This is a genomic window from Pseudomonas sp. Wu6 (assembly GCF_019891515.1).
In the GTDB taxonomy this organism is placed as follows: Bacteria; Pseudomonadota; Gammaproteobacteria; order Pseudomonadales; family Pseudomonadaceae; genus Aquipseudomonas; species Aquipseudomonas orientalis_A.
Map to the genome: position 1 here is coordinate 57,015 of NZ_JAFLXH010000015.1, position 56,815 is coordinate 113,829.

Consider the following 56,815-nt stretch of genomic DNA (forward strand, 5'->3'; position numbering starts at 1 on the left):
AGGAGCGTGGCCAGGTTGCATTTGCGCCCGTTGCTCCAGCAACTGGCGAGCGGCATTGAACACTTGCAGGCACGAGCCGCAGCGCACCACGCCGCGGGCCACGTTCAACTGAGCGTGGCTGACGCGAAAGCGCGACTGGCAATGCGGGCACTGGGTGACGAAACTGTCGGTCATGCGGCCATCCGATTCAGGCAAGCGCTCATTCTAGCGCCGACGTCCACTGATGCGCACCCAACCGTCACGGTTGGCGATGGGGTCCAGCTCGAAATCCCTGGCGTAGGCGGCAGCGACCTCTTCGCCCTGCTCGGCGAGGATGCCCGACAGCGCCAGGCGCCCGCCCGGCCTGACCAGGCTCGACAGCTGCGGTGCCAGTGACACCAGCGGCCCGGCGAGGATATTGGCGACCAGCACATCGGCCTGCACCTGGGGCAGGTCCTCAGGCAGATAGAGTGGGAATTTGCCTTCAGGAATGTGGTTGCGCCCGGCGTTATCGCGGGAAGCTTCCAGTGCTTGCACGTCGATATCGGTGCCCACGGCTTCGTTGGCGCCCAGCAGCAGGGCGGCGATCGCCAGGATCCCCGAGCCGCAGCCGAAGTCGAGCACGTTGCAGTCGGTCAGGTCCTGGCCGTCCAGCCATTCCAGGCACAGCGCGGTGGTGGGGTGAGTGCCGGTGCCGAACGCCAGGCCCGGGTCCAGCAACAGATTGACGGCCTCCGGCTCGGGTGCGGCGTGCCAGCTCGGTACGATCCACAGGCGCTGGCCGAAGCGCATGGGCTGGAAGTTATCCATCCAGCTGCGTTCCCAGTCCTGGTCTTCGATCACTTCGCTGTGATGCTCGGGCAGCGGGCCGCCGGTGAGCAATTCCATATGCGCCAGCACGGCGGCGGCATCGGTGCCGTCTTCGAACAGGGCCAGCAGATGGGTGTGGGACCACAGCGGGGTGGTGTTGAGTTCCGGTTCGAAGATCGGCTGGTCTTCGGCATCCATGAAAGTCACCGACACGGCGCCGACTTCGAGGAAAGCGTCTTCGTAGGTTTCGGCTTGTTCCGGGCTGATGGCGAGACGAACTTGCAGCCAAGGCATGGCGGGCACCTTTGAAAAAAATGAGTGTGCAGCGCGTAGGCCGCGAAAGCGCGCAAGTTTACGCGAGCGAACGGCAGAAGACGACATTACTGAATGAATGCGGAGCAAATGTGGGAGGGGGCTTGCCCCCGATAGCGGTGGATCAGATACAGATACTGAGACTGACACACCGCAATCGGGGGCAAGCCCCCTCCCACATTTGGACTGTGTATGGCCTGAAAGTTGGGGTGCACAAACAACAAAACCGCCCGAAGGCGGCTTTGTTGGGTGGAGCACTTACTGGTTGGCCAGCTTGTGTTCCAGGTAGTGAATGTTCACACCACCTTCGCAGAAGCCTTCATCACGAACCAGGTCCCGATGCAGCGGGATGTTGGTCTTGATGCCGTCGACCACGATTTCGTCCAGGGCGTTGCGCATGCGGGCCATGGCCTCGTCGCGGGTCGCGCCCCAGGTGATCAGCTTGCCGATCAGCGAGTCGTAGTTGGACGGAACCTTGTAGCCGCTGTACAGGTGCGAATCCACACGTACGCCGTTGCCGCCGGGCGCGTGGAAATGCTTGACCAGGCCAGGGCTCGGCATGAAGGTTTGCGGGTCTTCGGCGTTGATTCGGCACTCCAGGGAGTGGCCGTGGATCTTCACGTCGTCCTGGGTGAAGGACAGCACGTTGCCGGCGGCGATGCTGAGCATCTCCTTGACGATGTCGATACCGGTGACCATCTCCGAAACCGGGTGTTCTACCTGCACGCGAGTGTTCATCTCGATGAAGTAGAAACGGCCGTTCTCGTAGAGGAACTCGAAAGTACCGGCGCCACGGTAGTTGATGTCGATGCACGCCTTGACGCAGCGCGCCAGGACTTCCTGGCGAGCCTTTTCGTCCAGACCCGGTGCCGGCGCTTCTTCCAGGACCTTCTGGTGACGACGTTGCAGCGAGCAATCGCGGTCACCCAGGTGGATCGCGTGGCCCTGGCCGTCGGACAGTACCTGCACTTCCACGTGACGTGGGTTGGTCAGGTACTTCTCCAGGTAGACCATCGGGTTGCCGAACCAGGCGCCCGCTTCGGAGCGGGTCTGCTTGGCGGCTTCGATCAGGTCTTCTTCCTTGTGCACCACGCGCATGCCGCGACCACCACCGCCACCGGCGGCCTTGATGATCACCGGGTAACCGACTTCGCGACCAATGCGCAGCGCGGTTTCCTCGTCTTCCGGCAACGGGCCGTCGGAACCTGGAACGGTTGGCACGCCGGCTGCAATCATGGCGTCCTTGGCCGAAACCTTGTCGCCCATCAGGCGGATGGTTTCGGCTTTAGGGCCGATGAAGGCGAAGCCGGATTTTTCCACCTGTTCGGCGAAATCGGCGTTTTCCGCGAGGAAGCCGTAGCCTGGGTGGATGCCATCAGCGCCGGTCACTTCAGCGGCCGCGATGATGTTCGAGACTTTCAGGTACGAGTTCGTGGCCAGTGGCGGGCCGATGCAGATGCTTTCGTCCGCCAGTTTCACGTGCATCAATTCGGTATCGGCCGTCGAGTAAACAGCGACGGTCTTGATGCCCTCTTCCTTACAGGCGCGCAGGATACGCAGCGCGATCTCGCCGCGGTTGGCGATCAGGACTTTTTGCAGTTTCTTCGCAGGTTTCAACATCGAAGGTGCTCCGCGGTTCAAACGATGGTGAACAGCGGCTGGTCGTACTCAACCGGCTGACCGTTTTCTACCAGGATGGATTCAATGACGCCGGCTTTTTCCGCAGTGATGTGGTTCATCATCTTCATCGCTTCCACGATGCAGATGGTGTCGCCCACTTTCACGGTCTTGCCCACTTCAACGAAGGCCGGCGAGGTCGGTGCCGGGGTGCGGTAGAAAGTACCGACCATTGGCGACTTGACCACGAAACCGTTCAGCTCAGGGGCTGCCGGGGCCGCAGGTGCTGCGGCTGGAGCGGCGGCGGCAGGTGCGGCAGCGGCTGGCGCCGGTGCTTGCATCTGGGGTGCGTAGAACTGTTGGGCCGGGGTCTTGCTGTGACGGCTGATCCGTACGGACTCTTCGCCTTCCTTGATTTCCAGCTCGTCGATACCGGATTCTTCCAGCAGTTCGATCAGTTTCTTAACTTTACGGATATCCATGAATCATCAACTCCCAAGGGTCGGTCAGGGGCGTTTAGCCTGTTCTTCAACGTGTTCCAGGGCGGCCTCCAGGGCCAGTCGGTAACCGCTGGCGCCAAGGCCGCAGATCACTCCTACCGCTACATCGGAGAAGTAAGAGTGATGGCGGAAAGCTTCGCGTTTGTGCACGTTCGATAAATGCACTTCGATGAATGGGATGCTCACCGCCAGCAGCGCGTCACGTAATGCAACGCTTGTATGCGTGAAAGCGGCGGGATTGATCAGAATAAAGTCCACACCTTCGCCGCGCGCGGCGTGGATGCGATCAATCAATTCATACTCGGCATTGCTTTGCAGGTAGAGCAAATGGTGGCCGGCAACACGGGCCCTCTGTTCCAGATCGAGGTTGATCTGCTCCAGCGTCACTGCCCCGTAGACGCCCGGTTCACGGGTGCCGAGCAGGTTCAGGTTGGGTCCGTGAAGAACCAGTAAGGTCGCCATCGGCTGTTCCTTGTTATTGGTTGGGGTAGCGCAGAACCCGGCGACTATGCCGCAAAGCCTTTGTGACTGTCCAGTTCTATGCAGTAGCCAGCACGATTAGCGAGGATAGCGCGAAATTTGTGACTGTGACTTGGGATTCGGTCATGGGTAATACAGTCGTGAAATCGCGGGAGATCCCATGTGGGAGGGGGCTTGCCCCCGATGGCGGCCTCTGGGCCGACCAGGATGCTGGATTGGAACGAGTACATATCCGGTTCTGCGGTCACGGCCACTTAGGGTTCCGCCCTTACGGCGGCTCACTTTTGAAAAGCGCAAAAGTAAGCAAAACGCTCTTGCCCCACCACTCGGCACCTCGCTTAGGCTCGGTGTGCCCTCTCTCCGGCTTGAATCCGTGGGCCGCCGCAATGGGCCATCCATGGCCCAGTGCGGCTAACCCGGCGTCCTGCCGGGTTACCCACGGATTCAAGCCTGCGTTCGGCCAGCGTGGTTTAACGGGGCGCCTGAGATCAAGATCAAAAGCCAGATCAAGATCACGAGCGGCTCGCTTCGCATCGTGGTTACGGTTGGGCGCTACAGAGTTGTGTAGATACCTATGGCTATCAGGGGCAAGCCCCCTCCCACATTTTGATCTCCACTGGAGGGGAGATTAGACGCGGAAGGCCTGCACCGCCGTGTTGAGCTGCCCGCCCAGCACCAGCAGGTGTTCGCCCTGGCTGCGCCCCTGGCCGATACGCAGCAGGTTGTCCTCGCCCAGTTGGTGAATGCGTTCGCTGTTATCGCGAATCTCGCTCACGGCCCCGCTTTGCTGTGCAGTCACGTCAGCGATGCGCACCGCCGTCTCGGAAATAGTCTGGATCGCCCCGACGATTTCGTCCAGCGCGCCATCGGCGGCCTGGGCTTGCTCGGCGGTGGCTTCGGCGTGTTCGACCTGCGCACGCATGCCTTGCACCGATTGGTGGGCGGCGGTTTGCAGGCTGCTGATCAATCCCTGGATTTCGGCGGTGGCGCCGGCTGTGCGTTGGGCCAGGGTGCGCACTTCATCGGCGACCACTGCAAAACCCCGGCCGGCCTCACCGGCGCGGGCGGCTTCGATAGCGGCATTGAGCGCCAGCAGGTTGGTCTGGTCGGCGATCGAGCGGATCACCGTGAGCACGCCGCCGATGGTGGCGGATTCCTCGGCAAGTTTCTCGATCATCTGCGCGTTTTGCTGCACTTCTCCCACCAGGGCGTGCAACCCGGTCAGGCTCAGGCCGATGACGCGCTGGCCTTGTTCCACGGCGATGCCGGCACTGCGACTGGCGCCAGCGGCCTGGCTGGCATCGCCCGCCACTTGCTGGATGGTCGCTTCCAGTTCGCCCAGGGAGTCACGGATCTGCGCAGTATCCCCGGCTTGGCGTTCGGCGCCGTCGTGCAGGCCGCTGCTCAGTTCGGCAAGGGCGCGGCTGCTGCCGGCAACTTCTTCGGCGTTGCCGCGAATCGTGCCGACCAGGTCCACCAGATAAGCACGCAGGCGGTTGAGCGAGGCTTGGATATCGTGCAGTTCGCGGTTGGTCCTGCCCAGGTCGATCGGCTGGCTGAAGTTGCCTTCGGCCCAGGTGGACAGCGCAGGGGCGAGGGCGGTCAGCACCCGCGCCAGGCGACGCTGCAAGGTGTCGATCAACAGGGCGATCAGCAGGATCAGGCCAATCATCAGTCCTTGTATCAGGCGCACCTCGCCCTGGATGCTGGCGTGTTGCGCGCGCACCACTGGCTCCAGGCCGGCGATGGCTTGGCGCACGCCGGTGATCTTGGTGCGGGTGGCGGCGGCGAGGTCGGCACGTTGCTGGATCTGTTCGCGGGTGCGCTTGAGTTCGGCGGGGTAGCGGGTCAACAGGCCGTTGAGTTCACGCTTGAGGTCAACGCCGGTGTCCAGCGCTTCGGTTTTTTCAGTGTTTTCCAGACCCATCAAGGCGGAAAAATCGTCGGTGCTGGATTCGGCGCTGGCCTTCACGCCCAGTAACGGCAGTTGTGCCAGCAGGTCGGCCTGGCTACGGATGTTGGCGATTTCACGCTCGACGTCATCGGCCAGCTCGGCGCGCCCGCTGCTGACCAGTTTTTCGCGCGCCAGGGACAACTTGCCCAAGTGTTGCGAGGCCGCCAGCAGCGGCGGCAGGTAGCGCGCGGCGTCCGCAGAATTGGCCGCGCCGGCGTACTGGCTCAGTTGCTCCAGGTTCGCCCCCAGTTCGCGTTCGGCTTGCAGCAGCAGCGCTTGCGGGTCGCCGGCCAGTTTACCGGCGGCGAGCAGGTCGGTTTTGCTGAAGGCATCCAGGTCCGCAAGGCTGGGGCGCAGGCTTTGCGCCAACTCGGGCGGCAGTGAGTCGAGCTGCTGCAGCAGGCTTTCCAGGCTCTGGCCGGCGCTGCTCAACCGCAGGGCATCGCCGCTGGCCAGGTAGTCGTCGATATTGCGTGCGGTCTGGTTCTCAAAGGCCTGGGACAGCCCCAGATAGCGCTCCATCAACAGGTACGGGCGCTCCAGTGCTCGTTGCGACCACCACAGCGTCGCGCCAAGTGCCAGGCACACGGCAACCAGAAGAAGGGTATTGAGATTGGTCAGCAGCTTCAGGCGCATGCGTGGTTTCAACCGACAGCAAAAGATAAGTGCCTGAAGTTATTGCGTTTCTATTACAGCGTTATGACCGAATCAGTGAATCCCGGTGAAAAGATGGCACTTTGCTTTGATGGGCGAGCCGCCTGCACGCGGTTGCGTCCGGCATGCTTGGCACGGTACAGCGCCTCGTCGGCCTGGGCGGCCATCATCAGGCCGTCGGAGCCGTCGCACAGTTCCACCAGCCCGGCACTGAAGGTGCACCATAAGTCCTGTGGCTGGGCCGGGTAGTGGATTTCGGCAAAGCGCCCACGAATGTCGTCCAGCACCCTGCAGGCCGATTCGAGGTCGGTGTCGGGCATCACGATGGCAAATTCCTCACCGCCATAGCGGCCGATGTAATCGGTCTTGCGCAGGCGCTGCTTGAGGAACAGGGCCAAGCTCTTGATGACGCGATCGCCCATGGGGTGACCGTGGCTGTCATTGACCCGCTTGAAGTGGTCGATATCCAGCATGGCGAAGCTCAGCGGCTTGTTTTCGCGACGGGCGCGGAAGCTGCAGTCTTCGAGCAATTGCAGGATATGCGTGTGGTTGTACAGCCCGGTCAGGCTGTCGCGCACCATCCGCGCCTTCAGATTGCGCGCACGCGCCGCGCGGTTGCGCACGGTGGTGATCAGATGGCGCGGCTTGATCGGCTTGGTCAGGAAGTCGTCACCGCCTTCGCTCATCGCGTCGAGCTGTTTGTCCAGGTCGTCTTCGGCCGACAGGTAGATGATCGGCACGCTGACATAGCGGTCGTTGTGGCGAATCACCTTGGCCAGCTCGGTGCCGGTGCAGGCGGGCATGTACATGTCGAGGATGATCAGGTCGGGCTGGAAGTCCGCCAGCTCGGCCATGGCCTGGATCGGCTCGATCAAGGTGCGGGTGACGATGCCGGCGCTGTTGAGCAGGCGCTCGGTGTGCAAGGCCTGGGCACGGGAGTCGTCAATGATCAGCACTTTATACGGCTCGTATTGAGCGACGCAGGTCAGCACTTCGATCTTTTCCAGCAGGCTTGAGGCTTCCAGCGTGCCGGTGAGGAATTCTTCGCCGCCGGCGCGCACGGCGGCCAGGCGCGTCGGCGTGTCGGTTTCATGCAGGCTGAAAAACAGCAGCGGCAGCTTTTGCTCCAGGCCCTGCTGGGCTTCGGCGGCCAGTTTGAGCCCCAGTCCGGGGCCGCAAAAATCCACGTCCATCACGATGGCCGACGGCAGGCGCTCGGCCATGGAGGCGCGAAACGCTGCGACGCTGTCCAGGGACTGCGCGCTCATGCCGAAGAATTCCAACTGCTTGGCCAGGCGCTCGGCGCGGTCATGGTCGGCCAGCATTACGTAGATCGGTTTGCGCATCGGCGGCAGGAGGGTTTGCTCGAGTTGATCGCCCTGGCGCAGCCCGGTGCGCGACAGGCGCTGCATCAAACGGTTGAGTTCGGTGATCAGGTGGCTGCTCAGGCGGCCACGGTTTTCGTCCACGGCCTTGAGGGACTCGCCAATGTGCTGGGCCAGTTGACGGTGCTCGGGCTGTTCAAAACGCTCGGCAAAGCGCAGCAGGCGCAGATTGGCTTCGCTGAGCTCGGAGAAGTCGGCGTTCGACCATTCGCTGCGTTGCAGGCGCTGCCAGATCTCAAGAATTTGACGTGCCTGATGAATTACCCGCTGGGCAAAATGCTGCTTGAGACGCTCGCGGCTGGGGTCTTCTGACTCGGTCATATCCTGACTACTGTGAGGGTGCATGCTGAGGTCAACTAGTGGCCCTATGCTAGCACCTCTTTTCTATTGTATGAGTGTCATACGTCAATTAAGTACGCGTCGGCGGTATTCATTTTTTGACCTCGTGGTCGCGCTGTGTAAAAAGCGTGCATCCTTTATAGTTCACCCTCGGGTATGCGCCAGTCTGGTTTAAAAGCGCCGCACCGATGGGCACGATGGGGTAGGGTTGTGGTCGGATTGTTTGACCGCACCCGGACAATTGATGTGCATGAACTCAAGTGATTGAAAGGATATCGCCATGCTGGACTGGAAAAACCGTGAAGGCAGTGCCAAAGGCCCCGCCCCTGAGCCCAAGTCGGCCAACCGCAGCTACGTTCGCAACCTGCTCATGAGTCGCGCCTTGCTCAGCGTGATCTGCTTGTACCTGCTGGTCACCGGTGGCCTGGGTTGGTATTGGAGCCAGGAGCCGGCGTTGTTTCCGGTCCAGCAAAACGCCCAGCTTGCCGCCGAGAAGGAAGGCAAACAGATGGTGATCGGCTACACCACCGTCGAAACCCTGAAAAACGTGGTCGGCACCTTGCTCAACAAGCCCGGCGGTTATATTTCCAATGACCGTTTCCCGCCAGGCCTGTGGATGGACAACATGCCGAGCTGGGAGTACGGCGTGCTGGTGCAGGTACGTGACCTGACCCGCGCCCTGCGCAAGGATTTCGCCCGTTCCCAGTCGCAGTCGGCTGAAGACGCTGACCTGGCCAAGGCCGAGCCGCGTTTCAACTTTGACAACAAGAGCTGGGTGCTGCCGTCCAGCGAGTCGGAATACCAGGAAGGCATCAATTCCCTGAGCCGTTACGAAGCACGCCTGTCCGACCCCAACCAGAAGGGCGCGCTGTTCTATGCCCGCGCCGACAACCTGAACAACTGGCTGGGCGATGTCGCCACCCGTCTGGGTTCGCTGTCGCAACGCCTGTCGGCCAGTGTGGGCCGCGTGAAGCTGAACACCGCGCTGAAAACCGAAGCGCTGGCGCCGGGTGAAGTGCCGCAGGTCGATGAAGAAGTGGTGGAAACCCCCTGGATGCAGATCGACAACGTGTTCTACGAAGCCCGTGGCCAGGCATGGGCACTGTCCCACCTGCTGCGCGCCATCGAAGTCGATTTTGCCGACGTGCTGGCCAAGAAAAACGCCACCGTCAGCGTGCGCCAGATCATTCGTGAGCTGGAGGCCTCGCAGGAACCGGTGTGGAGCCCGATGATTCTCAACGGCAGTGGCTTCGGGGTACTGGCGAACCATTCGCTGGTGATGGCGAACTACATTTCCCGGGCCAACGCTGCAGTGATCGATTTGCGTCAGCTCCTCAATCAGGGTTGATGATGGACGCTACTCAAAAGGAGGCCGCCCACCGGGTAGCCTCCGATGCTGAACTGATCCAGTGGGTTGACGAACATGACAACCCGCTCGGTAACCTCGTCAGGTCCGACCTGCGCAACCGCGGGCTGATTGGCCGTTGCACCTTTATCTTCCTGTTCAATTCCAGGGGCGAGCTGTGTGTGCATCGGCGCACCCTGAGCAAAGCGCTGTACCCCGGGTTCTGGGACACGGCAGCGGGCGGGATGGTCGCGGCAGGGGAAACCTATGCCGATTCGGCGGCCCGTGAGCTTGCCGAAGAACTGGGCGTCAGCGGCGTGGAATTGATCGAACATGACCATTTCTATTTTGAAGACGGCGACAGCAGGCTTTGGTGCACCTCCTACTCGGCGGTATGGGACGGGCCACTGTGCCTGCAGCCCGAAGAAGTCATGGAAGCGCGCTTCCTGCCGATTGAAACGGTGTTGAGCGAGGCCAAACACAAGCCTTACTGCCCGGACGCGCAAGAAGGCCTGCGGCGCTATCTGGCGTTGCGTCGCTAAAGTTGCATGAAATGGCGCCATTTGGCCCTTAGCAACTTGGCTTTTTGCCGTTACACTGCGCCACTTTTCATCCCCTAGAGGATTGCCGGTGGCCAAGAAAGCCGCATCCTTCGCCGCCCTGGGTGGCCTGGTATTTTCCACCGATGCAGGTCGACACTGCCCGGACTGCCGTCAGCCCGTGGATTCGTGCACCTGCAAACAAACCCTGATTCCCGAAGGCGACGGCATTGCCCGCGTACGCCGCGAGAGCAAAGGCCGTGGCGGCAAGACGGTGACCACCATCACCGGCGTGCCGCTGGCCGAAGAGGCGCTCAAGGAACTTGCCACCACGCTGAAAAAGCGCTGCGGCACCGGTGGCGCGTTGAAAGACGGGGTCATCGAAATCCAGGGCGAGCATGTCGAGTTGCTGTTGGCCGAGCTGATCAAGCTCGGTTACAAGGCCAAGAAGTCCGGCGGCTGAAAGCCTCTTCCCGGCCTGTGTCTAAACTCTGCCCTGCGAGCGAGGTCTACCTCCCTTACAGGCAAATCGTCATTTTCATTCTTTAGACTGCGCCAGCCTCCGCTTGAGGTGGCGCCTTCGCCTTCATTTATAGGGGACTTCGATGTCCGTACGACGCACACGCAAAGACGATGGCAGCCAATGGACAGTTGCGGACAGCCGCAGTGTTTACGGGATTCGCCATTGGGGGGCCGGTTATTTCGCGATCAATGAAGCCGGTCGCGTAGAAGTCCGTCCGAACGGTCCGAACAGCACGCCTGTCGATCTGTACGAGCAAGTCGACGAGCTGCGCAAAAGCGGCCTGTCGTTGCCGCTGCTGGTGCGCTTCCCCGATATCCTGCAAGACCGTGTACGCCAGCTCACCGGTGCCTTCGATTCGAACATCGAACGCCTGGAATACCAGAGCCAGTACACCGCGCTCTACCCGATCAAGGTGAACCAGCAGGAAGCGGTGATCGAGAACATCATCGCCACCCAGAACGTCTCCATCGGCCTGGAAGCCGGCTCCAAGCCGGAGCTGCTGGCCGTGCTGGCCCTGGCGCCGAAGGGCGGCACCATTGTCTGCAACGGTTACAAGGACCGTGAATTCATCCGCCTGGCGCTGATGGGCCAGAAGCTCGGCCACAATGTGTTTATCGTGATCGAGAAAGAATCCGAAGTTGAATTGGTGATCGAAGAGGCCGCCAGCCTCAAGGTCAAGCCGCAGGTGGGCTTGCGTGTGCGCCTGTCGTCCCTGGCCTCAAGCAAGTGGGCGGACACCGGTGGCGAGAAGTCCAAGTTCGGTCTGTCGGCGGCGCAGCTGCTGTCGGTGGTCGAGCGTTTCCGCGCGGCCGGCCTGGACCAGGGCATCCGCCTGCTGCACTTTCACATGGGTTCACAGATCGCCAACCTGGCCGACTACCAGCACGGGTTCAAGGAAGCCATTCGTTACTACGGCGAACTGCGCAACCTTGGCCTGCCGGTGGACCACATCGACGTGGGCGGCGGCCTGGGCGTGGACTACGACGGTACCCACTCGCGCAACGCCAGCTCGATCAACTACGACATGGACGACTACGCCGGCGTGGTGGTGGGCATGCTCAAGGAGTTCTGCGACGCGCAGAGCCTGCCGCATCCGCACATCTTCTCCGAGAGTGGCCGTTCGCTGACCGCCCACCACGCCATGCTGGTGGTGCAGGTGACCGACGTCGAGAAACACAACGACGAAATCCCGACCATCGAAAACAAGGAGAGCCTGCCGGAAACCGTGCAATGGCTGGTGGACCTGCTGGGCCCGACCGATATCGAGATGGTCACCGAAACCTACTGGCGCGCCACTCACTACATGAGCGACGTGGCCACCCAGTACGCCGACGGCAAGCTGACCCTGGCCGAGAAAGCCCTGGCCGAACAGTGCTATTTCGCCGTGTGCCGTCGCCTGCACAACTCGCTCAAGGCTCGCCAGCGTTCGCATCGCCAGGTGCTGGACGAACTCAACGACAAACTGGCCGACAAGTACATCTGCAACTTCTCGGTGTTCCAGAGCCTGCCGGACACCTGGGCCATCGGCCAGGTACTGCCGATTCTGCCGCTGCATCGCCTCGACGAAGAGCCGCTGCGCCGCGCCGTGCTGCAAGACCTGACCTGCGACTCCGACGGCAAGATCAAGCAGTACGTCGACGAACAGAGCATCGAGACCAGCCTGCCGGTCCATGCCTTGAACGAGGGCGAAGACTACCTGCTGGGTATCTTCCTGGTCGGCGCGTATCAGGAAATCCTCGGCGATATGCACAACCTGTTCGGTGACACCGACTCGGTGAACATCTACCAGCGTGAAGACGGTTCGGTGTACAGCGCCGGTATCGAAACTCACGACACCATCGAAGACATGCTGCGCTATGTGCACTTGTCGCCGGAGGAATTGATGACGCATTACCGTGACAAGTGTGCGAGTGCGAAGATCAGTGCCAGCGAGCGCACTCAATTCCTGGACGCATTGCGCCTGGGCCTGACCCGTTCTTCCTACCTGTCCTCGTAAAAAATGTGGGAGGGGGCTTGCCCCCGATAGCGGAGTGTCAGGCAACTGATTTGTTGCTGATGTACTGCTATCGGGGGCAAGCCCCCTCCCACATTTGGATTGCGTTTTTTCAGTTGGCTCCGAGCCACAGCCCTTGCCGATTCAGGCGCCAGGCAATTGCCCACAGGGTCAAACTGCGCACCGCCATGAACAGCAGGAAGGTGATCCACAGCCCGTGGTTGCCCAACCCCTGCAATGCCCACGCAAGCGGCAGCACCAGCAGCACCGTCAGCAACATCCCATTGCGCATTTCCCGCGCTCGCGTTGCGCCGATAAACAATCCATCGAGCAGATAACTCCACACCGCAATCAACGGCAATACCGCAAGGTAGGGCAGGTAGCGGTCGGCGGTTTCGCGCACGCTGGGAATGTCGGTTTGCATGGCGATAAACAGGTGGCCGCCGAAGGTGAACAGCAGCGCGAAACCGACGCTTGCGATCAGCGACCAACCACAGGCAACCACCAATGATCGCCTTAACGCCTGGCGGTCACGTGCGCCGATGGCGTGGCCGCACAGGGCCTCGACAGCGTGAGCGAGGCCGTCCAGAGCGTGTGCCGTCAGCAGCAGGCCGTTGAGCAACAGCGCATTGGCCGCCACGGTCGCATCCCCCAGCCGCGCGCCCTGTACGGTGATCATGAAAAACACCGACTGCAACGCCAGGCTGCGGATAAAGATGTCGCGGTTTACCGCCAGCAATGGGCGCCAGCTTTGCCACAGCTTGAGCGCGGCCCAGGCGATATGGCCGGGGTAGGCGCGCAAGGCTTTCTGGGTGAGGGCTAGGCCGAGCAGGGCACCGGTCCATTCGGCAATCACCGAGGCGCGGGCGGAGCCGACCACGCCCCAATCCAGGCCCAGAACGAACCACAGGTTCAGCGCGATATTGACCAGGTTGGTGGTCAGCAGGATCGCCAACGGCGCACGGGCGTTCTGGGTGCCGAGGAACCAGCCGACCAGCGCATAGCTGGCAAGGGCGGCGGGCAGGCCGAACAGGCGCGTATGGAAGAATTCCCGGGTCAGTTGGTTCAGTTCGGCCGAGGGTTGCATCCACTCGAGCGCCAGATGGCTGAGCGGAATGCCCACGGTGCCCAGCAACATGGCCAGTCCCAGCGCGAGCAGCAGACCTTGCAGCAGCACCTGGCGCAATGCCGCGCCGTCATTGCGCCCGGCGGCCTGGGCGGCAAAGCCGGTGGAGCCCATGCGCAAGAAGCCCATGGCCCAGGCGAGGAAGGTATACAGGCTGGCGCCGACGGCCACGGCGCCCAGTTGGTGGGCATGGGGCAGATGGCCGATGACCATGCTGTCGACCAGGGCTACCAGCGGCACGGAAATATTCGACAGGATCATCGGCGCGGCCAGGGCCCAGACACGGCGATGGGTGGGGCGGTGGCGCCAGTCGGCGAGCAGGGCGGTCATGAAGGCTCCTAGGTGGAGCGCCATTGTAACCGGCCATTAACCCCACCGCAGATCCAATGTGGGAGGGGCGGTGCGACGATTCGGCTTGCCCCCAATGGCGGCCTCTGGGCCGACCAGGATGTCGTGTCGATCCCGGCCCAAATGTGGGAGGGGGCTTGCCCCCGATGGCGGCCTCAGAGCCGGCCAGGATGTTGTGTCGATCCCGATCCAAATGTGGGAGGGGGCTTGCCCCCGATGACGGCGTCAGGGCCGACCAGGATGTTGCGTCGATCCCGATCCAAATGTGGGAGGGGGCTTGCCCCCGATGACGGCCTCAGGGCCGACCAGGATGTTGTGTCGATCCCGATCCAAATGTGGGAGGGGGCTTGCCCCCGATGGCGGCCTCAGAGCCGACCAGGATGCTGGATCAGACCGAGTACATATCCGTTTCTGCGGTCACGGCTGCTTAGGGTTCCGCCCTGACGGCGGCTCACTTTTGAAAAGCGCAAAAGTAAGCAAAACGCTCTTGCCCCCACCACTCGGCACCTCGCCTAGGCTCGGTGTGCCCTCTCTCCGGCTTGAATCCGTGGGCCGCCGCAATGGGCCATCCCTGGCCCAGTGCGGCTAACCCGGCGTCCTGCCGGGTTACCCACGGATTCAAGCCTGCGTTCGGCCAGCGTGGTTTAACGGGGCGCCTGAGATCAAGATCAAAAGCAGATCAAGAGCGACTCGCTTCGCATCGTGGTTACGGTGGGCTACAGAGTTGTGTGGGTACGTCAGGCAACTTTTGTTGCTGATGTACCGCTATCGGGGGCAAGCCCCCTCCCACATTTTGATCTGCATTTTATGTGGGATTTGGTTTGGCCCCAATGACACCCAGAACCAACACACCCTCCGTCGGTCAATGTGACCAGCTCCGCAGCAGCTTGGTCGGCGCTGATATATAGTTCACCCTCGGTTTCCTCTGACTATGAGTGCCCCATGCTTAACAAAGGATTGTTCCTGGCCTGTGCGCTGGCCCTGCTGAGCGCCTGCGATTCTTCCGATAAACCGTCTGCGCCCTCTGCTCCGGCGGCGAGTGTGGCGCCCAAGCCGGCCAAGGCGGCGGTGGATGTGGCGGCGTTGAAGCAGCGGTACGCCGGGCGTGAGTTAAGCGTGGTGGATGTGTCCGAGGTGCAGTTGGACGGGGCCAGCACCCTGTCGGTGAGTTTTTCCATTCCCCTGGACCCGGATCAGAAGTTCGCCGACAAAGTCCATTTGGTCGACAGCAAGTCGGGCAAGGTCGATGGCGCCTGGGAGCTTTCCGATAACTTGATGGAATTGCGCCTGCGCCACCTGGAGCCGCAGCGCAAGTTGGTGCTGACGGTGGATGCCGGGGTGAAGGCGGTCAACGACAACCTGCTCGCCGCCGAATACACCGCTCGCCTGGAAACCCGCGACCTGCAAGCCACCGTCGGCTTTGCCAGCCGTGGCACGCTGTTGCCCACGCGCCTGGCTGAGGGCCTGCCGGTGATCGCGCTGAACGTCGACAAGATCGACGTTGAATTCTTCCGGATCAAGGCCGAGTCCCTGCCGGCGTTCCTGGCGCAGTGGGGGCGCAACACCAGCCTGCAAAGTTACGAATCCCGCGAATTGCTGCCGATGGCCGACCTGGTGTACGGCGGCCGTTTTGACCTCAACCCGGCGCGCAACACGCGCGAAACCCTGCTGCTGCCGATCGCCGGCCTCAAGCAATTGCAGCAGCCGGGCGTGTACCTGGCGGTGATGCGTGCTTCGGGCACCTACAACTATTCGCAACCGGCCACGCTGTTTACCTTGAGTGATATCGGCCTGTCGGTGCACCGCTATGCCAATCGCCTGGATGTGTTTACCCAGGCGCTGGAAGGCGGCAAGGCGTTGAATGGCGTCGAACTGGAAATCCTCGATGCCGAAGGCCGCGTACTTGGCCAGGGCAAGACCGAAGACGGTGGCCACGCCGAGTTGCCGCTGCCGAAAAAAGCCCAGGTGTTGCTGGCCAAGCAGGGTGAACAAACCAGTTTGCTGCGTCTGGACAGTGCCGCGCTGGACCTGGCCGAGTTCGATATCGGTGGGCAGCCGTCGCACCCGTTGCAGTTCTTTGTGTTCGGCCCGCGTGACCTGTATCGCCCCGGTGAAACCGTGCTGCTCAACGCCCTGTTGCGCGACAAGGACGGCAACGCCGTCAAGCCGCAGCCGGTAAGCGTCGAAGTGCGGCGCCCCGATGAGCAGGTCAGCCGCAAATTCGTGTGGGAGGCCGACGCCTCCGGTCTCTATCAATACCCGCTGCAGCTGGCCGGCGAAGCACCGACCGGGCGCTGGCAGCTGGTATTCGACCTGGGCGATGGCAAGCCGCAGCTGTATGAATTCCTCGTCGAAGACTTCCTGCCCGAGCGCCTGGCGCTGGAGCTCAAGGGCAGTGACACGCCACTGAGCCCGGCGGATGACGCGGTCATCCAGGTCAATGGCCGTTATCTGTACGGCGCGCCGGCCTCGGGTAATCGGGTCAGCGGGCAGGTCTATGTGCGCCCGCTGCGCGAGGCGGTCAAAAGCTTGCCGGGCTACCAGTTCGGCTCGGTCACCGAAGAAGAGCTGAGCCAGGATTTCGAGCTGGACGAAAGCACGCTGGACGCCAAGGGCCAGGAAGAACTGACCCTGGAAAGCAAATGGGCCGAGGCCAAGTCGCCTCTGCAATTGATCGTGCAGGCCAGTCTGCAGGAGTCGGGCGGGCGGCCGATCACCCGACGCCTGGTACAGCCGATCTGGCCGGCCGAGCAGTTGCCGGGCCTGCGCGGGCTGTTTGACGGCACTGAAACCAACGGCGACGGCCCGGCGGAATTCGAAGTGCTGGTGGCCAACCAGGACGGCCAGAAACTTGCCGCGCAGAACCTCAAGGTGCGTCTGGTGCGTGAGCGCCGCGACTATTACTGGAACTACTCGGACAATGATGGCTGGAGCTATCACTACAACGAGAAATTCCTCAACCTTGACGAACAAACCCTCGACATCAAGGCCGGCGACACTGCCAAGGTCAGCTTCCAGGTGGAGTGGGGCCCCTACCGCGTCGAGGTCGAAGACCCGCAGACCGGCTTGATCAGCAGCCTGCGCTTCTGGGCCGGCTACCAGGCCCAGGACAACACCGAAGGCGGAGCCGTGCGCCCCGATCAGGTCAAGCTGGCATTGGATAAGCCCGCCTATGCCGATGGCGACACCGCCAACGTCACCGTCACGCCGCCGGCGGCCGGTAAAGGCTACCTGCTGGTTGAGTCCGCCGAGGGGCCGCTGTGGTGGCAGGAAATCGACGTGCCGGCCGAAGGCAAGAGTTTTGCCGTCAAGCTCGACCCGAAATGGTCGCGGCATGATCTGTACGTGAGCGCGCTGGTGATCCGTCCCGGCGAGCGCAAAGCCAATATCACCCCCAAACGCGCGGTGGGCCTGCTGCATCTGCCGTTGGACCGTACCCAGCGCAAGCTTGGCCTGACGCTGACGGCGCCGGAAAAAATGCGCCCCAAACAGCCGCTGACGGTGAAGATCGCCGCCAAAAACGCCGACGGCAGTGTGCCCAAACAGGTGCATGTGCTGGTGGCCGCAGTGGACGTGGGCATCCTCAATATCACCGAATACCCCACACCCGACCCCTACTCCAGCCTGTTCGGTCGCAAGGCCTACGGCGTGGACCAGTTCGACATCTACGGCCAGTTGATCGAAGCCGGGCAGGGCCGTCTGGCCAGCCTGGCGTTCGGGGGCGATGCGGCACTGGCCAAGGGCGGCAAGCGCCCGGACACCAGCGTGACCATCGTCGCCCTGCAAAGCGCGCCGGTGACGCTCAACGAGCAGGGCGAGGGCGAAGTCAGCGTCGATATTCCGGATTTCAACGGCGAGCTGCGCCTGATGGCCCAGGCCTGGAGCGATGACCGTTACGGCATGGCCGAAGGCAAGACGGTGATTGCCGCGCCGCTGATTGCCGAGTTGTCGGCACCGCGCTTCCTGGCCGGTGGTGACGAGACGACGTTGGCGCTGGACCTGTCCAACCTGTCGGGCAAGGCGCAGAAGCTGGACGTGCAACTGAGCGCCGAAGGGCAGTTGCAGCTGGTCAACGGCGGCTCGCACAGCGTCGAGTTGAAACAAGGCCAGCGCACCACGCTGCGCATCCCGGTGAAAGCCTGGGGCGGCCTGGGCAATGGCAAGGTCAAGGTGACGGTCAACGGTTTGGATCTGCCCGGTGAAAACCTGCCGCCGTTCAGCCGGGAATGGACCCTGGGCGTGCGCCCTGCCTACCCTGCGTTGCTCAAGCATTACCGCGCCGTGCTCAAGGACCAGCCGTGGAGCTTGCCTGCGGGCACGCTGGAGCAGTTCGACAGCGCAGGCAGCGAGGCGTTATTGAGCCTGTCCAGCCGGCCGCCGTTGAACCTCGGCGCGCAGATCAGCGCGCTCAAGGCCTACCCCTACGGTTGCCTGGAGCAAACCGCCAGCGGCTTGTACCCATCGCTCTACGCCGATGACGCGTTGCTTAAACGCCTGAGCATCAAGGGCGAGCCGGATGCCGAGCGTAAACGCAAGATCGAGTTGGGCATTGAACGCCTGCTGGGCATGCAGCGCTACAACGGCAGCTTCGGTTTGTGGGGCGCCGACGGCGAGGAAGAATATTGGCTGACCGCCTATGTCACCGACTTCCTGCTGCGCGCCCGTGACCAGGGTTTTGCAGTGCCGGCCGAGGCGCTGAAGAAAGCCAGTGAGCGTCTGCTGCGCTATGTGCAGGAGCGCAACCTGATCGAAGTCGACTACAGCGACAACGCCGAACACACCCGCTTTGCCGTGCAGGCCTACGCCGGCATGGTTTTGGCGCGCAGTCAGCAGGCGCCGCTGGGGGCCTTGCGCAGTATCTTCGAGCGACGCAGCGATGCGCGTTCCGGCTTGCCCCTGGTGCAGTTGGCCATTGCCCTGCAGAAAATGGGCGACCAGCCGCGTGCGGACCAGGCGCTGCTCGCCGGCCTGGCCGCGCAGCGCAGCGCCAAGGAATGGCTGGCCGACTACGGCAGCCCGTTGCGCGATCAGGCGATGATCCTGGCGTTGCTGGAAGAAAATGACCTGGCCAAGGGCAAGCGCGAGGAGCGTCTGTTCGCGCTCTCGGACCAGTTGGCGGCCAGCCCGTATCTGTCGACCCAGGAGCGTAATTCGCTGTTCCTCGCCGGGCGGCTCGGGCTCGCCCAGCCAGAGGCGAACTGGCAAGTATCGCTGACCGGCAGTGGCGGTGTGCGTGAACTGAACAACCAGCAATCAACCATGCAACTGGATGACAAGCTGCTGACCAGCGACTTGAGCCTGAGCAATCAGGGGGACACGCCGGTGTACCAGCAACTGACGATTTCCGGTTACCCACAAGTGCCACCGGCAGCGGGCGGTGAGAACCTGAGCATCCGTCGCGAATACCTGGGCATGAACGGTCAGCCGCTGAACCTGCGCAGCCTCAACAGCGGCGACCTGGTGCTGGTGCATTTGGCGGTCAGCGCCAAGCAACGCGTGCCGGATGCCCTGGTGGTCGACCTGCTGCCCGCCGGCCTGGAACTGGAAAACCAGAACCTGGCCCAAAGCGCGGCCAGCCTGGAGAACGCCAGCAGCCAGGTGAAGGAATGGCGCGAGTCGATGCAGAACGCGTCGCTCAAGCATCAGGAGTTTCGTGATGACCGCTACGTGGCGGCGATGAACCTGGACGGTTACGGCGGCACCACGCACTTGCTGTACCTGGCACGGGCAGTGACACCGGGCACCTACCGCGTGCCGCCGCCCCAGGTGGAGTCGATGTATCGGCCGAACTGGCAGGCGGTGGGCGAAACCCCGGCAGATATGGTGATCAAGGGCCGCTGAAAAACCAATGTGGGAGGGGGCAAGCCCCCTCCCACAGGGATTGTGATCAGTGCACAACCCAGCTCAACAACCACAGGCCCAGCACCAGCCAGATGATCCCGATAATGACCGAGGCCCGCATAAAGGCGCGTACCGCCGAGTACAAAAAGAGCAGCCCGACGATCAGGGTGATAATGCTGATGATCGAGGTGTCCATGCCCAGGGTGCGCGATAAGCCATCGATAAAGTTGCCGCCGGCGTGGGTCAAGGCTCCGAACAAGCCGCTCAGACCGTCGACGATAAAGCGGATGACGGAGCCGAGCGCCTGGCCCAACCATTCGAAAAAGCTTTCTACCTGCATGTGCGTGTCCTGATTAAGAAGGTGGGCGTAACTGTGCCTTTGGTCGTTGTTGCGACAGGCGAGTTCCCTGCAAGCATAGAGGTTTGCCCGGTTGAATTTGCGTTTTGTTGCTCGCTGGACACTGGTGAGCCTGTTGTTGGTCATTGCCCTGCTGTGGCTGGCCGACCGTATCTGGCCCTTGCCGTTGCCCCAGGACGACCTGGCCCGGGTGGTCCTGGCCGAGGATGGCACGCCATTGTGGCGCTTTGCCGATGCCGATGGCGTGTGGCGCTATCCGGTGCACACCCGCGAAGTCTCACCGTATTACCTGGACGCGGTGCTGACCTACGAAGACCGTTGGTTCTATCGCCACCCCGGGGTCAATCCGTTGGCGCTGGTGCGGGCGACGTGGCAGAACCTGACCGGCGCACGGGTGGTGTCGGGCGGCAGCACCTTGTCGATGCAGGTGGCGCGCTTGCTCGATCCGCATTCACGCACCCTGCAGGGCAAGTTGCGGCAACTCTGGCGTACCGCACAGCTGGAATGGCATCTGTCCAAGGACGAAATCCTCACCCTGTACCTGAACCGCGCGCCCTTCGGCGGCACGCTGCAGGGCGTGGCGGCGGCCAGTTGGGCCTATCTGGGCAAATCCCCGGCGCAACTGACCCACGCCGAAGCCGCCCTGCTCGCGGTATTGCCCCAGGCACCGAGCCGCCTGCGCCCGGACCGTCACCCGCAACGCGCCCAGCAGGCGCGGGACAAAGTGCTGCGCCGCCTCGCCGAGTTCCAGGTATGGCCGCAATCGGCGGTCGATGAAGCCCTGGAAGAACCGCTGCTGCTCGCGCCGCGCCTGGAACCGAGCCTGGCCCCCTTGCTGGCGCGGCGCCTGAACCGGCCGGACAGCCCGCCCTTGATCCGCACCACCGTGGACGCCACCCTGCAACGTCGCCTCGAAGACCTGCTGCTGGGCTGGCGTGCGCGTTTGCCCGAACATACCTCGGCGGCGATCCTGGTGGTGGAGGAGGAAACCATGGCCGTGCGCGCCTACCTCGGCTCGGTGGACATCAATGATGCCAAGCGTTTTGGCCATGTGGACATGATCAACGCGCTGCGCTCGCCCGGTTCCACCTTGAAACCCTTCCTCTATGGCATGGCCCTGGACGACGGCCTGATTCATTCCGAGTCCCTGCTGCAGGACGTGCCGCGCCGCTACGGCGATTACCGGCCGGGCAATTTCTCCATGGGCTTTACCGGGGCGGTGCCGGCGAGTACGGCGCTGTCCAGCTCGCTGAACCTGCCGGCGGTGCAATTGCTGGAAGCCTACGGGCCGAAACGCTTTGCCGCGCAGATGCGCATCGGCGGCATGCCGCTGGCGTTGCCGGCGCTGGCCGAGCCGAACCTGGCGTTGATCCTGGGCGGTGCCGGCAGTCGCCTGGAAGAGCTGGTCAGCGGCTACAGTGCATTGGCCCGCGACGGCAAGAGCGCCACCCTGCGCCTGCAGCCGGATGACGCGCTGCGCGAACGGCCATTGCTGTCGCCAGGGGCGGCCTGGATCGTGCGGCGTATCCTCAGCGGCCAGGCGCGCCCCGACCGCGACCCACGGGCCGAACTGGTGCAGCGCCCGACGCTGGCCTGGAAGACCGGCACCAGCTATGGCTTTCGTGATGCCTGGGCGATTGGTGTCGGCCCGCGTTATCTGATCGGCGTCTGGATCGGTCGTCCGGACGGCACGCCGGTGCCGGGGCAGTTTGGCCTGGCGTCGGCGGCGCCGTTGATGTTGCAGGTGCATGACGTACTGACCAACCGCGACAGCCAGCGCGGCATCAGCGCGCCCGTCAAGGCCGTGCCGGCCAATGTGGGCGTGGCGGCAATCTGTTGGCCGCTGGGCCAGCCGATGAGTCGCAGCGATCCCAACTGTCGTCGCCAGCGGTTTGCCTGGACACTGGATAACACCACGCCGCCGACGTTGCAGGCACTGGATCAGCCGTTGAGCGTGGGGTTGATGGAAAACCTCTGGGTCAACGCCAAGGGCTTGCGCGTGGACGCCCATTGCCCTGGCGCCGAACCGAAGCATATCGCCCTGTGGCCGGCGCCGCTGGAGCCCTGGCTGCCCAGGGTGGAGCGCCGTGAAGCACGCATCCCGGCCGCCGACCCGGAGTGCCCGCCGCCGGCACTGGCCGCCGCTTCGCCGTTGTCAATCGTGGGCGTGCGCGAGGGCGATCAACTGCGTTTGCCCGCTGCCAGTCAACAGGCCCTGCGCCTGAAAATCTCCGCGCTGGGCGGCAGCGGGCGGCGCTGGTGGTTTCTCAATGGCGCGCCGTTGGGGGATAGCGCCAATCAGGACAGCATCAATGCCAGCTTCGAGCGGTTGGGGCGCTATCAGCTCAGTGTGTTGGATGAGGCCGGGCAGACTGCCAGGCTTGAGTTCAGTGTTGTGGATTAGGGCCTCATCGGGGGCAAGTCGAATCGTCGCACCGCTCCTCCCACAATTTTGATCTGTGAACACTTTTCAAATGTGGGAGGGGGCTTGCCCCCGATGGCGGCCTCTGGGCTGGCCAGGATGCTGGATTGGAACGAGTACATATCCGTTTCTGCGGTAACGGCTGCTATGGGTTCCGCTTTTACAGCGGCTCACTTTTGAAAAGCGCAAAAGTAAGCAAAACGCTCTTGCCCCACCACTCGGCACCTCGCTTAGGCTCGGTGTGCCCTCTCTCCGGCTTGAATCCGTGGGCCGCCGCAATGGGCCATCCATGGCCCAGTGCGGCTAACCCGGCGTCCTGCCGGGTTGCCCACGGATTCAAGCCTGCGTTCGGCCAGCGTGGTTTAACGGGGCGCCTGAGATCAAGATCAAAAGCAGATCAAGAGCAAGAGCGGCTCGCTTCGCATCGTGGTTACGGTTGGGCGCTGCTGAGTTGTGTAGATACCTATGCTCATCGGGGGCAACACCGCTATTCACTTGCCTTCACTCCCCATCCCCCTGAAGCTATACCCATTCAGGAGCCCCCAATGAACCTCGAACACCTCACCGAACGCTTGCACCGCATCCGCGATACCAACGACTGGAAGCAATTCCACAGCCCGAAAAACCTGGCCATGGCCGCCAGTGTGGAAATGGCCGAGCTGGTCGAGATTTTCCAATGGCTGACCGAAGACCAGTCGCGCCAATTGCCGGCCGATAAGCTCGCTCATGCCGGCCAGGAAGTCGGCGATATCGTGCTGTACCTGCTATTGCTGTGCAGTGAGCTGGGCCTGGACATGAACGAAGTGGTGCGCGCCAAGCTGGCCGACAGCGAACGGCGGTTTGCCCATGAGTGATCGACATTTCGACCAGCTGGCCACGCGCTTCGCCGAGAAAATCTATGGCGGTGCCAAGGGTGCGATCCGCCTGGCGGTGTTGCAGGCCGATCTCGCCGAGGCGTTGCCGGATCGCCCGTTGCGCGTGCTGGATATCGGCGCGGGGTTGGGGCATATGTCGTTGTGGCTGGCCGAGCGTGGCCATCAGGTGACCCTGGCCGAGCCTGCCGCGCCCATGCTCGACGGCGCGCGCCAGCGTTTTGCCGATGCCGGGCAGAGCGCCACGTTCATCCAGGCGCCCTGGCAAGACTTGCTCGGCCAGCTCACCGAGCCCTACGATCTGGTGCTGTGCCACGCCGTGCTGGAATGGCTGGCCGAGCCCCATGCGATCCTGCCGGTGCTGCATCAATTGACGCTGCCCGGCGGTTGGTTGTCCCTGGCGTTCTATAACCGCGATGCGCTGATCTACCGCAACCTGCTCAAGGGCCACTTTCGCAAGATGCGCAGGAACGATATGGCCGGCGAAAAGCAGAGCCTCACGCCGCAACAGCCACTGGACCCAAGGGAATTGGCGGCGCAACTCGAAGGGCTGTGGCAGGTCGAAAGCCAAAGTGGCGTGCGCGTGTTCCATGACTATATGCCGGTGGAATTCCAGGCGCGCGCCGAGCTGCAGGATCTGTTGGAGATGGAACTCGCTCACCGTCGTCACCCAAGCTTTGCCGGACTTGGGCGTTATTTGCACTGGGTGTGCCGTCCGGTTTAAGCAGCCCAGTCTGCGGAGGTCGAAATGCGTCGTCTCTGTTTGATCCTGTTGTCCCTTGGGCTGGGCGCCTGCTCCAGCCCTAACCCCTACGTGGCCGCGTCGGCGCCAATGCCGCCGGCCCCGGCCCAGGCGGCCACCACCTTTGATGCCAGCGCTTACCCGGCGCCGGTGCGCGACTATGGCGCCTACCGCAATTGGGCCTGGCGCAACGGCCAGTTGCCGGCCGGCACTGCCTGGGCGGATTCGGCCCAGGTGGCCGAAGCCGTCAGCGGTGCGCTGGACCAGCGCGGCCTGCGTCCGGTGCATGACACGCGTGCGCCGGACCTGCTGGTCAGCGCCGATGTGCGCCTGGAGAAGCGTCTGCGCCAGGTCCAGGACGATTATGGCTACGGTTATGGCGGCTACAACCGCTATGGCAATGGCTACGGCATGTACAACTCGGTGCCGATGGTGCGTACCTATGAAGTGCAGGTCGTGGTGGTGCGCGTCAATCTGTTCGACGCCCGCAGCGGCCAGCCGGTGTGGAGCGCTAGTGCCGAAACGGGCAGCCAGGGTAGCCTCAGCGAGCGCGCTGATGCGTTGCGCCAGGCGGTGCAGAAGGCGATGACGGCGTATCCTCCGCGTTAACCGCTATGCTCAACTGAAGCCGGACCGATCATCGGAGAACCCTCATGTTTCGTCGTATCGCTACGCTTGCCGTTGTCCTGCTGCTGGGCGGTTGCCAGAGTAATCAGGTCAATCATGACTTTGACGCCAGCCGCGACTTTGGCGCCTACCGTAACTGGGCCTGGAAAGAGCCGGCGCTGCAATATCGTCCGGATGATCCGCGTATCAAGAGCGACCTCACCGAGCAGCGTATTCGCCAGGCGGTGGGCGAGCAGCTTGACCAGCGCGGTCTGCGCCTCGCCGGGCCCGGTAGCAAGGCCGACCTCTCTGTGCAGGCCTATCTGATCGTCGAGGACCGTCAGCAACAGGTCACCACTAATTACGGCGGTGCCTGGGGCGGGCCGTGGAATGGGTATTGGGGGGCGCCGATGTATAACGAAACGCGCAGCATCTCTTACAAGGTGGCGACGCTGCAGATTGATTTGCTCGATGGCAGGGACGGTAAGTTGGTGTGGCGGGGCAGTGATGAGCAGATCATGGCCAGTTCGCCGAATCCGCAGGACCGGAGTAATGCCATTCGCAGCACGGTGGCCAGGATTCTTGCCAACTATCCGCCGCGGTAACGGCCTGCTCGGTTAAATGTGGGAGGGGCGGTGCGACGATTCGACTTGCCCCCGATGGCGGCCTCAGGGCCGACCAGGGTGCTGGATTGGAACGAGTACATATCCGTTTCTGCGGTCACGGCCACTTAGGGTTCCGCCCTGACGGCGGCTCACTTTTGAAAAGCGCAAAAGTAAGCAAAACGCTCTTGCCCCACCACTCGGCACCTCGCCTAGGCTCGGTGTGCCCGAACGCAGGCTTGAATCCGTGGGCCGCCGCCACGCGCCATCCATGGCGCGGGGCGGCTAACCCGGCGTCCTGCCGGGTTACCCACGGATTCAAGCCTGCGTTCGGCCAGCGTGGTTTAACGGGGCTCCTAAGATCAAAAGCAAAAGCGCGGCGGCCTTAGAGCCGACCGGTATCTTGTGTCGATCCCGGTGCAAATGTGGGAGGGGGCTCGCCCCCGATGGCGGCCTCTGGGCCGACCAGGATGCTGGGGGCATATCCGCTCCTGCGTTCAGCCAGCATGGTTTGACGGGGCGCTTGAGATCAAAAGCAGATCAAGATCAAGAGCGACTCGCTTCGCATCGTGGTTAGCGTTGACGGCTATAGCCTGCGAAGTTGTGTAGATATTGTTAATCGGGGCAACCCCCTTCCACATTGACCCTTGCCAGCCGCCACTCTTGTCTACACTCATCCATACCCTCAGGAGCGTAAACGCTCGGCGACGCGCCGGCACAGGAGTGCTCGATGTCTCCCCGATTTCATGGCAAGCAACGTGGCGCTATCGGTCTGATGGCCGTTGGTGTGTTGGCGCTGGTGTTGGCGTTTACTTTGCTGGCGGTGGACAGCGGGCGGCTTTATCTGGAGAAGCGCCGGCTGCAGGGAGTGGCGGATACGGCAGCGCTGGAAGCGGTCAGCCGCAGCGGCACTTGTGCGGCGGGTTTGAGCGCGGCGGCGTTTGCGGCGCAAAGTGTGGCACGCAATCACTTTGTTGTGGGTAGCGGTAATACCTTGGTCACCCGCTGCGGCGCGGTAACCACGGCGGCTTCCGGCCGACGGGTGTTTGCTGCCAACCCGGCGCTGTCGTCAGCCATTGAGGTGGTGGTCGGCAAAACCGTGCCCACCAGCGTGGCCGGTGGCATCTGGTCGATGATGTCGGGTAACTCGGTCAACCTCAATACCCGGTTGAGCGCGACGGCAGTGGCGGCCAAACCCACCCCGCCGATCGCGCAGTTGAGCATCAGGAGCACGTTGGTCAATTTTGATACCGCCAGTGCCAGCATGATGAACGCGGTGTTCAGTGGGCTGCTCGGTGGTGGGGTCAATGTTTCTGTGCTCGGCTGGAACGGCCTGCTCAACAGCAATATCAATATGCTCAGTTACCTCGATCAATTGGCCGTCGACCTGCATGTCACCGCCGGCGACTACACCCAACTGCTGAGCACCACGGTGAGCGCCTCGCAATTGGTTCAGGCGGCAATCACCGTGTTGGGCAGCGACCCGTTGACGCTGGATGCGGTCACCGCGCTGGGCGCTATCAAAGGGGCGACGCTCAACAATCCGTTGCCGCTCACACTGGGCAAAATCCTGCAACTGCAGACGGGTATCACCGCCGCCGCGCTGAATGCCAATCTTCAGCTGTTTCAGCTGGTCCAGGGCGTGGTGCAACTGGCCGGCAACCAGAGCGCGGCGGCGGTGACGCTGCCCGTCAGCCTGTTGGGGCTGGCCAATATCACCACGCAGATCAAAGTCATGGAGCCGCCGCAGTTATCGGCCATCGGCAATCCGATGCTGGCGGCGGCCAACCCGTTGGGCCCGAATAAAATTTACGTGCGCACCGCCCAACTGCGCACGCAGATAACCGTGAGTTTGCCGGTGCTCGGCAGCCTGTCCGGCTTGACCGCGGCGGTGAATGACCTGGTGGGGCCGCTGACACCGGTCCTCAGCGGCCTGTTGAGCTTGAACCTGGTGACCACGATTAACTCCACGCTTTGCCTGTTGGGCGCCGGTTGCCAACAGTTGGACGTGCTGGCACTGCCGGGCAACCTGCCGCTGAAGATTGTGCTGGATGCCGGCGGCGCCAGCAGCTATGTCACCGCCTATAGCTGCCCGGCGGCAGGCGCGGGCGCCAAGAGCTTGACGGCCTACACCACCACCTCGGCGGCATCGCTGAACGTGGGCAATATCAGCAATGCATTTTCATCCACACAGCCAATGACCGTGGAGCCGTTGGCCTTGATCGATTTCGGCATCAAGACGTGCCATAAGATCCTCGGCATCGGCAGTTGCGACCCTCGTATACCGTTTGCGGGGGGCGGCGTCGGGATCAAGGTGCAAAGCCCGATTGCGGGCAGCAACAGTATCCAGAACCTGGTGTTTTCCAGCACCACGCCCTTTGCCATGCCCGCCAATGTGGGGCTTGCTCCCAGCTATCAAACGTTCGCACCGGCCACCAACCTGGTCAGTGGCCTTACCACAGCCCTCAATGGCGTCGGCATTACTGCTTATCAACCGGTGGGGAGCAACCCCTTGGGAAGCGTGATCGCCGGCACGGTGTCGTTGCTCAGCGGCGTCAGCACGCTGGTGACGCCCATGTTGAACAATGTGCTGAGCCCGCTGCTCAATCCGATCCTCAACAACCTGTTGAGCAGCTTGGGTATCAGCCTGGCAAGCGTGACCGTGGGCGCCAACCTGAGCTGCGGCCAGACCGGCGAGGCCTATCTGGTGATTTAAGCGTCGGCGACCCTGGGCAGTTCCACGCAGAACCGCGCGCCGTGTTCGCCGTTGCTGACGCTGAGGCGTCCGCCCATGTTTTCAACGATACCGTAGCTCACCGACAGGCCCAGCCCGGTCCCCACGCCAATCGGCTTGGTGGTGAAGAACGGCTCGAAGATGCGCTCCAGCAATCGCGGGTCAATGCCGCCGCCGTTGTCTTCGACCCAGATGCGCACGTGGCGGCTGTCGTGTTCGGTGTGCAGCGCGATGCATGGGCGCAGGTCCGGGTGCTTTTCCTTCAGGCTCAATAGCGCATCGCGGGCATTGACCATCAGGTTGATCAGCACTTGCTCCAGCTGGTCGGCGTAGCCTGTGACCTGCACAGGCGTATCGGCCTGGGTCAGTTTGATCTCCACGCCCTTGCCACGTAGGCCTTCGCTGAGCAGTGACAGGGTACCTTCCACCGCCTGCGCCGGGTCGAAGGGGTGCTGCTCGACTTCCGAGCGGCGGCCGAATACGCGCATGTGGTCCACCACCCGCGCCGCGCGTTGTACCTGCGCGTCAATGCGCTGGAGTTTCTCCGTCAGGTAGTCGATCTGCGCGTCGCCATTGCCCAGGCGCTTGAGTACGTTGACGATGGCCATGCGCATCACGTTCAGCGGCTGGTTGATCTCATGGGCCAGGCCGGTGGCCATTTCGCCGAGGGTGGCCATTTTCGCGCTTTGCGTCAGTTGCTGCTGGGAGCGCCGCACTTCGGTGTTGTCGCGGCCCACGGCCTGCACTTCGAGCAGATTGCCGTGTTCGTCGAACACGCCACGGTCCGACCACACCCACCAGGCATGCTCGCGCCCGGGCAGTTGCAGGCTGATTTCCGCCGTGCTCACGGGAAATTCCGGCGTCAGTTGCTCGATGCGCAGCATGAACGCCGCGCGTTGCTCGGGCGATAACCAGTGCCCCAGGTTCTGCCCCGGCAATTGGCCGGGCAGGCACTCCAGGTAGTTGGCCAGGGGCGTATTACCAAAGGTCAGGGTCAGGTCCGGACGGTAGCGGCAGATCATCGCCGGGGAGTCTTCCACGAGGATGCGGTAGCGTTCCTCGCTGTCCTTGACCTGTTGCGCGGCCAGGGTGGCCTCGGTGACGTCCAGCCACAGGCCGACCGCCTCCACCGGCAGGCCGAGGTCGTCGCGCAGCAACTTGGCTTCGTCGAGCAGCCAGTGGTAGTCGCCGTGTTTATCCTGGACCCGGTAGCGGCTGCGCACACTGCCTTCGCGCAGCAGTTGGCGCGTACGCTGGAAGTACAGGTCGCGGTCATCCGGGTGGACCCATTGCACCAGGCTGTCGTGGCTGCATTCGGCGAGCGTGCGGCCCAGCAGCGGCAGCAGGCTGTCGCTGAAAAACACCGGCTCCAGGGCGCCTTTTACGTAGCGCTGCACATAGATCACCGCCGGCGAGCTGGCGATCAGGTTGTCCAGGCGTGCGTGGGCGGCGTCAGCTTGCAGTTGCTGGTTCTTGACGTCGCTGATATCGAGCATGAAGCCGATCCAGCGGCGCTGCTCACCGGCGCCCAGGGCCTGGCCCTGCACGCGGTACCAGGTGGGGGGCTGGTCGCTGTCGCCACGGTTGAGGCGCACGCTGGCGAGCAAGGGTTTGCCGAGGGTCTGCAAGTCGTGCAGGCGGCTGTGCAGTTCCTGGCGATCGGCCGGGTGGATGAGGTTCAGCCAGGTTTCCAAGGGTTGACGGGTAGGGCTTTCTTCGCCGCTCAGGTTGCGCATCAATTGCGGTGCGAGCTGGATCTCGCCGCCGGCGGGCAGCAATTCCCACCAGCCGGTGCCCAGCAAACCCTGCAGGGCTTCCTGGCGTTCCAGTTGCAGATGGTGGTGCTGTTCACGCAGACGGCTGAGCAGCGGGGCGGCGAGGGCGGCGGCGAGGTTCAGCCAGTCGCGCTCGTGTGTGTCGGCTTCACCGCTGAAGGCTGCGCACAACAGCCACGCGGCGACACCCTGGGCATCGCGGTAGGGCACCAGGAAACCGTCGGCATTGCCGAACACGCTGTGCAGCCGCGGGTGCTCCCCGTGACCGTAAGTGGCGTGCAGGCTCAAGGGAACGGTGCCGTCGAGGCTGTCCAGGCACGTGCCTAGGCGCTGCCCGGTGTGCCACAACTGCGGCGCGTCATGTTGGGCGTAGTGGCTGTAGATCACCCAGGCCTGGTCCTCTTGATCAACAAGCGCCAGGGCGATACACGGGATTCGCCAACGCTGCGCCACGCTGCACAGTTGGTCGTTGAACACATCGGGCAAGCGGCTGAGGCTGCACACGCGCAATTGCTCGCTGGCCTGACTGGTCAATTGCTGATTCTGTTCACGCTGTTCGGCCAGTCGTCGGCCGCTGAGCAGATCGCCGATATCCACCGCATGCAGCCGCCATTCATTGTCGTGCGGCTCGAGGGTGGCACGGGTGTGCAGCACCTGCCCGGCGATGCCCTGGAAATCCAGGTCAAGGCTATGGCGCTGCCAGTCGGCTGGGACGCCCTCCACCGCCAGGGCGCTATGGGCGCGCAGCAAGGCTCGCAGCGGCGCCGCCTCGGCATGGGGCGCCAGCTGTGAGCGCAGTGTGCCGCTGATACCGAGCACCTGGCCTTGCGCATCCAGTTGCACCTGCAAACCGGCCGAAGGCGGCGCAGCGGGAACGATCGCCAGCGCAGCGCTACGACCAAGCAAACGCCCGAACAGCGTGTCCCCCGAAGTCAAAACTGCAAGCTCGACTGGGCCCGCAGCGTCGCCGGCAACTGCGGCACGCTGCCAATGCCGGGCAGCACGATGAAGGGCATCACCGCCTGTAGATTGGCTGAGGGATAGTCGATCTGTACCGACAGCAGGCCATTCACGAACGTGGTGCTGACATGGGTTGCCGCATCGAAGTGATAGGCGCTGGGGATCCACTTCAGACGGTCGCTGATTGCGCTTCTGGCGGTGGTTTGCACGGCACTGCTGTAGCCCTGCATCGCCGGGTCGAGCCCCACGCTGAGGCGTACCGCTTCGGCGGTGGCCTGGTTGAACGACTGCAGCAACAGCAGCGGCAGGCTATAGCTGACCATGCCGTAGAACACCGCGAAAAAAATCACGAAGACGGCCACGAACTCGATCGCGGCTGTGCCTTTCTGCTTGTGGGGGAGGCTAGTTTTCATCACCGCGTCTACCCTGACGGCTACTACTTGATATCAGCATAGAATCAATCAGCGAAAAGGCAGGTTTTTTACGTGATCCAGGGTGTGGTGGTGATGGTGTGGTTGGTGGTGTGTGCGGTGCAGGACACGCGGCAGCGATTGCTCGCCAACCGCCTGACGCTGGGGGTTGCATTGCTGGGCGGGGTCTACTTGTTCTGGACCGGCAGCACCTGGCTCGGTGCCTCGGTCGGCCAAGGCCTGTGGGCATTTGTGCTGGCGCTGCTGTTGACCTTGCCGGGTTACGCCCTGGGCCGTCTCGGCGCCGGGGATGTGAAGCTGCTCGCAGCCTTGGCATTGATTTCGGACGCCGAGTATTTATTGGGTGCGTTTATCGGCGCCACCCTGGCGAGTGTGCTCTGGCTGTTGCTGGCGCCAAAGCTCTGGCCGCTTATGGGTCAAAGGCTTACAAATTGCCTCGGGCACCTGGCCCCCGAACCGTCAAAAAAACTGCCGTTTGCGCCCTTCCTGCTGGTGGGATTTACGCTGGTCTGGTTTTGGATCCACTGAGCGCCGCAGGGCTCTGGCGCTATGTACAGAGTCGGGAAGTACGTCTACGTTTAATAAGGCGTTGTATAGGAATTGAGTGGTTTGAGGATGGGTCAATCTTTGGCTTGCCAGGCATGGAGTAGCGCGTGAACAAGCTTAATTCTGCGGTAAAAGTGCTCGTGGTCGACGATCAGCCGCTGATCGTGGAAGAGCTGTGTGAGTTTCTTGAAAGCAGCGGGTTCCGTTGTGTCCCCTGTGAGTCCAGTCAGCAAGCCTTGAAACGCTTTGGCGAAGACAGTGAAATCGGGTTGGTGCTGTGCGATCTGCATATGCCGGGCATGGACGGCATCGAGTTGGTCCAGGCGCTGCAAAAGATTGCCGGCAGGCAGCGGGTGTTCGAGTCGATCATGTTGACCGGGCGCTCCGACAAGCAGGACGTGATCAAGGCCCTGCGCGCCGGCATTGCGGACTACTACCAGAAGCCAATCAATCTGGACGAATTGCTCGAAGGTTTGCAGCGCCAGGAAGTCGCGTTGCAGGAGCGCAGGAAAGACCTGCAACTGGGCAACCTGAACCAGAAGCTGCAATTTCTCTCCGAAACGATCGACGACCTGTACCAGGACCTCGATAAAGTGCGGCGCAGTCCGGCTGGGCCGGACGCTGAAGAGGCCTCGACGCAGGAGGCGGGCCAGGTTGAAATGCCTGCGATTTTCCACCAGTTGTCACCGCGCCAACTGGACGTGGCCAGGCTGGTCGGAAAGGGGCAGACCAATTATCAGATTGCCTGCGAACTGGGAATAACCGAGAACACCGTCAAGCTGTATGTTTCCCAGGTGCTGCGGCTGACGCATATGCATAACCGCACGCAGTTGGCGCTGGCGCTGGCGCCCAACAACGCGGCGATGCGCCAGCGGGTGACGGCGCACTGAGAGGCAACGGGTCAATGTAGGAGCGAGCTTGCTCGCGAAAAACGTCAACGATAACGCGTGTTTTCTGAATGAACGCGGCGCCTGTGAGTTTTTCGCGAGCAAGCTCGCTCCTACATTTTTGCGTGCTCAGTTGCCGCCCTCGGTTTTTCCGCCGACTTTTTGCTCGAAAAACTCCGGAATCTCATGCTTGAAGCTGTCCACCCAGCGCTGCGCGGCCAGGTCGCGTTCGGCGGCGGAGGCTGCCTGTGGCGTGGTGGATGCCGCTCGGCCACTGACCTGCAGGGCCAGCCAGTCCTCCGTGGCGGCCTGCTGCGGGGAGGACGGGCCAGGCTCGATGGCCATGACGCTGAGGGGCAGGGCCAGCGCGGCGAGGCTGGCAAGACAGGGCAGTTTCATTGTCAATTCCTCGGGTTGCTATGGGCTTCACTGACCGTGGCGATCTGATCCTTGGCCTTTGCGGCCTTGACGCTTGAGGCCTTGAGTTGCTCGGCGCGGGCCTGGGCCTGGGTGACTTGTTCGGGGCCCAGGCCTGTCTGGCTGACCACCTGCGCGGCCTGCTTCCAGTTGTCTTGATAGATCAGCAGCGTCACCAGATTGATGGCCGCCAGCGGGTCACTCTGCTTGAGCTCCATGGCGGTCATGAATTCAAACCGTGCATCTTCCAGGCGCAGTTGGTTGAGGTACACCACGCCCAGGTCATTGCGGATTTTCTCGTCGGTGGGCGCCAGCCGCGCCGCGCGCTGCAAATGGGCCATGGCCAGGCTGTTGTCGCCTTTGGCCGCGGCCATTTGCCCCAGGCCGTGTTCGCCTTCGGCGGCCATGCAGGTGCCGAGCAGGCTGCGGTACAGCGGCTCGGCGCTGCGCCCGAGCAAGCGATACGCCTTGGCCTGGCGCAGGCGCACCTGGGGCAAACTGGCCGGCAGTGTGTGCAGGTTGGCCAGGCTGGCGTGCAGTTTGCCGTCGTTGGCCATTTCATCGGCCAGGTTCAACGACAGCGTCTGTTCGGCGTCGGGCTTGGGGCAACTGCCGGGGGCCGTCAGGGCGCTCCAGGGGGTTTGACCATCGGTGGCGCAACCACCGAGCAGCACCAGGCTCAAACCGGCGATCAAGGCTTTCATCGAGGATTCCTCATAAGTTACTCAAGGCCCGGGTGATGCCGATGAATGCCGGCCCCCCGAGCACGATCAGCAAGGCGGGAAACAGAAACACCATCATCACCACCGACATCTTCGCTGACATCTTCGACACAAATTCCTGGATGCGGGTCAGGCGCCGGTCGTCGAGCAATTGCTTGAGCGCCAGCAACGACTTCATCGCGCCGGCGCCCTGATGAACCAGTTGCTGGAGGATGATGCAGGTGTCGGTGAACTCGTCCACGGCCAGCAGCCTGGCGGTCTTGCCCAACTCTTCACTGAGCTCAAGGCCGGAGTCGACCCGGTTCAGGATCAGCCGCAATTCATGGGTCAGCGCCGGCAGCAGGCGTTGCGCTTCGATGCTCAATACACGCAGCGCCTGTTCGACCGCCATGCCCGATTCGAACAGGATGCGCAGCAGCGGAATGAACGTCGAGACTTCCTGGGAGATGCGCTGCTGGCGGGCCTTGGCCACGCTGGCCAGGATGCGTTTGGGCAACAGGTAGCCGATGCCGAGCGCGATCAGGGGCACCAGCCATGGCGAGTCGCCCTTGGGAAACAGCACCTGCTGCGTGATCAGGGTCACGATCAGCAGCAGCACCGGCGTGCCGATCTGGAAGGCGGCGAACATCGAGCGCTGGTTGGCTTTGCGCCAACCCACGCGGTTGAGCAGGGTCTGGGTTTCGTTGTCCAGGCTGATCGAGCGTTGCGCCAGCGGGCTGTTGCCCAAGTGCCGCATCATCGCACCGAGACGGTGTTCGCGACCCATCCGGCCTTGCAGGCGCTGGGCAACCAGGCGCTGACCACGCCGATGTTTGATCAGGTTGGCCAGCACCAGCGCCAGGGCGGCCAGAAACAACACGGCGCTGATCAGCAATGAAATAGCCATCTCATACGCTCCGCAACATGCGCCACAGGGTGAAGCAGCCGAGCACCTGCATGATCAGGGCGACGAACAACAGCAGGCGGCCGGTGCCGTCGTTCCACATGGTCATCAGGTAGTCCGGGTTGACCGCCAGGAAATAGCCCACCATCGAAATGGGCAACGCGGTGAGCACGTAGGCGGTCACCCGGGTTTCGCCGGTCAGGGCGCGCAGCTGGCGCGCGGCTTGCTCGCGCTCGCGGATCATCTTGATCAGGTTTTCCAACAGCTCGCTGGCATTGCCGCCGTAGCGGTGATTGACCTTCAAGCCCAGGGCGAACAGACGGAACTCGTCGCGTTCGTAGAATTCGGCGAAATCGTGGGCGGACTCCGGCAGGCTGACGCCCAGTTGCACGTTGCGCCGCATTCGGCCCATGGCATTTTTCAGCGGGTCTTCGGCCACCTCGATACCGCCCAGCACCGCGTCGGCCAGGGTGCGTCCGGCCTTGAGACTGCGCACGGTGTGGTCGAGCAATGGCGGCAGTTGCTCGATCATGCGTTTGATCCGGCGCTGGTAACGCCAGGCGAGGTACAGGCGCAGCAGCACGGGCGGCAGCAGCAGCATCACCAGCAGGCCGAGCCAACCGGCGAGCATCACCCCCAGCACGGCGCCCAGGCCCCAGGCGGTCAGCCACAGGCGCAGGTTGTCACTGGGTTTACCCAGGCCGGCGCGCAGGAACATGCGTTCCACGCCGCTCCAGGAAGCGCTTTCTTCGACGAGCTGCGGCTGGCCTTCGGCGAGGCGGTCCAGCACGCGTTCGGTACGGGCGCGGCGCAAGCCGTTCTGGAATGAGCGGACCGACAGGCCGATCAGGATCAGGCAGATGCACAGCAGGATGGCCCCGGTCATGCTCGATTCCCCTCCAGGGCTAGGCCGGTTCGCGGCGCAGTTTTTCGCCGGCCGGGTTGAGCGCCTCGCGCACGAAGCCGAAGCCGGTACGCCGGTCATGGCGAAACAGCGTGTTGGTCACGTACACGTCGTCGCGGATGCCCACCACTTCGACCACCTCGCTGACGCAACGACGACCGTCCGGCAGGCGGGTCAACTGGACCACCACATCCAATGCCGCGCAGATCATCTGGCGCAGGGTCTTTTCCGCAACCACGCGGCCGGTCAGGCCCACCAGGGTTTCCAGGCGCAGCAGGGCATCGGCGGCATTGTTGGCGTGCACGGTGCTCATGGAACCGTCGTGGCCGGTGTTCATTGCGGTGAGGACATCGATCACTTCCACGCCGCGAATTTCGCCGAGGATGATGCGGTCGGGGCGCATGCGCAGGGCGTTGCGGATCAGGTCGCTGGCCTTGACCTCGCCATGGCCCTCGGCATTCGGTGGACGGGTTTCCAGGCGTACCACGTGGGGGTGGGCCAGTTGCAGTTCGGCCACGTCCTCGATAGTGACCAGGCGTTCATGGGGGTTGATCAGCTGACTTAGGATGTTCAGCAGTGTGGTTTTACCGGTGCCGGTGCCGCCGCTGATGAGGATGTTGCAACGCTTGCCCACCGCGTCCTGGAAGAAGTCGAAAATGTTCTGGTCAATGGTCTGCATGGCCACCAGATCGCTGCTTTTGAGCATGTCCCTGCGGAATTTTCGAATCGACAGGCACGGCCCGTCCAGGGCAATCGGCGGGATGATCGCATTGACCCGGCTGCCATCGGGCAAGCGTGCGTCGACCATCGGCGACGACTCATCCAGGCGCCGCCCCAGCGGCGCGAGGATGCGCTGCATGACGCGCTCCACATGGTGCGCGTCGATAAAGCGCAGGTCGCTCTGGTGCAGCAGGCCGTCACGCTCGATAAACACCCGGTGCGGGCCATTGACCAGGATTTCGGTGACGGCCGGGTCGCGCAGCAGCACTTCCAGCGGACCGAAACCGGTCAGTTCGTCGACGATTTCTTCGGCCAGGCGCTCCATCTCATAGCGCGAGATCGCCAGGTGCATGCGGTTGATGTACTCGGCGACTTTGTCGATGACAAATTGCGCCAACGACTGGCGCGAGCCTTCCAGCAGGTTTTTCCCCGACTCTTCGATGGCATCGATGATGTAGCGGTGCAGCACCAGTTTCAGGCCGTCGTGGTCGGTGTTGCCACCCACGCCTCGTGCGGGGGCGCCGAAGAGTTTTTCGCTGGTCATTTATCGGCTCCCAACAAGCGCTCCAGCCAGCGGCTGGAGGATTTTCGATTGGCGTCCTGCGAACGTTTCGCCAGGCGCTCGCCCAGGGTCTTGAGCGCCTGAGTCAGGGCTTCGCGCGGTGTCAGCGCAAACAGGGTTTGCCCCTGGTTCTCGGCGTTCAGCCGGACCTCCGCGCTCAGCGGCAACACGGCAATCACTTCCAGGCCGAAGCTTTTGCTCAAGGCATCGGCGTCCGGCGCGCAGCCTTTGACGTAGCGATCGATCAGCAGCCTGGCATGGTCGAGCTTCATGCCTTTTTCGCGCCACAGGTTCAATACGGCGAGGTTGCGCCGGCAGTCCAGCACGCTCTGGTCGGTGTACCACAGCAGCTTGTCGCAATGGCTGACAAAGGTACGCAGGGCTTCGCTGTCCGGCTGGCCGGCAAGGTTCACCACAATGTGCTGGAAGTGTTGGCGCAGCGCACTGAGCAGCATGTAGAGCTCGGCGGCGCTGGTGCGCTCCAGGGGCTCGTCGTTGTGCGTGTAGGCGAGAATGCGCAGGCCGTCTTCGGCCGAGGTAAAGGCGCTGTTGATCAGGGTGGTGTCCAGCCGCCTCAGGTGGCGCAGGGCATCGCCGAAGTTGAACGAGCTTTCCAGGCCCAGCAGCGCCAGGCTGTCACCGCGTGGCAGGCCCAGATCGAGCAACAGCGTCTGCTGGCCGCTCTTTTGCACCACCAGCGCCAGGTGGCTGGTGAGCAGTGCGCCGTCCGAACTGCCCTGGGTGCCGTACAGTACCGAGAGGCCGCCCAGCAGCGTGTTGGTCGCCACCGGCGGCAGGCGCTTGCTCAGGCGGCGGACCAGGCCTGCGACTTCGCTGGAGCGCGAGCCGTAGGCGACGAAGTCCCGCGCTCCGGCGCGCATGGCATTGAGCACCAACTGGTTATCCATGCCGTCACCGAGGGCGACGATGGCCAGCATCGGCTTGGCTTCCAGGGCGCCTTCGATCAGCGCGCTCTGGGCCACCAGGTGCTCGCGGTCAAGGCCGACGAACACCAGGTTGGCGAAGGTTACATCGACCAGGGCGAGCAATTCATCGAGGGTGCCGCTGCCGGCGCTGACCACTTGGCCAAGGGGCGCCAGCGCGCCCTGCAGCCACTCCAGGTCGGTGGTGTTGCGGGTGATTGCCAGGAACGTCTGGCTCAGGTTGTCGCTCATTGGGACAGCCCGTTGAGCCGGTCGAAATTACCGTTTTCCAGGAAGAACAGGCGGTACCAGTTCGGGTCATAGTTGCGCACTTTTTCACCGGGCAACGCCGGCAGTTGGGCATTGGCCGCCAGTGGTTGCACCAGGTGCGGCGTGACGATCATCAGCAGCTCCTTGTCTTCGCGTCGGACCGAGGAATCGCGAAAGAACGCGCCCAGGATCGGGATGTCACCCAGGCCGGGAAACTTGCCGATGTTGGTGGTGGTGTTGCTGCTGATCAGGCCGCTGATCACAAAGCTTTCGCCATCGGCCAGGGACACGCTGGTATCGGTGCGGCGGATGGTCAGGGCCGGCACGCGGATATTTTCGATGACCACGGCGTTGGTGTAGTCGAGCTCGCTGACCTCCGGCGCCACCTTGAGGGAGATGCGGTTACGGTCGACCACGGTCGGCGTGAGGGTCAGGCGGATGCCGAATTCCTTGTACTCGATCGAGATGGTGTCGCTGCCGCTGCTCGGCACCGGCACCGGGATTTCACCCCCGGCGAGAAAGGTTGCGCTTTGCCCGCTCATGGCCACCAGGCTTGGCCGGGCAAGGGTGTAGGCGAAGCCGCTGCTTTCCAGGGCGTTGATCATCGCCGAGACGCGGCCACCGCCAAAGCCGATATTGAAGTTGTCCGCGCTCACTGGCAGTTTGAAGGTGCTGGGTGTGGGGAACAGCAAGTTCGGGCTGCCGAGGAAAAAGTTGTTGCCGATGCCGAGGATCTTGGTGCTGGCCTCCTTGAGTTTGGTACGGCTGACTTCGACGAAGCGGATGTCGGTCTGGACCTGGCTGGGCAGCAGCGGATCATCGGCCGGCGACAGCGACAGGCTGGTCAAGGCGCTGTTGGCCTTGCCCTTGACGAAGACCATGCTCTGGCGCGGCGTGGTCGAGCAGGCGGTCCAGACCATCAGGCTGGTGGTGCCGGGGCCGACGCCGGTGAGCAGGAAGCCCCGGTCGCCATTGAGATGAACGTCGGCGATTTTCGGATCGCCAATGGCCAGGCGCGTGATCGCCACCGGCGATTGCAGTGCCTGTTGCAGGCCCTCGCCGACTGACAACGCGGCGGGCAATTGTCCAAGGCTGGCGCAATTGCCCTGAGCGGCCACGGCCAGGCTCATGGACAGGTGCGACAGCAGCAGGGCGCAGGCGATTTTCCCTGTGAACACCGGTATGAAACGTCGGCTCATGCACAGCATCCTTGTTCAGTCGGGTGTTTGTTGGGTTGCTTGATTGCCACGGATCACCTCGACACCGGCCCGGCGCGGGGCACTGCTCTGGGCTACTTTCCTGGGGGCCTGGGTGAAGGCCAATTGCGTGAACTGATAAAGGTCGCGGTTAGCGTTCTGCAGGTTGCCCGGCGCGTCGCCTTCGCCGGCCCAGTAACGGCTCAGCAAGCGTTCGTCGGCGCTGCGCACGGCCAGGCGCAAGGTGCCGGCCTGGGTGGCCAGCATCAACCTGCTCAACAGCTGTTCGGGCACGGCCAGCACCACCGTGCGTGAGGGGGCTTGGCGCTGGGCTTTCTCTTCGGCGGTGAGCGCACGAGCAGACGCCGGGGTACCGTCGTTGGTCAGGCCCATCTGGTCACCGACACTGAGCAGGCGTATGGCGGGGATCACCACTTGGGCCGATTGTTCAAGGTTGGCGGCGTCCTGGCGCAGGTACAGCAGCACGTCCACATAGTCGCCGGGACTCAACTGGCCGGCGGCGCCAATCACTTCATCGACGGCGACGGCCAGGGCGCGTTCATCGGCACGGATCATGCGCGCCAGCGGCCCACCGGGGGTGAAGCTTTCGTCGTTCAACCAACTGCCGGCGCTGAGTGCGCGCCACGGTGTACGGCCGATGGCCTGCTCGACACTGCTCAAACTGCCGGCCGGTGCCGTGCGCAGTTTTTCGATGCTCAGATCAGCGGCCACCAGGGCGACGAAGGGGGACACATCGTGGGCCAGGACGACGACCGATTGACGGGTCTGGTCTTCCACCGCGGCAACGGCTTGTTCGGCGGGAGCTGCCGCGGGTGGCGGTGGCGGCGCCGGGGCGGGCTCACGGCTGAGGACCAAGCCCCAATAGCCGGCAAACAGCGCACCGACCAGTAACACACCGGCCAGTACCATGCTCAGACGCGTGTTCATGACGGCTCTCCATTTCCTGCTACACCACAGCCCGCCTATCCAGCAGGCTCACGTCGCAGCCTGGCTGCTATGAACAGTGACTAACTATTTCGCTATTTGACGGTAGTTCAGCTAGGACGAAATGCCATTACTGACGCAAAGATTTCTTCGGCATGCAAGGTGCGCCCCCTTTGAAAACACGCATTTACGAGGTCAGGAAGGCCCCTACTACTTTATGACTAGTCAATTCTTACAGTTGTGAGGCCGGGGTTTGTTGGCAATGCTCAGGTGGCACATCGCAATTACTGTGCAGCACCGGGATAGGGCGCTTGGTCGCCTGAGGAGAAGTGTTTATGTTGCTTGATCTGTTGATTCGACTTCACGTGCAACTTCAGTTGCTGTTTCAGCGCAAGGAAGGGGCTACGGCCATCGAGTACCTCATTCTGGTCGCCATCGTGGCATTGGTCATACTGGCAGCCGGGACCACCCTGAAGCCTCAGATCACCGCGTTCTTCACCAAAATCACCACAGCGATTACCCCAACGCCCTAAGCAGTCGGAGCGCAAGGAGCAGGATCATGATCCTCAATCTGTTGATGAAACTCTGTGTTCAACTGCGGGTGCTCTTTGCGCGTAAAGAGGCGGCCACAGCGATTGAATACCTCATTCTTGTGGCCATCGTCGCGCTTGTGATATTGGCAGCCGGAACTACACTGTCGCCACAGATCACCGCGTTGTTTGAGAAAATTACAGGCACCATCACGCCCTGACCCTCAGGCAGGCAGCACTGCGCGGGTACTTTAGGTTTTTGATTGGCAAGATCAGGACGTGCCCATGAACGCTGCTGTATCCCCCCGCCAGCAAATCCTGCTGGTGGACGACGAAGAGGATGCCCTCGTTGAACTGGCGGAGTCGCTGGAGAACGAGGGCTTCGTTTGTTTTACCGCCACCTCCGTGACATTCGCTTTGCAGGAACTCACCCTGCACCCTGATATCGCCCTGGTCATCACCGACCTGCGCATGCCCGAGGAAAGCGGGATTTCCTTGATCAAGCGCCTGCGCGAACACACTTCCCGTTCCCACCTGCCGGTGATCGTGATGTCCGGCCATGCCGAGATGGATGACGTCAGCGACATGCTGCGCCTGCAGGTGCTGGACTTGTTTCGCAAGCCCATCTATCTGGTGCGGCTGATCGATACGCTCAACAGTCTTTTCCCCCGGACAATTCATCAACTGTAGGTGTAGGAGCGAGCTTGCTCGCGAAGAACGTCAAGGCGACGCGGGGAAACTGGATGCCCGCGTCATCGTTAGCGTTCTTCGCGAGCAAGCTCGCTCCTACAGGAATGTTTGGCGTTTACAGCTGATAACTGAAGCTCAGCGTATACCGCGCACGCCGGTTGAAGCTGTCCAGGGCGATGTCCGACATCGGCTTGGCGGCTTCCAGGGCGATGTTGTAGTACTTGTTATCGCCAAAGCGCAAACCCACCGCCGCCGAGGACATGTCGCCGGCCTTGACCGGCAGGTCGTTGAACCAGGTCCTGGCACGGTCGAGCACCACGTAGGGTTGCAGCACCTTCAGCCAATTGCCGACGCGGTTGAAGCTGTAGTTGACCTCGTACGCCACGCCCCATCCCTTGTCGCCCGAGCCCTGGTCGTCGGGGTAGCCACGGCCGAAGTTCTGCCCGCCAAACGCGGCGCGTTCGCTGTCGGGCAGGCTGTTGTCGCTCCAGTAGAGCGCACCTGAAAGCACGCCTTGCCAGTTGTCGAAGAACTTGTCGCTTTGCACGCCGGACAGGCGCAGGCGGAAGAAGTCGAGGTCCGGTTTGGCCACGTCCAGGTCACTGCGCGCCTTGGCGCCCACACCATCGATGCCGTGATACAGGCCGCCGGTGAGGATGCGCAGCTGTCGCGCGTCGGCCTTGCGCCAGTCGCCCTCGAACGCCAGGGCACGCAGGTTGGATTCGATATCGAAGCGCAGCGGGTAGCCCACCAGTTTGTAGCGGGTGGTCTGGTCCACCGCGTACAGGCGCGTGCCCAGGGTGAGTGACTCGGTGGGCGAGGCAATGAAGGGGTGGCTCAGGCCGATGGAGTAGCGATCGATCGACTGATGGGGCTTGAGTTCGAAGCCGCCGTCCAGTTGCACACGGCTGTGGGGATCGGCGCGATAACGCTCTGCGGCGAGTGCCAGTTGAGTGCCTTCGGCATTGATGAACTGGTTGTAGTCCACGCGGTAGTAGTGCTCTTTGTCCTCGCCCGGTGGGAACAGGCCACTGACGCTCAACTGTTCGCCCAGGGCGGTTTGCGCATGGCTGGTGGCGCTGAGCAAGGCTTGGGTGCCGCCCCGGCTTTTCTGCACCAGGCTCATGCTGGTGGTGAAGGGCTTGCGGCTGGCCTGGATCTGCATGTGCGTGGCGCCATCGGTGGTGCCCGGCGGCGGCACTTGCGCCTGTACGGTGAGACCGGGGATGCGGCTCATCAGGGTGGTGTAGCGCTCGAAGGTCTTGCGCGTGAGGGGGCGTTCGGCGAGGAGCTTTTGCGCCAGGTTGTCGACATAGGCCGACACCGCACCGACATCGCCGGTTTGCTGGTAATCCTTGATGTAGCCTTCCACCAGAACCACGCGGACCAGGCCGTTTTCGAAGGTCTGTTGCGGTAGGAACGCGTAGGACAACAGGTAGCCGTCCTGCTGATAGCGACGGGTGATGCCTCGGGTGGCTTCGATCAATTGCGCAAGATTGGTCTCATGGCCAATCAGCGGTGCATAGGCCTGGGCCGTCTCGGTGAGCGGATAGATCGTGCCGCCTTCGATCTGCAGTTTGCGGATGGTCACCCTGGTGTCCATCAACAGGGGCTGGCCGGCGGTGGGCTGTGCTTCAGGCACCTGGGTTTGCGGCGTGGCCGGTCGATAGGCGTCGGCGGGCAGGTTGGGTACCGGCAAGGTGCGGATGGTGTCATTGCTGTTGAGGAAGGTGGGAAGGGTCTCGGCCTGGGCGTAAGCACTGAGGGTCAGCAGGAACAACGGCGTGAACACGCGCATGGGACACTCCTTGGTCAACTGCGGCAGCCCAGCAAAAAGACGAGAGACTGACTCCGTGTCTCTCGTCTCAACCAAGCGCAGGCGCCGCAGGGGAGACCGTCTAATTGGCCAGGTGCATTTTCTATCTGCCGGTCAGGCCGTTCACCAAACCGCCCAGGCCTCCGGTTGTTGCAGTGCCGCCGGTGCCGCCTGTGACCAGGCCGCCCACCGAGCCTACCGTGTTGCCCACAGCGGTTACGGTGGTGCCCAGGGTCGTGGTGACCGGGTTGGCGCTGGCTGTGCTCAGGTTAGTGCCCAGGTTGCTGACGGCGCCGCCGACTTGAGTCACCAGGCCGTTGACCGGAGCACCGACGCCGGTGGTGGTGCCGATGTTTTGCGTCACTGTGGTGACGCCGGAGGTCACCGGGTTCAAGGCTGCGCCGACGTTGGCGGTCACGGTTGCGACCGGGGCGGTGGCGCCGGTGTTGGCGACACCCGTGCCACCCAATACGGTGCCCACCGAGGCAATGGTGTTGCCCAATGCGCCGCCGGTCACACCGGCTGCACTGACGGTGCCGTTGGTGTTGCCGACGTTGAGGCCGGTGCCTGCGTTGTTCACCAGGCCGCCGACCAGCTCCGGTAGACCGGGGGCTGCGGCGCCGCCGGAGGGCGCGACATAGCCGCCGGACTGGTCGAGCGTGCCGCCGACGCCCGTCAGCACGTTGCCGGCAAGCGTGGTCACAGGGTTGCCGGTACCGCCGGTGCTGGCGACCTGGGTGCCGAGGCCGGTGACGGCGGCGCCCACTTTGCCCACCAGGCCGTTGACAGGCCTACCCAGGCCTGTGCCATTGCCGAGGTTGCCGGTGGTGTTTTCCACCAGTGAAACCACCGGCACCAGTACCCTGCGGTTCACGTTGCCGGTCAGGGAGCCCAAGGGACCGGTGGTGCTGGCGGTGCTGAGGGTGTCGCCGAGCATTGTCACGGCGGTGCCCACGTTATCCACCACACCACCGACTGCGCCGCCCACGCCGCCGGTCAGACCGCCGACGACGGGGACACCGCCGAGGGTGGTCGACAGCGATCGGCCGGTGGTCGACAGGCCACCGCCCACATCGGACACGCCGTTGCCGACACCCGACACAGTGATGCCCAGCGAGTTACGGCGGGTGCCCAGGGAGCCCAGGCCACGGGTGACGCCGGTGCCGATGCTGGTGACGGCGGTGCCGGCCGAAGTGACCAGGCCGCCTGCCGTCGTGCCGACAATGGGCACACCGTTCAAGGTCGAACCGAGATCACCCACCGCTGCGCCCACATTGCCCACGGTGGTGCCGAGGGTGCCGGCGATCCGGCCAGTGACGAGCGGAGTGGCTGTCGAACCTGTTTCGCCGCCAGTGCCACCACCTGCGCCGCCACCTGTGCCACCACCGGTACCGCCGCCAGTGCCGTCGCCTGTACCACCACCGGTACCGCCACCCGTGCCGCCGCCAGTGCCACCACCGGCACCGCTACCCGTGCCGCCGCCTGTACCTCCACCGGTACCACCACCCGTGCTGCCGCCGGTACCACCGCCAGAACCGCCGCCGGTGCCACCCCCCGTACCGCCACCGGCACCTGCGCCAGCATCCGGCGACGACGCCGCCACGCTTGATTTGTGTCCGCCACCACCGCTGCTGCAGCCGCCGAGGCTCATTGCCAGAATCAACGCCAGTGCGGTACTTGCTTTCCAGAACACGACTTGAGTTTTCATGATTGAGTTCCTTGCACCAGGTACAACCTTGGTTGTTTCAAACGTTCGCCGTTTCTTCGGCCAGCGATACGTTTGTCCGTGTGATTAATCACAGACCTGGGTCGGTTTTCTCGCAACGCTCAACTTCGTATTAACGATTTATATACATAAGGTCTTAGTCGGCTTAAGCGCTAATACAAACGGTATAAAGTGTAGAAGTTCAGTAATTATAGTTTATGAAAATCAATAAGTTGAATAAAAAAAGCGGACCCGGGCGGGTCCGCTATAACTTAAGGTGTATATATACAATTAAACAGTGGACTTCAGGCAATCGGTTGCCACTTCCCGAGCATATGCTCAATAGCCCCTGTGCCGTTCAACACTAACTCGCCACTTGAGCCGGCGCCGCTGGTCATCAGTATCACTTCGCCGGGCAGGCGTACGGGTTTTTTGAATTCAACTTCAATGTCGACATTGGCGAGCGGAAGGTGTTGGTCCAGCGCCGCCAGAGTGCGGGCCTTGTTCCATAACCCGTGAGCGATGGCCTGGGGGAAGCCGAACAGTTTGGCCGTCGGTGCGCTGAGATGAATCGGATTGTAATCGCCGGACACGCGGGCATAACGTCGACCGATATCAGCGGGGGCGTTCCAACGGGACAGCTCGCTGAGGGGCATGTGCACCGACAACCCATGCTCCACCGTCTCGCCCTCAAGCTTCACACCACGGCATAACATTGTGCTTTGGGCTTCCCAGAGCAGCCCCAGGGCGTCATCGACCACGGTAACCAGGTCAAAGGTCGCGCCCTTGGCGTGGGGCTTGAGATTGCAGGTGTACACGCCGACGGTCAGCTCACTCACACCGCCCAGGGGTCGATGGACGCGAATGCGGTTGCTCAGGTGAATCAGCCCCAGCAACGGGAATGGAAAGGTTTTGTCGGTCAGCAATTGCATCTGCAGGCCGAACGCCAGGATGTGCGGATAAGTCGCCGGCAGCATCGGGCTGTCGGCAAACCCGCAGACCTTGCGGTACGCCGCGACAGCCGTGGGATCGACGCGCACCTGGCAACGCAGGCCATGGTCGGGCAGTGCGCTGCCGGTGATCTTGCGCTTGAGTGCCGCGCGCCAGTACAGCGGCGGTAGAAACGGTGTGCTGTCCACTGTCTGCCATTGCATAGTCACGCTCCCAGAAGACTCTGCCCGCACACCCGCAGTGCCTGGCCGCTGACGGCACCCGAGCCCGGCTGGCTCAGCCAGGCCACGGCTTCGGCCACGTCCTGCGGCACGCCGCCCTGGCCCAGCGAACTCATGCGCCGGCCGGCCTCGCGCAGGGCGAACGGAATATGCGCGGTCATCTGTGTTTCGATAAAGCCGGGTGCGACGGCGTTGATGCTGATCCCACGGGTTTTCAGCAGCGGTGCCCATGCCTGGGCCAAGCCGATCAGCCCGGCCTTGCTCGCGGCATAGTTGGTCTGCCCGCGGTTGCCGGCGATGCCGCTGATGGAGGCCAGCAGCACCACGCGGGCGTTGTCGTGCAGGGTGCCGCTGTCGAGCAGTGCCTGGGTCAGCACCTGCGGCGCATTGAGATTGACCGCCAGCACGGCGTCCCAGTATTCCGGGGTCATGTTGGCCAGGGTCTTGTCGCGGGTGATACCGGCGTTGTGCACCAGGATATCGAGGCCGTCGGGCAAGTGTTCGATCAACTGCGCGGCGGCGTCCTCGGCGCAGATATCCAGCGTGAGGGTGCGCGCGTTCAAGCGTGCGGCCAGGGCATCGAGGTCGGCCCTGGCTTGGGGCACATCCAGCAGGATCACCTCGGCGCCATCACGCACCAGCGTTTCAGCGATGGAGGCGCCGATACCCCGGGCAGCGCCGGTCACCAGCGCCTTGCGCCCGGCCAGCGGGCGCGTCCAATCCTCGACCGGCGTGGCGCAGGCTTCCAGGCGAATCACTTGCCCTGAGATATAGGCGCTCTTGGGTGAGAGGAAAAACCGCAACGCGCCTTCCAGCTGGTCTTCGGCACCCTCGCCCACGTACAGCAACTGCAACACACCGCCGCTGCGCAGTTCCTTGGCCAGGGAGCGGCTGAACCCCTCCAGGGCGCGCTGGGCGCTGGCGGCGAACGGATCGCCGAGGCTTTCCGGCGCGCGGCCAAGAATCACCAGGTGTGCGCTGGGGGCGAGGTTTTTCAGCAATGGCTGGAAGAATTCGCGCAGCTGCTTGAGTTGGTCGGTGTGTTGCAAGTCACTGGCGTCGAACACCACGGCCTTGAGTTTGGCACCGTGCCCGGGAATCCACGCCGGCGCGTCCAGCGTTTGGGCGCCATAGCTGTACAACGCATCGGTGAGTTTGTTGGCAAACGGCAGGACTTTATTCGCCAGCGCGCCGCCGCCCAGCAGCAGTGCACCTTCCACCGGGCGCAGGCGCCCGGCTTGCCAGCGTTCCAGGCGTACCGGTGACGGCAGGCCAAGGGCGGCGACCAGGCGATGGCCGAGGCTGGAGTTGGCGAAGTCGATATAACGGTCAGACATGGAACGCTCTCCGAAGACTGGGGTTCAAAGGGTTGACCATCCCAGGGTAGCAGTCGTTCGACTAGGCTCAGTGATCAAGCCCATAACAGACAGAGGGAGCTTTCCATGACTCAATTGCGCCGTGTGGCGATCATTGGCGGTAATCGCATTCCCTTCGCCCGCTCCAATGGCCCCTACGCCACGGCCAGTAACCAGGCAATGCTCACCGCCGCCCTGGAGGGCCTGATCGAACGTTTCAACCTGCACGGCCTGCGCATCGGCGAGGTGGCGGCCGGCGCGGTGCTCAAGCATTCCCGCGACTTCAATCTCACCCGCGAATGCGTGCTCGGCTCGCGCCTGTCGCCGCAAACCCCGGCCTACGATGTGCAGCAAGCCTGCGGCACCGGGCTGGAGGCCGCCTTGCTGGTGGCCAACAAGATTGCCCTGGGCCAGATCGAATGCGGCATTGCCGGTGGGGTGGACACCACCTCCGATGCGCCGATTGGGGTCAATGAAGGCTTGCGCAAGCTGTTGCTGCAAGCCAACCGCAGCAAGTCCATGGCGGATAAGCTTAAAGTCCTGTTACAACTTCGTCCGCATCACCTCAAGCCGCAGCTGCCGCGCAACGGTGAACCGCGCACCGGGTTGTCCATGGGCCAGCATTGCGAGCTGATGGCGCAGACCTGGCAGATCCCCCGCGCCGAGCAGGACCAGCTTGCCCTTGAGAGCCACCGGAACATGGCCGCCGCCTACGCCGAAGGCTGGCACAACGATTTGCTCACGCCGTTTCTGGGCCTTACCCGCGACAACAACCTGCGCCCTGACCTGAGCCTGGAAAAACTTGCTGCGCTCAAGCCCGCGTTCGAACGCAGTGAAAAAGGCACGCTCACCGCCGGCAACTCCACGCCGCTGACCGACGGCGCCTCGCTGCTGCTGCTGGGCAGCGAGGCTTGGGCCAGGGAGCGCGGTTTGCCGATCCTCGCGTACCTGCGCGACGGCGAAGCGGCGGCGGTGGATTTCGTCAATGGTGCAGAAGGCCTGCTGATGGCGCCGGTGTACGCCGTACCGCGTCTGTTGGCGAGGAATGGCCTGACGCTGCAGGACTTCGATTACTACGAGATCCACGAAGCGTTCGCTGCCCAAGTGTTGTGCACGCTCAAGGCCTGGGAAGACGCCGATTACTGCAAAACGCGCCTGGGCCTGGAGGCGCCGCTGGGCGCCATCGACCGCAGCCGCCTCAACGTCAAGGGCAGTTCACTGGCCGCCGGGCATCCGTTTGCCGCGACCGGTGGGCGCATTGTCGCCAACCTGGCCAAGTTGCTGGATGCGGCGGGCAAGGGCCGTGGCTTGATTTCGATCTGCGCGGCGGGGGGGCAGGGCGTGACGGCGATCATTGAACGATGAACGAGGCTTGACGAATCCCCCTTGCAGGAGCGAGCGTGCTCGCGAAAGATGTCATGGATAACGCGTGTATCCTGGATAAACGCGTTGCCTTTGAGTTCTTCGCGAGCAAGCTCGCTCCTACAGGAAATTGCGGTAGCCTCTCCCTCCAACGAGTGGATTGCCGTATAACGAGTGCCACACGCGTGTTTGGTAATACAGGACCCACAATAAAAGCTGATGAAGACTCCTAAACGCATTGAACCCCTGATCGAAGACGGTCTGGTCGACGAAGTGCTGCGCCCACTCATGAGTGGTAAAGAAGCAGCTGTTTATGTGGTGCGCTGCGGCAACGAATTGCGTTGCGCCAAGGTTTACAAGGAGGCGAATAAACGAAGTTTTCGTCAGGCGTCCGAATACCAGGAAGGCCGCAAGGTCCGTAACAGCCGTCAGGCCCGGGCCATGGCCAAGGGCTCCAAGTTCGGCAAGAAAGAAACCGAAGATGCCTGGCAGAACGCCGAAGTGGCGGCGTTGTTCCGCCTGGCCGGGGCGGGCGTTCGCGTGCCCAAGCCGTACGACTTTCTCGAAGGCGTGCTGTTGATGGAGCTGGTGGCCGACGAGTACGGCGATGCGGCGCCGCGTCTGAACGACGTGACGCTGGAGCCGGACCAGGCGCGCGAATACCACGCCTTCCTGATTTCCCAGATCGTGCTGATGCTGTGTACCGGGCTGGTGCATGGTGACTTGTCCGAGTTCAACGTACTGCTCACGCCGACCGGCCCTGTGATCATCGACCTGCCCCAGGCAGTGGATGCGGCGGGCAACAACCACGCGTTCAACATGCTGGAGCGGGACGTGGGCAACATGGCTTCCTACTTCGGGCGCTTTGCCCCGGAGCTGAAGAAGACCAAGTACGCCAAGGAAATGTGGGCGTTGTACGAAGCCGGCACCTTGCACCCAGCCAGTATCCTGACCGGTGAGTTCGACGAGCCGGAAGAACTGGCGGACGTGGGCGGTGTGATCCGCGAGATCGAAGCGGCGCGGCTGGACGAAGAGCGCAAGCAAGCGATTCGTGCGGCGGACGATGCGCCATCGACCAAAACGGCAGAAGAACCGCCGCCGCCCTGGATGCAGTAACCTTCGGGTAGATGAAAATCAACATGTGGGAGGGGGCTTGCCCCCGATGGCGGATTGTAGGAGCGAGCTTGCTCGCGAAAAACTCACAGGCACCGCGTTCATTCAGAAAGCACGCGTTATCGTTGACGTTTTTCGCGAGCAAGCTCGCTCCTACAGATTGGTATTAGGGGCAGCCCCCTCCCACATGGGTTTTGTGCGCAACCAGTCAGGCGCAGCACTTGCCTGACGCCAACTCCTTGAGAATCGGACAATCCGGCCGGTGGTCGCCCTGGCAGTGTTCCACCAGGTCCTGCAACGTATCGCGCAGTTGCTCAAACTCGCGAATCTTCTGATTCAACGCCTCGACATGCTGGCGCGCCAGGGCTTTCACGTCGGCGCTGGCGCGCTGGCGGTCCTGCCACAAGGTCAGCAGCTTGCCGACTTCTTCCAGTGAAAACCCCAGGTCCCGCGAGCGTTTGATAAACGCCAGGGTGTGCAGGTCGCCTGCACTGAAGAGGCGATAACCACTCTCGGTGCGATGAGCGGCCTTGAGCAGGCCGATGGATTCGTAGTAGCGAATCATCTTCGCGCTCAGCCCGCTTTGGCGGGCGGCTTGGCCGATATTCATGGGCGTTGATCCTCCAGGTCCTTGGGTTTCCAGGTTTTGAGCAGCAGCGCATTGCTCACCACACTGACGCTGGACAACGCCATCGCCGCGCCTGCCAGCACCGGGTTGAGCAGGCCGAAGGCCGCCAGCGGGATGCCGATCAGGTTATACACAAAGGCCCAGAACAGGTTCTGGCGAATTTTTGCGTAGGTCTTGCGGCTGATCTCCAGGGCCGCCGGCACCAGGCGCGGGTCGCCGCGCATCAGGGTGATGCCGGCGGCGTGCATGGCCACGTCGGTGCCGCCGCCCATGGCGATGCCGATATCGGCCGCAGCCAGGGCCGGTGCGTCGTTGATGCCGTCGCCGACCATGGCCACCACCCCGGTTTTTTTCAGGGCGGTCACGGTGGCGGCTTTGTCGGCGGGCAGCACTTCGGCGTGGACATCGTCGATGCCCAGGGCCTCTGCGACCACCCGCGCGCTGCCGCGATTATCGCCGGTGAGCAGGTGGCTGCTGATGTGCTGGGCCTTGAGTTGCTGCACGGCGTGCAGTGCGCCGGGCTTGAGCGTGTCGCCAAACGCGAACAGGCCCAGCACGCGCGGATGTGCGCCTTGTTCGATCAGCCAGGACAGGGTGCGACCTTCGGCTTCCCATTCAGTCGCGCGCTGACTCAGCGGGCCGGCGTCAAGGCCGGTTTCTTCCAGCAGGCGTCGATTGCCCAGGGCCAGTTGCCGGCCGTCCAGGGTGCCGGCGATGCCGCGTCCGGTCAGGGACTGGCTGGCACTGACGTCAGCCGGGTGCAGCCCCTGTTCGTCACAGGCATCCAGCACCGCCTTGGCCAGCGGGTGCTCGCTGCCACGCTGCAGGGCTCCCGCCTGTTGCAGCAGGCGCGAGGTGTTGCCGTCCACCGCCGCCAGATGGGCGATTCTCGGCGCGCCCGAGGTGAGGGTGCCGGTCTTGTCGAACACCACGGCGCTCACCGCATGGGCATGCTCCAGCGCCTCGGCGTCCTTGATCAGAATGCCATGGCGCGCAGCGACGCCGGTGCCGGCCATGATTGCCGTCGGCGTCGCCAGGCCCAGGGCGCACGGGCAGGCGATCACCAGCACCGCGACCGCGTTGATGATTGCGCTCTCCAGGGGCGCGCCGTACAGCCACCAGCCCGCGAGGGTGAGCAACGCCACTACCAGCACCGTCGGGACGAAGACCTGGCTGACTTTATCCACCAGTTTCTGGATCGGTGCCTTGGCGGCCTGGGCGTCCTCGACCAGGCGGATGATCCGGGCCAATACGCTCTCCGCGCCCAGGGCCTGGGTACGCACCAGCAGGCGACCTTCACCGTTGATCGCGCCGCCGGTGACCCGGTCGCCCGGTTGTTTCGGCACCGGCAGGCTTTCGCCGCTGATCAGCGCTTCGTCGGCATGGCTTTGGCCATCGACGACTTCGCCGTCTACCGGGAAGCGTTCGCCGGGCTTTACCATGACCAGGTCACCGAGCTTGAGCGCAGTGATGGCGACCTCTTCCTCACGGCCCTCCAACACGCGCACCGCCCGCTCGGGGCGCAAGGCTTCGAGGGCACGAATGGCGCTGGCGGTCTGGCGCTTGGCGCGGCTCTCCAGGTATTTACCCAGCAGCACCAGTGCGATCACCACGGCCGAGGCTTCGAAATACAAATGCGGAGCGGGCCGGGTGAGCCATTGATAGACGCTCAGGCCGTAACCGGCACTGGTGCCGATCGCCACCAGCAGGTCCATATTGCCCGCGCCGGCGCGCACGGCTTTCCAGGCGGCCCGGTAAAAACGCGCACCGAGGATAAATTGCACCGGTGTCGCCAGGGCGAACTGCACCCAGGCGGGGAGCATCCAGTGCAAGCCGAAGGGTTCGACCAGCATCGGCAGCACCAGGGGCAATGCCAGCACGATCGCCAGCATCAGCGCCCAGCGTTCGCGGTGCAGGTGCCGGACTTGATCGGCCTGGGTGGTGGTGGCGGCCTGGGGCAGGCTGGCGGTGTAGCCGGCTTTGTCGACGGCGGCGATCAGCACGCCGGGGTCCATCTGGCCGATTACCTCAATGTGGGCGCGTTCGTTGGCCAGGTTGACGCTGGCACGTTGCACCCCCGGCACCTTGCCCAGCGCACGCTCCACACGGCCGGCGCAACTGGCGCAGGTCATGCCGCCGATGGGCAGGTCAAAGGTGGTGGTTCCATTCATGGGGCAGTCCTCCGCAAAACAGTGCCCCCAGCATCAACCTTGACCTGTGGGGAAGGTCAAGCGTCTTTAAATCTTAGCTTAATAGCCCAACTCGGCGGCTTTGAGGTACATGCCGTCCGGGCCTTGGGCAATCCGCAGCTTGCGCACGTCGCCGGCCTTGAGCGTGATGTTCTGGGCGGGCGGGGCGAGCATGCCGGGCAGACAGCCCGGCGATTGCCCCGGCAGCAGTTTCAGGCGCAGTGACACATTGCCGGCAGGCAGGTTGAATGAAGTGGACTCTTCCTGAAACAGGCGGCCGGCCAGTTGATCCTGGATATACAGGCCGATTTCACAGGACGTCGGCACTTCCAGGCGCTCCCGGGAAATGATCAGCACCGCGTAGTCTTCAGCGGCGGGCGCAACGGCAGAAAAACTCATCAGGCCGGCAAGGGCAAAAAAAGACCAGCGCATGGCGAATGCTCCGTGGGTCACATCGATAAAGTTGAAGCTTGGCCGACGTCGCCGCCGAATACCAGCCCGGCCGACGTTTCTGAAACTTGACCTTGCCATCGTGGCAAGGTCGAGACTGGGTTCAATCTCATCCAAGGAGTCTTGTCATGCAAATATTCAATGTTGAAGGAATGACCTGCGGCCATTGCGTTCGGGCGGTGACCCAGGCGGTGCAGAGCCAGGATGCAGATGCCGAGGTGACGGTCGATCTTGCGGCGAAGCAGGTCAGGGTGCAAAGCCAGCTGGAGCGCGAAGCCATCGCACAGTTGATCAAGGAAGAAGGCTACACCGTGGTCTGATTTTTAATAGTTAGCGAGCTATCTTAATGTTCAAGGCTCCCAAGCGCGGCTAGACTGTCGGGCTGCCGACTCACTTGGGTGCCTGATGAACCTTCGCATTATTCTGATCCTCGGCGCCTTGAGCGCCTTTGCGCCGTTGGCGATCGACTTTTACCTGCCGGGCTTTCCGGCCATCGCGAGCGCTTTTGCCACCGACGAAAAACATGTCCAACTGACCCTGGCGGTGTATTTCGCGGGGTTGGCCATCGGCCAATTGATCTACGGCCCGCTGGCCGACCGCTTTGGCCGGCGCGTGCCGCTGCTCAGCGGTGTGACGCTGTTCACCCTCGCGTCCTTCGCCTGTGCCTATGCGCCGTCCCTGGAATGGCTGATCGGTGCGCGTTTCGTGCAGGCGCTCGGCGGTTGTGCGGGCATGGTGATCTCGCGGGCGGTGGTGAGTGACAAATGCGACGCCGTGGGCTCGGCCAAGGTGTATTCGCAACTGATGCTGGTCACAGGCCTGGCGCCCATCCTTGCGCCGCTGGCGGGTGGGTTGATGGTGGGGCTGTGGGGCTGGCAGTCGATTTTCCTGGCGCTGTCGCTGTTCAGCGTGATGGCGGCCATTGCGGTGGCGGTGGGCTTGCCGGAAACCTTTCCGGCGCATCAGCCGCGCCAGCCGTTGTCCGGCTCGTTGCGCCGCTACGGCGCGCTGTTGTCGGACCGGGTTTACCTGGGCTACGCCCTGACCGGTGGCATCTCGATTGCTGGGATGTTTGCCTATATCGCCGGTTCACCGTTCGTCTTCATCAAACTGTATGGCGTGCCCGCCGAGCATTACGGCTGGCTGTTCGGTTCCAATGCCGCCGGGTTTATCCTGGTGGCGCAGTTGAATGCGCGGTTACTGGCCAAACGCGGCCCGGCGTTTCTGCTCTCGCGTACGGTGTGGGTTTACGTGGCGGCGGCGCTGACGCTGCTTGGGATTGCAGCGCTGCGCACCGAAGCCCTGTGGCCGTTGCTGGTGCCGTTGTTTATCTGTATCGCCAGCCTGGGTTGCATTCTGCCCAACACCTCGGCGTGCGCCATGAACGGGCAAGGCGCGCGCGCCGGCAGCGCCTCGGCCTTGCTCGGGTGCATTCAATTCGGTGTGGCGGCGGGGGCGGCATCGTTGGTCGGGGTATTGCACGACGGCACGGCGATGCCGATGGCGATGGTCATCAGCCTGTGTGGGGTGCTGGCGGTGACGATTGCGATGGCGACTTTGCGCCTGCAACGGGCAAGGGCCGCGCAGGCGCGGGTCTGAAGAGCCGATCAGCCGGCGGCGCGTTGCTGGCTGAGTGGAAAGCGGTGGGGGGCCTGGATGCGGGTTTGCAAGGTGTCGGCGAAGGCACGGGCCTCGGCTTCGGTGTGAAAAATAATCGACCGCTGGTCCAGGCGGACCTCCCACTGGGATTTTTTTGCTAACGCTTTTATCAGGATCTTCATTGCTGACTTCCTCACGTAAAAGAATCGTGGCAAAGGCGGCCAATATAAACCCGTATGCGCTCACAGAGATGACAAAGGTCAACTCTCGGACTAATGGTGTCGTCCATTACTTACATAAGTAACAGACGACACTGACAGCCGTTTTCTAGAACCCCTCTAACACGATCTTGCCCTTGGCCTTGCCGCTTTCCAGCAGCGCGTGGGCACGGCGCAGGTTCGCCGCATTGATCACGCCAAAATGCTCGCCGAGCGTGGTTTTCAAGGTGCCGGCGTCGATCAGCGCGGCCACGCGGTTGAGCAGGTTGTGCTGCTCGATCATGTCCGGGGTCTCGAACATCGAGCGGGTGTACATGAACTCCCAGTGCAGCGACAGGCTCTTGCGCTTGAGCGAACTCACGTCCAGCGCCTTGGGGTCGTCGATCAACGCCAGCTTGCCCTGGGGCTGCAGGGCTTCTACCAGTTGCTCCAGGTGCAGGTCGGTCTGGGTCAGGCTGGCGACGTGGGTCACTTGCGGGTGACCGGCGTGTTTGAGTGCCTCGCTCAGCGGCTGGCTATGGTCGATCACCAGGTCGGCGCCCAGGGCCTTGGCCCATTCCTGGGTCTCCGGGCGCGATGCGGTGCCGATGACTTTCAGCGCGGTGAGCTGGCAGGCCAGTTGGGTCAGGATCGAACCCACGCCGCCCGCTGCGCCGACGATCAACAGGCTCTGGCCCTGGTCCTGTTTGCCCTCGGCTATTTGCAAGCGTTCGAACAGCAGCTCCCAGGCGGTGATGGCGGTCAACGGCAGCGCCGCGGCTTCGGCAAAGCCCAGGCTCTTGGGCATATGGCCGACAATGCGTTCATCCACGGTGTGCAGTTGGCTGTTGCCGCCCGGGCGCACCAGGGAGCCTGCGTAGAACACTTTGTCGCCGGCCTTGAACAGCGTCACTTCGCTGCCGACCGCCTTGACCACGCCGGCCACGTCCCAGCCGAGCACCTTGGCGGCGCCGTTTTCCGGAGCGACGTTCTGGCGCACCTTGGTGTCCACCGGGTTGACCGAGATGGCTTTGACTTCCACCAGCAGGTCACGCGGCCCAGCGACGGGTTCTGGCAGTTCGATGTCTTGCAGGGCGTTCACGTCGCTGATGGGCAGGGAGGTGTAATAGGCGATGGCTTTCATGATTTCTCCGGGGTAAATACGGTCAATGCAGGCGCGCGCTTGCTCGCGAAAATCGTTAACGATGACGCAATACTTCTGGTTGAACACGTCGTTCCTGCGTTTTTCGCGAGCAAGCTCGCTCCTACAGAAAAAGGGGATGGTCAGGCGAGAAACTTCAGGCGCTTGAGTTCGAAGTGTTCGATCACGTCGGCGGCCTTGGTCCGGAACGCCTGGATATGCGCACTCTGGTCGTGGTCGGCCAGGGCCGCGTCGTCGCTCCAGCGCTCGAGCATGTAGAACGTCTCGGGATGTTGCAGATCCTGGTGCAGGTCGTACTGCTCACAACCGGCTTCCAGGCGAGTCGGCTCAAGCAGACCGCGCAGCAGGGTTTCCAGGGTGGCCTGTTGGCCGGGCTTGGCGATCAGCGTGGCGATCACGTTAAAGGCGGTAGACATATCAACTCCTGGTCGATAGGGAACGGGATGGCCAGATGATTGGCTATTTCCAGCACGGATAAAAGCGGCTAAAACAAAGGTCTGTTTCAATAGAAAATTGATAATTGGCGGAAATTGATGCTGCGCTTTGATGATTTGCAGTTGTTTGTCCGGGCAGCGGACCTGGGCAGTCTGTCGGCGGCCGCGCGGGTCATGGACCTGTCCCCGGC

50 protein-coding genes (2 of these 50 only partly in view) are annotated in these 56,815 nt (G+C 62.9%); 21 read left to right on the forward strand and 29 right to left on the reverse strand.

Annotated features, from left to right (window positions below; all coding sequences use genetic code 11):
* The 7 genes from J1G34_RS12755 to J1G34_RS12785 all read right to left on the reverse strand — a co-directional run.
* Positions 1–174: the 5' end (the start) of a DUF3426 domain-containing protein gene (locus J1G34_RS12755; protein WP_065936090.1), read on the reverse strand. Its footprint begins 1,074 nt before the window's first position; only the first 174 of its 1,248 coding nucleotides appear in the window; its start codon is at positions 172–174; its stop codon lies off the left edge, out of view.
* A gap of 30 nt (positions 175–204) precedes the next feature.
* Positions 205–1,083 carry a 50S ribosomal protein L11 methyltransferase gene (gene prmA, locus J1G34_RS12760; protein ID WP_065936091.1) on the reverse strand — a complete coding sequence of 293 codons (879 nt, stop codon included), beginning with the start codon at positions 1,081–1,083 and terminating at the stop codon, positions 205–207.
* A 276-nt stretch (positions 1,084–1,359) separates the two neighbouring features.
* Positions 1,360–2,721, reverse strand: coding sequence for an acetyl-CoA carboxylase biotin carboxylase subunit (gene accC / locus J1G34_RS12765; RefSeq protein WP_065894600.1), 1,362 nt, complete (start codon positions 2,719–2,721; stop codon positions 1,360–1,362).
* A 17-nt stretch (positions 2,722–2,738) separates the two neighbouring features.
* Positions 2,739–3,200 (reverse strand): acetyl-CoA carboxylase biotin carboxyl carrier protein, encoded by a 462-nt coding sequence (accB, locus tag J1G34_RS12770; protein WP_065894602.1) that lies wholly within the window; start codon positions 3,198–3,200, stop codon positions 2,739–2,741.
* A 24-nt stretch (positions 3,201–3,224) separates the two neighbouring features.
* On the reverse strand, positions 3,225–3,680 hold the full coding sequence (gene aroQ, locus J1G34_RS12775) for a type II 3-dehydroquinate dehydratase (protein WP_057724120.1): 456 nt from the start codon (positions 3,678–3,680) through the stop codon (positions 3,225–3,227).
* Between the two features lie 646 nt (positions 3,681–4,326).
* On the reverse strand, positions 4,327–6,288 hold the full coding sequence (locus J1G34_RS12780) for a methyl-accepting chemotaxis protein (RefSeq protein ID WP_122562057.1): 1,962 nt from the start codon (positions 6,286–6,288) through the stop codon (positions 4,327–4,329).
* Positions 6,289–6,341: 53 nt separating this feature from the next.
* Positions 6,342–8,012 (reverse strand): response regulator, encoded by a 1,671-nt coding sequence (locus J1G34_RS12785; RefSeq protein ID WP_065897679.1) that lies wholly within the window; start codon positions 8,010–8,012, stop codon positions 6,342–6,344.
* Between the two features lie 298 nt (positions 8,013–8,310).
* Here J1G34_RS12785 and J1G34_RS12790 point away from each other — a divergent pair, with 298 nt between their 5' ends.
* The 4 genes from J1G34_RS12790 to speA all read left to right on the forward strand — a co-directional run bounded on the left by J1G34_RS12790 (position 8,311) and on the right by speA (position 12,433).
* Entirely contained in the window at positions 8,311–9,378 is a 1,068-nt protein-coding gene (locus tag J1G34_RS12790) for a DUF2333 family protein (protein WP_065883460.1), read from the forward strand.
* A 2-nt stretch (positions 9,379–9,380) separates the two neighbouring features.
* Complete coding sequence (locus J1G34_RS12795) at positions 9,381–9,917, forward strand: NUDIX hydrolase (RefSeq protein WP_065894607.1); 537 nt, start codon at positions 9,381–9,383, stop codon at positions 9,915–9,917.
* Positions 9,918–10,005: 88 nt separating this feature from the next.
* On the forward strand, positions 10,006–10,377 hold the full coding sequence (locus tag J1G34_RS12800; protein ID WP_057724111.1) for a translation initiation factor Sui1: 372 nt from the start codon (positions 10,006–10,008) through the stop codon (positions 10,375–10,377).
* 142 nt (positions 10,378–10,519) lie between these two features.
* Positions 10,520–12,433, forward strand: coding sequence for an arginine decarboxylase (speA, locus tag J1G34_RS12805; RefSeq protein WP_065883466.1), 1,914 nt, complete (start codon positions 10,520–10,522; stop codon positions 12,431–12,433).
* A 109-nt stretch (positions 12,434–12,542) separates the two neighbouring features.
* Here the strand turns inward: speA and J1G34_RS12810 are convergent, their stop codons facing one another.
* Entirely contained in the window at positions 12,543–13,886 is a 1,344-nt protein-coding gene (locus J1G34_RS12810; protein WP_222994140.1) for an MATE family efflux transporter, read from the reverse strand.
* Positions 13,887–14,846: 960 nt separating this feature from the next.
* Between J1G34_RS12810 and J1G34_RS12815 the strand changes: the two genes are divergently transcribed.
* Positions 14,847–19,745: an alpha-2-macroglobulin family protein gene (locus J1G34_RS12815; protein WP_222994141.1), complete on the forward strand. Its 4,899-nt coding sequence runs from the start codon at positions 14,847–14,849 to the stop codon at positions 19,743–19,745.
* 46 nt (positions 19,746–19,791) lie between these two features.
* On the opposite strand, the gene J1G34_RS12820 is transcribed toward J1G34_RS12815, so the two are convergent.
* Positions 19,792–20,085: a hypothetical protein gene (locus tag J1G34_RS12820; RefSeq protein ID WP_065886472.1), complete on the reverse strand. Its 294-nt coding sequence runs from the start codon at positions 20,083–20,085 to the stop codon at positions 19,792–19,794.
* Positions 20,086–20,176: 91 nt separating this feature from the next.
* On the opposite strand from J1G34_RS12820, the gene pbpC reads away from it, so the two are divergent.
* The 6 genes from pbpC (at position 20,177) to J1G34_RS12850 (ending at position 28,063) form a co-directional block, all read left to right on the forward strand.
* A complete protein-coding gene (gene pbpC, locus J1G34_RS12825) occupies positions 20,177–22,507 on the forward strand; it encodes a peptidoglycan glycosyltransferase PbpC (protein WP_122737503.1) in 2,331 nt (776 codons plus the stop codon).
* A 563-nt stretch (positions 22,508–23,070) separates the two neighbouring features.
* Positions 23,071–23,379, forward strand: a complete 309-nt coding sequence (locus tag J1G34_RS12830; protein ID WP_003188211.1) for a MazG-like family protein — start codon at positions 23,071–23,073, stop codon at positions 23,377–23,379.
* Positions 23,372–24,121 carry a methyltransferase gene (locus J1G34_RS12835; protein WP_065894663.1) on the forward strand — a complete coding sequence of 250 codons (750 nt, stop codon included), beginning with the start codon at positions 23,372–23,374 and terminating at the stop codon, positions 24,119–24,121. Before J1G34_RS12830 ends, J1G34_RS12835 begins: the two co-directional genes overlap by 8 nt.
* A gap of 24 nt (positions 24,122–24,145) precedes the next feature.
* On the forward strand, positions 24,146–24,748 hold the full coding sequence (locus J1G34_RS12840; RefSeq protein ID WP_065886475.1) for a DUF4136 domain-containing protein: 603 nt from the start codon (positions 24,146–24,148) through the stop codon (positions 24,746–24,748).
* Positions 24,749–24,792: 44 nt separating this feature from the next.
* On the forward strand, positions 24,793–25,350 hold the full coding sequence (locus tag J1G34_RS12845) for a DUF4136 domain-containing protein (RefSeq protein WP_065897440.1): 558 nt from the start codon (positions 24,793–24,795) through the stop codon (positions 25,348–25,350).
* Between the two features lie 727 nt (positions 25,351–26,077).
* A complete protein-coding gene (locus J1G34_RS12850; protein ID WP_222994142.1) occupies positions 26,078–28,063 on the forward strand; it encodes a pilus assembly protein TadG-related protein in 1,986 nt (661 codons plus the stop codon).
* Here the strand turns inward: J1G34_RS12850 and J1G34_RS12855 are convergent.
* Positions 28,060–30,792 carry a PAS domain-containing sensor histidine kinase gene (locus J1G34_RS12855; RefSeq protein ID WP_222994143.1) on the reverse strand — a complete coding sequence of 911 codons (2,733 nt, stop codon included), beginning with the start codon at positions 30,790–30,792 and terminating at the stop codon, positions 28,060–28,062. The two genes, J1G34_RS12850 and J1G34_RS12855, sit on opposite strands and share 4 nt — an antisense overlap.
* Positions 30,789–31,229: a TadE family protein gene (locus tag J1G34_RS12860; protein ID WP_065886479.1), complete on the reverse strand. Its 441-nt coding sequence runs from the start codon at positions 31,227–31,229 to the stop codon at positions 30,789–30,791. The genes J1G34_RS12855 and J1G34_RS12860 overlap by 4 nt, the downstream gene beginning before the upstream one ends.
* 75 nt (positions 31,230–31,304) lie before the next feature.
* Here J1G34_RS12860 and J1G34_RS12865 point away from each other — a divergent pair, with 75 nt between their 5' ends.
* Together J1G34_RS12865 and J1G34_RS27465 are read left to right on the forward strand one after the other, a co-directional pair.
* Positions 31,305–31,775 carry a prepilin peptidase gene (locus J1G34_RS12865; protein WP_177430146.1) on the forward strand — a complete coding sequence of 157 codons (471 nt, stop codon included), beginning with the start codon at positions 31,305–31,307 and terminating at the stop codon, positions 31,773–31,775.
* Between the two features lie 125 nt (positions 31,776–31,900).
* A complete protein-coding gene (locus tag J1G34_RS27465; RefSeq protein WP_065897446.1) occupies positions 31,901–32,683 on the forward strand; it encodes a response regulator transcription factor in 783 nt (260 codons plus the stop codon).
* Positions 32,684–32,809: 126 nt separating this feature from the next.
* Here J1G34_RS27465 and J1G34_RS12875 read toward each other — a convergent pair whose 3' ends face one another.
* From J1G34_RS12875 to cpaB, 8 genes are read right to left on the reverse strand one after another with little or no spacing between them, the layout of a single operon-like run.
* A complete protein-coding gene (locus J1G34_RS12875; protein WP_065886481.1) occupies positions 32,810–33,079 on the reverse strand; it encodes a DUF3613 domain-containing protein in 270 nt (89 codons plus the stop codon).
* Between the two features lie 2 nt (positions 33,080–33,081).
* Positions 33,082–33,801 carry a tetratricopeptide repeat protein gene (locus tag J1G34_RS12880; protein WP_122482773.1) on the reverse strand — a complete coding sequence of 240 codons (720 nt, stop codon included), beginning with the start codon at positions 33,799–33,801 and terminating at the stop codon, positions 33,082–33,084.
* Positions 33,802–33,811: 10 nt separating this feature from the next.
* The gene (locus J1G34_RS12885; RefSeq protein ID WP_083205700.1) at positions 33,812–34,705 is read right to left on the reverse strand and encodes a type II secretion system F family protein; all 894 of its coding nucleotides are present in this window, start codon (positions 34,703–34,705) and stop codon (positions 33,812–33,814) included.
* Position 34,706: 1 nt separating this feature from the next.
* Positions 34,707–35,588 (reverse strand): type II secretion system F family protein, encoded by an 882-nt coding sequence (locus tag J1G34_RS12890; RefSeq protein WP_065894653.1) that lies wholly within the window; start codon positions 35,586–35,588, stop codon positions 34,707–34,709.
* A gap of 19 nt (positions 35,589–35,607) precedes the next feature.
* Positions 35,608–36,870 (reverse strand): CpaF family protein, encoded by a 1,263-nt coding sequence (locus tag J1G34_RS12895; protein WP_065894651.1) that lies wholly within the window; start codon positions 36,868–36,870, stop codon positions 35,608–35,610.
* A complete protein-coding gene (locus J1G34_RS12900; RefSeq protein WP_222994144.1) occupies positions 36,867–38,063 on the reverse strand; it encodes an AAA family ATPase in 1,197 nt (398 codons plus the stop codon). Before J1G34_RS12900 ends, J1G34_RS12895 begins: the two co-directional genes overlap by 4 nt.
* Positions 38,060–39,280, reverse strand: coding sequence for a type II and III secretion system protein family protein (locus J1G34_RS12905; protein ID WP_065897455.1), 1,221 nt, complete (start codon positions 39,278–39,280; stop codon positions 38,060–38,062). The genes J1G34_RS12900 and J1G34_RS12905 overlap by 4 nt, the downstream gene beginning before the upstream one ends.
* 15 nt (positions 39,281–39,295) lie before the next feature.
* Positions 39,296–40,225 carry a Flp pilus assembly protein CpaB gene (gene cpaB, locus J1G34_RS12910; RefSeq protein WP_065897457.1) on the reverse strand — a complete coding sequence of 310 codons (930 nt, stop codon included), beginning with the start codon at positions 40,223–40,225 and terminating at the stop codon, positions 39,296–39,298.
* Between the two features lie 332 nt (positions 40,226–40,557).
* Between cpaB and J1G34_RS12915 the strand changes: the two genes are divergently transcribed.
* From J1G34_RS12915 to J1G34_RS12925, 3 genes are all read left to right on the forward strand, one after another.
* Positions 40,558–40,755 (forward strand): Flp family type IVb pilin, encoded by a 198-nt coding sequence (locus J1G34_RS12915; RefSeq protein ID WP_065886488.1) that lies wholly within the window; start codon positions 40,558–40,560, stop codon positions 40,753–40,755.
* A gap of 26 nt (positions 40,756–40,781) precedes the next feature.
* The gene (locus J1G34_RS12920) at positions 40,782–40,973 is read left to right on the forward strand and encodes a Flp family type IVb pilin (RefSeq protein WP_065886489.1); all 192 of its coding nucleotides are present in this window, start codon (positions 40,782–40,784) and stop codon (positions 40,971–40,973) included.
* Positions 40,974–41,037: 64 nt separating this feature from the next.
* Complete coding sequence (locus tag J1G34_RS12925) at positions 41,038–41,442, forward strand: response regulator (RefSeq protein ID WP_065894642.1); 405 nt, start codon at positions 41,038–41,040, stop codon at positions 41,440–41,442.
* A gap of 115 nt (positions 41,443–41,557) precedes the next feature.
* On the opposite strand, the gene J1G34_RS12930 is transcribed toward J1G34_RS12925, so the two are convergent.
* From J1G34_RS12930 to J1G34_RS12945, 4 genes are all read right to left on the reverse strand, one after another.
* Entirely contained in the window at positions 41,558–43,240 is a 1,683-nt protein-coding gene (locus tag J1G34_RS12930) for a ShlB/FhaC/HecB family hemolysin secretion/activation protein (RefSeq protein WP_222994145.1), read from the reverse strand.
* Positions 43,241–43,361: 121 nt separating this feature from the next.
* Positions 43,362–44,966: a collagen-like triple helix repeat-containing protein gene (locus J1G34_RS12935; protein ID WP_222994146.1), complete on the reverse strand. Its 1,605-nt coding sequence runs from the start codon at positions 44,964–44,966 to the stop codon at positions 43,362–43,364.
* A gap of 302 nt (positions 44,967–45,268) precedes the next feature.
* Positions 45,269–46,117, reverse strand: coding sequence for a MaoC family dehydratase (locus tag J1G34_RS12940; protein WP_222994147.1), 849 nt, complete (start codon positions 46,115–46,117; stop codon positions 45,269–45,271).
* 2 nt (positions 46,118–46,119) lie between these two features.
* Positions 46,120–47,472, reverse strand: coding sequence for a 3-oxoacyl-ACP reductase (locus J1G34_RS12945; RefSeq protein ID WP_122561560.1), 1,353 nt, complete (start codon positions 47,470–47,472; stop codon positions 46,120–46,122).
* Positions 47,473–47,577: 105 nt separating this feature from the next.
* Between J1G34_RS12945 and J1G34_RS12950 the strand changes: the two genes are divergently transcribed.
* Both J1G34_RS12950 and J1G34_RS12955 read left to right on the forward strand, forming a co-directional pair.
* A complete protein-coding gene (locus J1G34_RS12950; RefSeq protein WP_065936120.1) occupies positions 47,578–48,855 on the forward strand; it encodes an acetyl-CoA C-acetyltransferase in 1,278 nt (425 codons plus the stop codon).
* Positions 48,856–49,071: 216 nt separating this feature from the next.
* Entirely contained in the window at positions 49,072–49,968 is an 897-nt protein-coding gene (locus J1G34_RS12955) for a PA4780 family RIO1-like protein kinase (RefSeq protein WP_065894635.1), read from the forward strand.
* A 205-nt stretch (positions 49,969–50,173) separates the two neighbouring features.
* Here J1G34_RS12955 and cueR read toward each other — a convergent pair whose 3' ends face one another.
* The 3 genes from cueR to J1G34_RS12970 form a co-directional block, all read right to left on the reverse strand.
* A complete protein-coding gene (gene cueR / locus J1G34_RS12960) occupies positions 50,174–50,575 on the reverse strand; it encodes a Cu(I)-responsive transcriptional regulator (protein WP_065897932.1) in 402 nt (133 codons plus the stop codon).
* Positions 50,572–52,764 carry a heavy metal translocating P-type ATPase gene (locus J1G34_RS12965; RefSeq protein WP_222994148.1) on the reverse strand — a complete coding sequence of 731 codons (2,193 nt, stop codon included), beginning with the start codon at positions 52,762–52,764 and terminating at the stop codon, positions 50,572–50,574. The genes cueR and J1G34_RS12965 overlap by 4 nt, the downstream gene beginning before the upstream one ends.
* A gap of 78 nt (positions 52,765–52,842) precedes the next feature.
* Positions 52,843–53,214 (reverse strand): hypothetical protein, encoded by a 372-nt coding sequence (locus J1G34_RS12970; protein ID WP_065886498.1) that lies wholly within the window; start codon positions 53,212–53,214, stop codon positions 52,843–52,845.
* 146 nt (positions 53,215–53,360) lie between these two features.
* On the opposite strand from J1G34_RS12970, the gene J1G34_RS12975 reads away from it, so the two are divergent.
* Together J1G34_RS12975 and J1G34_RS12980 are read left to right on the forward strand one after the other, a co-directional pair.
* Positions 53,361–53,552, forward strand: a complete 192-nt coding sequence (locus tag J1G34_RS12975) for a heavy-metal-associated domain-containing protein (RefSeq protein WP_122462714.1) — start codon at positions 53,361–53,363, stop codon at positions 53,550–53,552.
* An 85-nt stretch (positions 53,553–53,637) separates the two neighbouring features.
* A complete protein-coding gene (locus J1G34_RS12980) occupies positions 53,638–54,831 on the forward strand; it encodes a multidrug effflux MFS transporter (protein ID WP_222994149.1) in 1,194 nt (397 codons plus the stop codon).
* A gap of 8 nt (positions 54,832–54,839) precedes the next feature.
* On the opposite strand, the gene J1G34_RS12985 is transcribed toward J1G34_RS12980, so the two are convergent.
* The 3 genes from J1G34_RS12985 to J1G34_RS12995 form a co-directional block, all read right to left on the reverse strand.
* Positions 54,840–55,013 carry a hypothetical protein gene (locus tag J1G34_RS12985; RefSeq protein WP_163001561.1) on the reverse strand — a complete coding sequence of 58 codons (174 nt, stop codon included), beginning with the start codon at positions 55,011–55,013 and terminating at the stop codon, positions 54,840–54,842.
* Positions 55,014–55,158: 145 nt separating this feature from the next.
* Entirely contained in the window at positions 55,159–56,172 is a 1,014-nt protein-coding gene (locus tag J1G34_RS12990) for a zinc-binding alcohol dehydrogenase family protein (protein WP_222994150.1), read from the reverse strand.
* A gap of 140 nt (positions 56,173–56,312) precedes the next feature.
* Positions 56,313–56,606, reverse strand: coding sequence for a putative quinol monooxygenase (locus J1G34_RS12995; protein ID WP_065886502.1), 294 nt, complete (start codon positions 56,604–56,606; stop codon positions 56,313–56,315).
* A gap of 117 nt (positions 56,607–56,723) precedes the next feature.
* Here J1G34_RS12995 and J1G34_RS13000 point away from each other — a divergent pair, with 117 nt between their 5' ends.
* On the forward strand, positions 56,724–56,815 hold the start of the coding sequence (locus J1G34_RS13000; RefSeq protein WP_065894627.1) for a LysR family transcriptional regulator. Its footprint extends 835 nt past the window's final position; the window shows 92 of its 927 coding nt (coding positions 1–92); it begins with the start codon at positions 56,724–56,726; its stop codon lies beyond the right edge, outside the window.

What these genes read in the sequence shown, in the direction of transcription:
- cpaB (WP_065897457.1), bottom strand. Translation starts at nt 40,225, where the DNA reads ATGAACACGCGTCTGAGCATGGTACTGGCCGGTGTGTTACTGGTCGGT.
- speA (WP_065883466.1), top strand. Translation starts at nt 10,520, where the DNA reads ATGTCCGTACGACGCACACGCAAAGACGATGGCAGCCAATGGACAGTT.
- J1G34_RS12820 (WP_065886472.1), bottom strand. Translation starts at nt 20,085, where the DNA reads ATGCAGGTAGAAAGCTTTTTCGAATGGTTGGGCCAGGCGCTCGGCTCC.
- prmA (WP_065936091.1), bottom strand. Translation starts at nt 1,083, where the DNA reads ATGCCTTGGCTGCAAGTTCGTCTCGCCATCAGCCCGGAACAAGCCGAA.
- J1G34_RS12980 (WP_222994149.1), top strand. Translation starts at nt 53,638, where the DNA reads ATGAACCTTCGCATTATTCTGATCCTCGGCGCCTTGAGCGCCTTTGCG.
- J1G34_RS12895 (WP_065894651.1), bottom strand. Translation starts at nt 36,870, where the DNA reads ATGACCAGCGAAAAACTCTTCGGCGCCCCCGCACGAGGCGTGGGTGGC.
- J1G34_RS12810 (WP_222994140.1), bottom strand. Translation starts at nt 13,886, where the DNA reads ATGACCGCCCTGCTCGCCGACTGGCGCCACCGCCCCACCCATCGCCGT.
- J1G34_RS12900 (WP_222994144.1), bottom strand. Translation starts at nt 38,063, where the DNA reads ATGAGCGACAACCTGAGCCAGACGTTCCTGGCAATCACCCGCAACACC.
- cueR (WP_065897932.1), bottom strand. Translation starts at nt 50,575, where the DNA reads ATGAATATCGGCCAAGCCGCCCGCCAAAGCGGGCTGAGCGCGAAGATG.
- J1G34_RS12970 (WP_065886498.1), bottom strand. Translation starts at nt 53,214, where the DNA reads ATGCGCTGGTCTTTTTTTGCCCTTGCCGGCCTGATGAGTTTTTCTGCC.
- J1G34_RS12955 (WP_065894635.1), top strand. Translation starts at nt 49,072, where the DNA reads ATGAAGACTCCTAAACGCATTGAACCCCTGATCGAAGACGGTCTGGTC.
- J1G34_RS12860 (WP_065886479.1), bottom strand. Translation starts at nt 31,229, where the DNA reads ATGAAAACTAGCCTCCCCCACAAGCAGAAAGGCACAGCCGCGATCGAG.
- J1G34_RS12965 (WP_222994148.1), bottom strand. Translation starts at nt 52,764, where the DNA reads ATGAATGGAACCACCACCTTTGACCTGCCCATCGGCGGCATGACCTGC.
- J1G34_RS12780 (WP_122562057.1), bottom strand. Translation starts at nt 6,288, where the DNA reads ATGCGCCTGAAGCTGCTGACCAATCTCAATACCCTTCTTCTGGTTGCC.
- J1G34_RS12920 (WP_065886489.1), top strand. Translation starts at nt 40,782, where the DNA reads ATGATCCTCAATCTGTTGATGAAACTCTGTGTTCAACTGCGGGTGCTC.
- J1G34_RS12890 (WP_065894653.1), bottom strand. Translation starts at nt 35,588, where the DNA reads ATGACCGGGGCCATCCTGCTGTGCATCTGCCTGATCCTGATCGGCCTG.
- J1G34_RS12995 (WP_065886502.1), bottom strand. Translation starts at nt 56,606, where the DNA reads ATGTCTACCGCCTTTAACGTGATCGCCACGCTGATCGCCAAGCCCGGC.
- J1G34_RS12975 (WP_122462714.1), top strand. Translation starts at nt 53,361, where the DNA reads ATGCAAATATTCAATGTTGAAGGAATGACCTGCGGCCATTGCGTTCGG.
- accB (WP_065894602.1), bottom strand. Translation starts at nt 3,200, where the DNA reads ATGGATATCCGTAAAGTTAAGAAACTGATCGAACTGCTGGAAGAATCC.
- J1G34_RS12830 (WP_003188211.1), top strand. Translation starts at nt 23,071, where the DNA reads ATGAACCTCGAACACCTCACCGAACGCTTGCACCGCATCCGCGATACC.
- J1G34_RS12885 (WP_083205700.1), bottom strand. Translation starts at nt 34,705, where the DNA reads ATGGCTATTTCATTGCTGATCAGCGCCGTGTTGTTTCTGGCCGCCCTG.
- J1G34_RS12840 (WP_065886475.1), top strand. Translation starts at nt 24,146, where the DNA reads ATGCGTCGTCTCTGTTTGATCCTGTTGTCCCTTGGGCTGGGCGCCTGC.
- J1G34_RS12935 (WP_222994146.1), bottom strand. Translation starts at nt 44,966, where the DNA reads ATGAAAACTCAAGTCGTGTTCTGGAAAGCAAGTACCGCACTGGCGTTG.
- J1G34_RS12785 (WP_065897679.1), bottom strand. Translation starts at nt 8,012, where the DNA reads ATGACCGAGTCAGAAGACCCCAGCCGCGAGCGTCTCAAGCAGCATTTT.
- J1G34_RS12930 (WP_222994145.1), bottom strand. Translation starts at nt 43,240, where the DNA reads ATGCGCGTGTTCACGCCGTTGTTCCTGCTGACCCTCAGTGCTTACGCC.
- J1G34_RS12950 (WP_065936120.1), top strand. Translation starts at nt 47,578, where the DNA reads ATGACTCAATTGCGCCGTGTGGCGATCATTGGCGGTAATCGCATTCCC.
- J1G34_RS12850 (WP_222994142.1), top strand. Translation starts at nt 26,078, where the DNA reads ATGTCTCCCCGATTTCATGGCAAGCAACGTGGCGCTATCGGTCTGATG.
- J1G34_RS12945 (WP_122561560.1), bottom strand. Translation starts at nt 47,472, where the DNA reads ATGTCTGACCGTTATATCGACTTCGCCAACTCCAGCCTCGGCCATCGC.
- J1G34_RS12875 (WP_065886481.1), bottom strand. Translation starts at nt 33,079, where the DNA reads ATGAAACTGCCCTGTCTTGCCAGCCTCGCCGCGCTGGCCCTGCCCCTC.
- J1G34_RS12790 (WP_065883460.1), top strand. Translation starts at nt 8,311, where the DNA reads ATGCTGGACTGGAAAAACCGTGAAGGCAGTGCCAAAGGCCCCGCCCCT.
- J1G34_RS12880 (WP_122482773.1), bottom strand. Translation starts at nt 33,801, where the DNA reads ATGAAAGCCTTGATCGCCGGTTTGAGCCTGGTGCTGCTCGGTGGTTGC.
- aroQ (WP_057724120.1), bottom strand. Translation starts at nt 3,680, where the DNA reads ATGGCGACCTTACTGGTTCTTCACGGACCCAACCTGAACCTGCTCGGC.
- J1G34_RS12845 (WP_065897440.1), top strand. Translation starts at nt 24,793, where the DNA reads ATGTTTCGTCGTATCGCTACGCTTGCCGTTGTCCTGCTGCTGGGCGGT.
- J1G34_RS12815 (WP_222994141.1), top strand. Translation starts at nt 14,847, where the DNA reads ATGCTTAACAAAGGATTGTTCCTGGCCTGTGCGCTGGCCCTGCTGAGC.
- accC (WP_065894600.1), bottom strand. Translation starts at nt 2,721, where the DNA reads ATGTTGAAACCTGCGAAGAAACTGCAAAAAGTCCTGATCGCCAACCGC.
- J1G34_RS12940 (WP_222994147.1), bottom strand. Translation starts at nt 46,117, where the DNA reads ATGCAATGGCAGACAGTGGACAGCACACCGTTTCTACCGCCGCTGTAC.
- J1G34_RS12795 (WP_065894607.1), top strand. Translation starts at nt 9,381, where the DNA reads ATGGACGCTACTCAAAAGGAGGCCGCCCACCGGGTAGCCTCCGATGCT.
- J1G34_RS12905 (WP_065897455.1), bottom strand. Translation starts at nt 39,280, where the DNA reads ATGAGCCGACGTTTCATACCGGTGTTCACAGGGAAAATCGCCTGCGCC.
- J1G34_RS12915 (WP_065886488.1), top strand. Translation starts at nt 40,558, where the DNA reads ATGTTGCTTGATCTGTTGATTCGACTTCACGTGCAACTTCAGTTGCTG.
- J1G34_RS12925 (WP_065894642.1), top strand. Translation starts at nt 41,038, where the DNA reads ATGAACGCTGCTGTATCCCCCCGCCAGCAAATCCTGCTGGTGGACGAC.
- J1G34_RS12990 (WP_222994150.1), bottom strand. Translation starts at nt 56,172, where the DNA reads ATGAAAGCCATCGCCTATTACACCTCCCTGCCCATCAGCGACGTGAAC.
- J1G34_RS12985 (WP_163001561.1), bottom strand. Translation starts at nt 55,013, where the DNA reads ATGAAGATCCTGATAAAAGCGTTAGCAAAAAAATCCCAGTGGGAGGTC.
- J1G34_RS12835 (WP_065894663.1), top strand. Translation starts at nt 23,372, where the DNA reads ATGAGTGATCGACATTTCGACCAGCTGGCCACGCGCTTCGCCGAGAAA.